This is a genomic window from Mediterraneibacter sp. 210702-DFI.3.120 (assembly GCF_020561005.1).
Taxonomy (GTDB): domain Bacteria; phylum Bacillota; class Clostridia; order Lachnospirales; family Lachnospiraceae; genus Mediterraneibacter; species Mediterraneibacter faecis.
In genome coordinates this window covers 57,672-115,342 of the sequence record NZ_JAJCNG010000004.1, presented here as the reverse complement: position 1 = coordinate 115,342, position 57,671 = coordinate 57,672, and the positions used below count along the sequence as shown (strand labels likewise).

The following is a 57,671-nucleotide window of genomic DNA, read 5'->3' as shown; positions in this document are numbered from 1 at the left end:
ACTTTGAAGATAATTGTCATTGTTACAACTGTCCAAGCAAGAACTGTTACTACACCAAGAAGCTGTGTTCCGAGAAGTCCGAATCCACCGCCGTAGAACAGACCTTTCAGTGTGCTTTCCGGCGCATTTGTTGTTGCAAAAAGACCAACTGCGATTGTTCCCCAGATACCATTTAAGCAATGAACTGCTACGGCACCAACCGGGTCATCTACATGCACTACATTATCACAGAACCAAACGCCAAATACTACGAGAACTCCTGCAACTGCTCCAATGATCAGTGCTCCTAATCCATCTGTCACATCACAAGGTGCTGTGATTGCTACCAGACCTGCGAGGGATGCATTCAGACACATAGACACATCTGGTTTTCCATAACGAAGCCATGTGAAGATCATACATACAACGGTTGCTGTTGCCGGTGCGATTGTTGTTGTCATAAAAATAGATGCAAGCTGTGGGCCTGTTGTTGCTGCCGCACCGTTGAATCCATACCATCCAAACCAGAGGATGAAACATCCAAGAGCACCTATTACGAGGTTATGTCCTGGAAATGCGTGGACTTTTGTTACTTTTCCATTCTTATCTCTTGAGAATTTACCAATTCTGGCTCCTTCCATTGCAGCTCCGATAAATGCTGTTACTCCACCTACCATGTGGATTGCACAAGATCCTGCAAAATCATGGAAGCCAAGCTGTGAAAGCCATCCGCCTCCCCAGATCCAGTGTGCTTCGATCGGATACACAACTGCGGAGATCATTGCGGAATAAATACAATAGGAAAGAAACTTTGTTCTTTCTGCCATAGCTCCTGATACGATTGTTGCTGCTGTCGCACAGAAAACCAGGTTGAATACAAAATTAGACCAGTCAAAGTTTGCATAATCTGTAAAGATTCCAAGTGTTGGAACTCCTACCAGTCCGCCAAGTGCATCTTCCCCGAGTAACAATCCAAATCCAAGGAAAATAAACACGATTGTTCCAATACAAAAATCCATCAGATTCTTCATGATAATGTTACCGGCATTCTTTGCTCTGGTGAATCCTGTCTCTACCATAGCGAATCCCGCCTGCATAAAGAATACAAATGCAGCTCCGATCAGGAACCAGATGCCGAACACTTCTGTTCCGACTGTGTCTGTAATCTGAGTAATAATTTCTTGTGTCATACTACTTCCTCCTCATACCTAGAAACTAAAAAGACGTATCTTACAGTTTCGTTGAACCATCCCCCTGAATCGGTTCTTTCTGTAAGACACGCCTTTGTGTCATTGAGACTTGCTGCTGTTCGCGGCAAATCTTATAGGTACCATATTTTATTAAAAGAAAAAGGCACTCTGAGATCTGTTTCTCAAAGCGCCTTTGCTTTTATGTCACGTAGTTTACTCCTCGAGCCAAATATTGTCAACCTATATTTTTACTTTTCGTAAATTTTCTGATTTTTTATACTTTTCATGCATTTTTTTCATATATTTTCACAAAACAGAGTGCACTCTTGCAATATAAACCACCATCTGCTAAAATTTATCTTATGAATCAAGAGCAATCCGCTCTTTTCAATAATTGTAACTATTTCAAGCATATTAAATTATAAGGAGGACTCTAAAATGAGCAAAATTGATGAAATCAGAAGCGCTATGGTCGCTGCAATGAAGGCAGGAGACAAAGAACGAAAAGCCGCACTTTCCTTTCTGCTCTCCTCTCTGAAGAATAAAGCTATCGACAAACGTGCCGACCTGACAGAAGAGGAAGAAGGACAGGTAATCTTAAAAGAAATCAAACAGTTAAAAGAAACAATTGATATGACACCTGAAGATCGTACAGATCTGATTGAAGAGGCTCAGAAGCGTCTTGCTGTTCTTGAAGAATATGCACCAAAGATGATGAGCGAAGATGAGATCAAAGCAGTGATCACATCCGTTCTTGCAGATCTTGGTATCGATGCTCCTACAGCAAAGGATAAAGGTAAGATCATGAAAGAACTCATGCCGAAGGTAAAAGGCAAAGCTGATGGTAAAGAAGTCAATCAGATTCTTGCCGGCATGATGAAATAAATACAGATTCCAGAATAAAGACGTAGCAAAGAGGGTGTCGCACTAAACGACACCCTCTTAATTTTTGTTAATTATTTCATTTTTTCTGCTTATTTTGTTATCTGTTTTCCCACTTATGATAAATCGCCTCAAGTGCATCTACCGCACCATCGATTCCAAGAAGACTTGAATTCAGCAGAATTGCATTCGCTTCAATACTGCCCCACTTACGGTCTGTTCTACCTTCATAATACAGGCGTCTCTCTCTGTCAATCTTCTTAATCTTATCTACAGCCTCTTTCTCGGAAAGCTTATAGATATCCATGATTCGATTGATTCTATCATCCTTATAAGCATAGATAAATGTATTCACAACATTTGAATAATCCCCAAGAACATAATCTGCGCAGCGTCCCACGAAGATTCCCGGTCCGCGTTCCGCCAGCTTGCGGATGATTGCTGACTGTGCGTCAAAAAGTTGATCACTTAATGGTTTCTCCACTTCCGGACTGAGCATAAATGTAGTATAATCACCCATTCCAATATAATAGCTTGATAACACATTTCCAAGTCTCGTCTCATCTACTCTTCCAGCATCTTCGTTCGAAATTCCAAGATCTCTTGCTGCCATTCGAATCAGATTGTGATCGTAAAGAGGAATGTTCAGTCTCTCTGCCAGTCTGTTTCCTACTTCATGACCGCCACTTCCGAACTGTCTTCCAATTGTAATAATTGTGTGATCCATCATAAGCAAGTCCTCCTTTTTCTGATAATTCTATTCTATCACTCTTTGAATTAAGAAAAAAGACTTTCTTCCTGTTTTCCGCTAACAATTTTGTAATACTGTTTCGAAGTCACCATGTAGACAATGATATAGAATAATGCAAATACTAAATAGGAGCACACTGTCACCAGAATCAGGAATTTTCTGTCAGAAAAAGCAAGCAGATGCACCATTTTTTCTATCATTGGAAATGCAAATGCCGTATGAATTCCGGCAGCCACAAGAGGCAGGAAGAATACTGTCATTACCTGAGAATTGATCGTCTGACGCACTTCTTTCTGTGTCATCCCCACTTTCATCAGAATCTGGAATCTGTCCTGATCCTCATAGCCTTCTGTAATCTGTTTATAATAAATGATCAGCACCATTCCAAGAATGAATACGACTCCAAGAAGGATTCCAAGGAAGAACAGACCGCCGTACAAAGCCTGGTAATCAGCTCTTGATGCGGCTCTGCTGTCTGTAGAAGCTCCAAAAAATAGGGTATCTGATTCCTCTGATTCCTGTTCAGCCAATGCATTGATTTTCTTGTCAATCTCGTTTTGAATCTGGATCTGCTCTTCATCTCCACAGGACAGATCAAAATTGTAGTACCATTTCTCATAAGAACCATTGACACCGTAAACGGAAACATTTCCTTCTTCCAAAGCTTTTATATCTTCCAGTCCGGAAACCACCAGATAGAAGCTGCTGTTCATATTTGCCATATTATTTCCATTTGAAATCATTTTATCCAAATGTCCTTTAATCCTCCATGTCCCGGAATTCTCCACCGTGATCTGATCATAGGGGAAATCGGAATCTTTCGCATACAGATACGCTTCCCCGGAAGCAAGCTCCAGATTCGTCCCCATGATCCGATTATACGCTTCCAACGGCAGAGCATAGAACATTTTTAAATGATCAAATGTATTCACTTCATTGACTCCCGGAGCATTCTCCGGATTAAAATAGATTTCATTTTTTGAAACAATTCCACTGACTGTAAGCATCCGGTAATTCTCCGGATTCTCCGCGGTCTGGTTATGTTCTTTCAAAACCTTCTGTACAAGCTCTATAATCTGTCCATTCTGATTCTCTTTCATTTCTTCCGTCTGCTCCGGTTTCGTGTACATCTCAATCTGGACAGATTTCGGATATCGAAGATTCAAGCCATGTTCCATACTCAGATACAGGCTGGTTGTAGAAGATACCATAACCAGAACCATTGTGGACAGAATACAAATAGACGCTAATCCTGCCCCATTTCGTTTCATACGGTAAATCATGGATGAAAGTGAAATAAAATGATTTGTTTTATAATAATATCCTTTCTTTTTCTGCATTATTTTACAAAATGTGACCGAGCCGGCAATAAATAACAGATACGTTGCAAGGATTACCAGCACGACGGCAACCACAAACCAGATCATCGCTACAAGCGGATCTTTGATTGTCAGGGATAAATAATAAGCCACACCAAGCAGAAGCAACCCGAGTACTGCAAAGATCCAGTTTGCCTTCGGAGGTTTCTCTCCTGTCTTTTCACTTTTTAAAAGTTCTACAGGTTTTAACCGATAGACGGACACGATCATCCGAAGCATGATTAATGCAAAAATGACCAGGAATAACAGTGCCGTAGCCACAAGTGCCGGAACACTGATTTTCATAGAAAGTCCGGCATTACTTCCAAGTATCTTCGCTGCCAGAAGTTCCCCTAATTTAGAGAACAGGATTCCTCCCACGATTCCTCCTGCAATCGTCAGAACACTGATGATCAGATTCTCAAGAACCATGATTTTTACAAGGTCAATTTTTCCCATTCCAAGGATGTGATACAACCCAAACTCTCTCTGTCGTCTGCGGATCAGAAATGAATTCGTGTAATACAGAAGGATCAGCGAAAAGATTGCGATCACACCGGAACCAAATCCAAGGATCATCTGCATAGTATCCCCACCTTTGATCTGGGCAAACTGCGGACTCACTGCAAGATAATCGATCAGATAGAACATCATAACCATACAGATACATGTGATCAAATACGGAAGATACAGCTTCTTATTTTTCTTAATTCCATTAACGGAAAGTTTCAGATAAAGTCCACTTTTCATCGTCTCTCACCACCTGTCGCAAGCATTGTAAGTGTCGCTGAGATATTCTGATAGAACTGTTCATCTGTCTGTTCGCCTTTATATACCTGGTGGAAAACTTCTCCGTCTTTAATAAATAACACTCTCCCGGCCTTGCTCGCTGCTTTGACAGAATGTGTTACCATAAGGATCGTCTGTCCCGATTGATTGATCCGCTCAAATACCCCGAGCAATTCATCCGTTGATTTCGAATCGAGTGCCCCGGTCGGCTCATCCGCCAGGATCAGTCTCGGATCTGTGATCAGCGCTCTCGCCACTGCTGCACGCTGCTTCTGTCCTCCTGATACTTCATACGGATACTTCTCCAGAAGTCCTGCAATTCCAAGTTCTTTCACGATTGGCATCATCCTGACATTCATTTTCCTGTAATCAACTCCCTGCAGTACCAATGGCAGTAAGATATTGTCCTTTAGATTAAATGTATCCAAAAGATTGAAATCCTGAAATACAAACCCAAGATGATCTCTCCTGAACTTGGACAGATCCTTCTCACGGATTGCTGATAACGGTTTTCCATCCAGATAAACTTCCCCTTCAGTTGGTTTATCCAATGCTGCCAGCATGTTCAGTAATGTCGTCTTCCCCGAGCCACTCTCTCCCATGATTGCTACATATTCGCCCTCTTCTACTGAGAATGTCACCTTAGAGAGTGCCTGTACCTGATTACCGCCAAAACGGGGACGGTATATTTTTTTCAAATTTTCTACTTCCAAAACTGTCATTTCTTACGACCTCCTCTTCTTTCTTTCAACATCCTCAGTATAGCAATACAGCCAGAATGCCAACATTGATTTCTGTGACATTCCAGCTGTCTGATGTGACAATTTTGTCACTTGCTTCTCTCTGTGTGATTTAGTGATTTACTCTGCTCTCAACGGATACTCTGCCAGATCTATTGTAAAACTGCTGCCTTCCCCCAACTTTGACTCAACTGTAATCTGATGCCCCAGTTTCTTTGCCGCCATCTGACTCAGATACAGACCGATTCCCGTTGATTTCCGTTCCATTCTTCCATTATATCCCGTATATCCTTTTTCAAAGATTCTCGGCAGATCTTCCGGTGCAATTCCCATTCCGGTATCTGTAACCGTCAGTTTCTTTTCTTCACTGACAGTGATCGTCACTGTTCCTTTCAGCGTATACTTCACTGCATTGGATAACAACTGTTCAATAATAAACGAAAGCCATTTCTCATCCGTCAGCACAATCTGGTCTGTCCCTTCATAGATCAGACGGATTCTCCTTCGAATAAACTGTCCTGCATATTTACGGATCGATTTTCTTACAATTTCATCCAAAGGATACCGTGCGATCACTAGATCCTTCGTGCCACTGTCAAGACGCACATACCCAAGTGCCATCTCCACATACTGCTCCACCCGGAACAGTTCAGCTTTCAAATTCTGATTCGTCTCGGTATCTTCCTGCTGGAGTAATACATTCATCACAGCAATCGGTGCCTTGATCTGATGCACCCAGGTTGCATAATAGTCCTCCATGTCCTGACCGGACTTCTCCCATCTGGCATGTTCTTTTCTTTGCTGTTGTTCTTCTTTCCTGATCAGTTCCTGATATCCTGACTCAATCCCATCTTGTGCCACCGGAAGCGAATCCTCATAAGGTCCTTCTCCTTGCAGCAAATGCTCCAGCTTCTGCCTGGTTTTCTTATACCGCAAATATCCACAAAGTAAAAAAAGTAATCCAAACGCCAGACACAACACTGTCGGATAAACCGCTGCCTTCAGATTAATCTCTTCCAACACAAAAATCAGGAAAAAGATTCCCGCACACAGCAAACTCCACAGAAGCACAAATCGGATTCTTTTCAAATATTGTAAAAACATTTTTACTCCTTCTCGATGATATATCCACCGCCGACTTTCGTCTTGATAAAGCCTTCCAGTCCCGCTTTTTCCAGCTTTTTCCGAAGTCTTCCGACATTGACTGTCAATGTATTCTCTTCGATATAATTGTCTGTCTCCCACAGCTTTGTCATCAGCGTGTCTCTGCTGACCACGCGTCCTTTATTCTCCATCAATGTCTGTAAGATGCGAAATTCATTCTTTGTCAACTCAATCTTTTCTCCATTATAAGTCATTGTTGTATCATAAAGGTTCAGGATTGCTCCTCTATGTTCCAGCATCGGCACTTTTCCTGACAAATCATACGTTCTTCTCAGCAGAGCCTGAATCTTCGCTGTCAGTACACTTAAGTCAAATGGTTTTGCCACAAAGTCATCTCCGCCCATATTCATCGCCATGATAATATTCATATTATCCGCTGCTGAAGAGATAAAGATCACCGGAACGCTCGATATCTTACGGATCTCGCTGCACCAGTGGTATCCATTATAAAAAGGAAGCGTGATATCCAAAAGCACCAGATGTGGACCGTACTCTGCAAATATCTCAAGAACCTTTGCAAAATCTTCCACATAACGTGCTTCATTTCCCCACGCTTCCATCTCTTTTTTAATTGCCCCTGCCATCACAAGGTCATCTTCTATGATTAGAATCTTATACATTCTGCGGATTCTCCTTTCGCTCTTATCCACTACTATATATCATAGTATACAGTATTTCAAGAGCACACGGTCATACCGTATCTGGCGAGATAACCCGCTGGATATGGATTGCAAGAAATCCGATCTCTTCTTTTGCGACCGGCTGTTTCAGCTGTCTGGACATATAGTCACACACTTTCTTCGCCGCCTCTCCGGTCCTTGGGTAATTCTGAAAAATAAAATCATTAAAGTCTGCATTCGTCCCTTCGCCTTTACGGGTTCTCAGAATCATATAATACATATGGCTCATCAGACGTGTACACCCAAGTGAGCCGCTCTCCAGCTTCTGATCGAATTCCTGTTCAATCATGGCAATCCCTTCATTTACAATTCTGGTCGCATCCAGAGTCTGGGATACTGCCTCATCTGAAAGACCTGCATGGATATGTAGCGTAATGAATCCGACTTCATCCTCTGAGATTTCATATCCTGTCAGCTGCTGTATAATTTCCCGCCCTTTCAGGGCCACTTGATACTCCTCTCCAAACAACACACGGATATCCGGTGTAAATGGATTCGGAAGCTGGCGGTTCTCCTTCGCTCTCTTCGCTGCAAGCGCAATATGATCTGCCAACGGAAGCAGGATCTCATGATTGATCTTCTGAAACACGTTCTCTGCTTCTTCAATGATCTTTCCTGTTGCCTCAATAAACTCCGGGCGGATTCCATTGACTGTTTTCAGAACAGACTCCTGCTTTCTTCTTGTGACAAGGGAATATACTTTGGCTCCGGGAAGTTTCTCGATCTGTTCTGTAGGTTTCTTTCCAAATCCCACACCGTTTCCGAGAAGGATCATCTCCTTCCCTGTCTCAACATGATATACAAGAATCCCATTATTATTCAGAACTTTAATGACTCGATACATCCCCCCGGAGCCTCTCTTTCTCTTAATTCAAGCTTACGATTTCTGCTGTCTTCTCAAGCTTCTCTACTTTTCCGCTCTTAGACATTCTGATCTCTTCACCTTCCTGAAGACTTGTAAATACAACCATACATTCATCGGATTTTGCATGCTCTTGGATATATTTTATATCAAAACCTATCAGTTTGTCACCCTTTTTTACTCGGTCTCCGTCATTTACAAAAGTTTCGAATCCTTTTCCATCCAGATTTACAGTATCCACGCCAATGTGAAGCAGATATTCGGTTCCGTCATCACTAGTCAGACCAACTGCATGTTTTGATGGGAAGATAAAAGATACAGTTGCATCTTCAGGCGCATAAGCCATTCCCTCTTCCGGGCGAACCAGATAACCGTCTCCCATCATTTTCCCTGCAAATGCTTCGTCACACGCTTCTTCGATCGGTGCTGCCACTCCTGTGAATGGAGAGCAAAGCTCTTTCTTTACAGTTCCGGCTGCAACAGTTTTGTTCTCATCTTTCTTCGCTTCATCTTTTGTTTCTGCACATTTATTCGTTTCTTCTGCGCTGTTTTCGTTTTCTCCCGGAAGATATTCCACATCCGGAGCTTTCTCCAGATAATCTTCCAGATTGGATTTAATAACAGAAACAGCCGGTCCGTAGATTACCTGGATTCCCTGTCCTTTTCTTACGATTCCGGATGGGGATGTCATTCTTAAGACATCTTCATTTACCAGTTCCGGCTTTACTACCGTACAACGAAGTCTTGTCGCACAGCAGTCTACATCAGAAATGTTTTTCTTTCCACCAAGTCCTCTTGTGATCAGTGCGCTCTTCTGATCTTCCGGTGTCATTTCATTTTCAGAATCTGCATCATTTCCATCTACTTTTGCTTTATAATCAGATTTTGTATACAGCTTCGTTTCCGCATCATCATCTTCTCTTCCCGGTGTCTTCAGATTCAGCTTCAGAATCAAAGTACGGAAGATGATATAATATAAGAAGAAATAAATAATTCCAACCGGGATGATTCTGATCCAGCTTGTCTTAGCATTTCCCTGAAGGATACCGAAAAGGAACAGATCAATAAATCCACCGGAAAATGTAAGTCCTACTGCAATATTTAACATATGCGCGATCATATAAGCAGATCCGGCAAGGATCACCTGTACCGCAAAAAGGATCGGTGCTACAAACAGGAATGAGAACTCCAGTGGCTCTGTGATTCCGGTCATCATACATGCAAGTGCTGCAGAAAGCAGAAGTCCGCCTGCTTGTTTCTTCTTCTCCGGTTTTGCACACTGATACATTGCAAGTGCCGCACCCGGAAGACCAAAGATCATGAAAATAAATTCCCCGGAAAAATATCTTGTCGCATCCGCACTGAAATGTACTGTGGATGGATCTGCAAGCTGCGCAAAGAAGATGTTCTGACCGCCCTGTACCAGCTGTCCCGCAACTTCCATTGTTCCTCCAACCGCTGTCTGCCAGAATGGAAGATAGAATACATGGTGAAGTCCAAATGGAATCAACGCTCTCTTAATAATACCAAAGATCAATGTTCCAATATAACCTGTTCCTGTTACAAGTCCGCCGAGTGCATAGATTCCATTCTGAACGGTTGGCCATACAAAATAGAGTACGATTCCGACAGCCACATAAGTCAATGTTGAAATAATCGGAACAAATCTTGATCCACTGAAGAATGACAGTGCATTCGGAAGCTGGATTTTGTAAAACTTATTATGAAGTGCTGCTACTCCAAGTCCAACGATAATACCGCCAAATACACCCATCTGTAATGTCTGGATTCCGCAGACACTTGTCACAGTTCCTTCCAGAACTCCGGCTCCAAGTGTTCCGTCTGCAAGAAGATCTCCACGGATCAGAAGCATGGCATTCATTGTTGCATTCATTACAAAGAAAGAGATCATTGCCGCAAGTGCTGCAACTTCCTTCTCTTTCTTCGCCATACCGATTGCTACACCGACAGCAAAAATGATCGGCAGGTTATCAAAAATAATACTTCCCGCTTTGCTCATAATTGTGAGCAGGGAATTCAGAATTGTCCCCTCGCCTAAAATTGCCTGAAGATGATATGTCTCAATCATCGTTGCATTTGTAAATGAACTTCCTACTCCAAGCAGAAGTCCTGCTACCGGAAGAATTGCGATTGGAAGCATAAAACTTCTTCCGATTCTCTGCAATACTCCAAAAATCTTGTCTTTCATCTGTAATCCTCCTCGTATCATTTCTCACAGAGTTGACGCATCCCATAGTTTCTTGTGCTGGCACAGTTCTGCAACTTACTTATCCTATACTATAATGCGCAAAAAAGGCATAAACTAATCCTCAATAACCAAGTCCACCTTATCTGGTGAACTTATTAAGGATAGTTTATGCCTGCTTTACCAGTAACACTCTATCGTGCGCTTTTCTCTTTTAACCACGTATAGTATAACCATACTCACTTCCAACAGTCAATCTGTAATATTCAACAATATTTATCCTGTTTTTTTGTTGAATATGTTACTTAGTGATTATTTTAGTAAATTAAAGTTTTTCTTTTGATTTAAATTAACTTCTCTTCATTTTACGCTTCTGGCTTCTGCTGATTTGCTTTTGTAATATCCAGACGTACATTCACACCAAATGGATTGATTGCAACTCCCTTTGCATCCGGAATCAGTATCTCCGGAATCTTATCCGCCGGGATTGCTGCTGTCTTCATCTTCTTACCCTGTGCAAATCTGGTAAATTCTATCATATCTGTAAAGATCGGCTGATACAGACTTCCGTCCGGCTGTCTCAGAAGTGGAACCTGATTATCTTCCTGAACTCCTACGATAAAGGTTCCTTTCTTATAATGCGCCATCATCTCTTCCTGAAGTTCCTTCACATTCTCCGGCATCTCCGGTCCGATATTGCGGTGCATCTCCTGCATCAGGTACATCGCTGTCAGATGAAGCTCCGGATTCTCGATCAGTTTCTTTCCATCAGGCAGTTCTTCCTTATTCTTACGAACTACAAGCTGTTCCAGCTGAACCCTGATCTCCTCCTCTGTACCAACATTCACTGCCAGTGCATTCACGCCCATTGTATACAGGTTTGTAAAAAATCCAAGTCTGGCATTCTTTTCAATCTTGGCAATTCCTACATGATAACGATCTTCTGCAAGCGTCTTTGCCTTTTCCTTTGCAGACTCTTCCTGATAATAAACCAGAACCTCGTCATCAAATGTCTCTTCATCACAGAGGACAAACGGCATCTTCGTCACACCTGACATGATCACATAAATCTCTTCGAGATTTCGCAGATTCACCAATGCCTGCTTCATCTCTGTACTGACAATTACTTTATTCTCATCCATCTCTTTGTTTTCCTTTCTGGTTGCTTTTCTTTATATTAATGTGAGTGTCAAAAGTAAATTTTGCCACTCACTGATGTAACCGGATTGCTCCATTGCTATGCAATTCCCGCAATCCTCGAACACCTCAAACTCCCATAAAATGAGGTATAAATATGATACACCCTATGATCACAGCCATGATTGCCGTAAAAAGCACTGCACCAGCTGCCGTATCCTTCGCGATCTTAGCAAGTGGCTTTCTCTCTTCTGTCACAAGATCGACAACAGCTTCCACTGCCGTATTCACAAGTTCCAGTGAGATCACCATTCCAAAAAGGAGAAGACAGATACACCATTCCATCGGTGTTAATCCTACAAAGGTTCCAACTGCTGTTACAAGAATCACTGCAAGGCAATGAATCTTCATATTCCTCTCTTTTGAAATCCCTGTCCAGATTCCTTCAAAGGCATAACCAAAGCTTTTGAATAAAGGCTGTTTTCGATTCTTCATTCGTAGTCTCCTTTCGGATTCGTATCATAGATCAAGCAACAAATCTAATATCTATGATACCACATCTGGCTCCTTATCAAAAGAGGTATTTTCCTATTATTATCAAAAGAAGACTCTGATTTCGAATCCCAGATCCTTTTCACTTATTTACAAGCTTCAACCATACTCTTTACATATTCTGCAACATACGGCACACAGTCTTTTCCGTATTTCTCACACAACTTAACGATTGCACTTCCAACGATCGCACCGTCTGCGCTCTGACACATCTTCGCCGCCTGCTCCGGAGTGGAGATTCCGAATCCGACTGCACATGGAATATCATTTTCCTCTTTTACGAGCTTCACCATTGCTCCGATATCCGTCGTGATCGCGGATCTTGTTCCTGTTACACCTAGTGAGGAAACACAATATACGAATCCCGATGCTTCTTTTGCAATCATCCTGATTCGGTCATGAGAAGTCGGTGCAATCAATGAGATCAGATCGATTCCGTACTTTTTGCACACGATGTCAAATTCTTCTTTCTCTTCAAATGGAACATCCGGAAGAATCAGACCATCCATTCCGACATTTTTCGCTTTCTCAAGAAATCTTTCTGTTCCGTAAGAGAACACAACATTTGCATATGTCATAAAAACAAGTGGAATCTGTGTATTCTGACGGATTTCTTTTACCATATCGAAGATCTTATCTGTAGTCACGCCTCCTGTCAGCGCACGCAGATTTGCTCCCTGTATAACCGGTCCTTCTGCTGTCGGATCGGAAAATGGGATTCCAAGCTCGATCAACGCCGCCCCTGCTTTCTCCATCTCATAGACGATCTGTTTCGTCGTCTCAAGATCCGGGTCACCACATGTGACAAATGGTATAAATGCTTTCTTCCCTTTTAATGCTTCCTGTATTCTACTCATGAAGATCCTCCCCTCTGTAACGTGCGATTGCTGCACAGTCCTTATCGCCGCGTCCTGAAATATTAATTACGATAATCTGGTCTTTTCCCATCGTCGGCGCAAGCTTTCTTGCATATGCAACTGCATGTGCACTCTCGATCGCCGGAATGATTCCTTCTAATTTAGAAAGGTACTCAAATGCATCGACTGCCTCATCATCTGTGACCGCTACATATTCTGCTCTTCCCTTATCATAAAGGTCTGCATGCTCCGGTCCGATTCCCGGATAATCCAGTCCGGCTGAGATTGAGTAAACCGGTGCGATCTGTCCGTACTCATCCTGACAGAAATAAGATTTCATTCCGTGGAAGGTTCCAAGCTTACCGGTCGCGATCGTTGCAGCTGTCTCTGCTGTATTCACGCCGCGTCCTGCCGCCTCGCATCCGATCAGACGCACGCCTTCATCTTCAATGAAATTATAAAATGCACCGATTGCATTGGATCCTCCGCCGACACAGGCAAGCACTGCATCCGGGAGTTTTCCTTCTTTTTCAAGGATCTGCTCCTTGATTTCTTTAGATATAACTGCCTGAAAATCACGCACGATCTGCGGAAATGGATGCGGTCCCATACAGGATCCGAGTACATAATGTGTGTCATCAATTCTTCTTGTCCACTCACGCATTGTCTCCGAAACAGCATCTTTTAAAGTACCGGTTCCACTTGTAACCGCGTGTACCTGTGCTCCGAGAAGACGCATTCTGTATACATTCAGTGCCTGACGCTCTGTATCTTCTTTTCCCATGAAGACTTCACATTCCATTCCCATCAGAGCCGCTGCTGTCGCTGTTGCAACTCCATGCTGTCCTGCACCGGTCTCAGCGATCACTCTTGTCTTTCCCATCTTCTTCGCAAGAAGAACCTGACCTAACACATTGTTGATCTTATGGGCACCTGTGTGATTGAGGTCTTCTCGTTTCAGATAAATTTTCGCCCCGCCAAGATCTTCTGTCATACGTGCTGCATAGTATAAAAGAGACGGTCTGCCTGCATATTCATTTAATAATGTATTCAGTTCGTCATTAAATTCTTTGTCATTTTTATAGTAGTTGTACGCCTTTTCCAATTCGATCACTGCATTCATCAGTGTCTCCGGAATGTACTGTCCACCATGGATTCCGTATCTTCCTTTTGTCATGGTTGTCTCTCCTTCTTTCTTGTTTCTATTGTTTTAGTAAATTTATTCATTTATTTGTATACTTTTTTGTTTTCCAAAAAATGTTTACTGCTTTCAAAATTTCTCACAGTTTTCACAGCTTGAAGAATTTTCCCACGATCTTTCTTTCCATCTGTCTCCACTGCACTGCTCAGGTCAATTCCCCAAGGGTGTATTCGCTGTATTGCCTCCGGTATGTTCTCCGGATTCAGTCCTCCTGCGAGGAAATACGGCCGCTTTCTCCATCCTTCCAAAAGACTCCAATCAAATGTCTCGCCGGTTCCGCCTTTTCCGTGATCGAGAAGAATCAGATCTGCACTGCTCGCTGCCGCCGCATCAAGATCTTTTTTCTCCTGAATCGAAAATGCTTTCATCACCGGATGGTCTGTCAGACTTTTCAACTTCTTTATATATGCCTCATCTTCCTGCCCGTGAAGCTGAGCAATCTGAATGGTTCCTTCATTTAATAATTGTGCGACCTCGCCGCAGTCTTTATTGACAAATACTCCGACCGGGCAAATCTGCGATTCAAGATTTTGAACCAGTTCACGAACTTTCGAAATGGATACATTTCTCCGGCTCTTTGGCACATCGATGATAAATCCGCAATAATCCGGTTTTGCCTCATTTATATAGGTAATATCTTCCGGGCGGCTCAAACCGCAGATCTTAATCTTGGGCATGTTCATTTTTTCTTGTCTCATACTATATCTTCCGCTAATTCATATCTAGCTGCCTTCCTGTCTGCTGCTTCAACTCCATCAGTGCTGCTTTCCGATCAGATTTTCTCATCAGAAGTTCTCCGATCAGTACCGCATCGGTTCCATTTTCATAAAGTGCTTTCATATCTTCCACTCCGCGGATACCGCTCTCAGATACGAAAACTGTTTCCGAACTGACCATTTCTCTTAGCCGAATGCTATTCTTGATATCCACTGTGAAATCTTTCAGATTCCGGTTATTTACACCGATAATCTTTGCACCGATCTTCTGTGCTCTTAAGATTTCTTCTTCGTTATGTGTTTCTACCAAAGCAGATAATCCGAGTTCGTCTGCCAGCTGATGATACGCTTTTAACCTGCCATCTTCTAATACCGAACAGATCAGAAGTACTGCCGAGGCTCCCATTGCTTTTGCCTGATAGATCATATATTCATCACAGGTGAAATCTTTTCTGAGTACCGGAATGGATAGATTTTGCACGATTTCTTTCAGATACTCATCACTGCCCCGGAACCAAAACGGTTCTGTCAGACAGGAGATTGCTGCCGCGCCGCCTGCTTCATAGTCTCTGGCGATCTCAACATATGGAAAATCCGGTACGATTAATCCTTTGGAAGGAGAAGCTTTCTTTGCCTCGCAGATAAAGGATAATCCGTCTGCCCGAAGTGCCTGTTCGAATGCAGGGATTTGATCTTTAATTCCTTTTTCTTCCGCCTGTCTTCGAACCTCTTCTAATGGAACTATTTTCTTTTCTTCTTCGATCCGCTCTTTCGTGCGCTCGGTAATTTTCTCGAGTATATTCATACTATTTGTTCCTCTTTTTCTTTCAAGTTGCTTCTTCCATTCTCCCCTGCATAGCCGGGGATCAGACTTTTTATTTATTACTTTCTTCTTTAAACTGCTCCAGCTTCTTCAGTGCAAGTCCTTCGTCAATGATCTGTTCTGCTTTTCTTACACCTGCTTCGATTGAATCTGCTTTTCCTGCAAGATAGATTGCTGCTCCTGCATTCAGGCAAACAGCATTTCTCTTTGCTCCCAGCTCTTTTCCAGAAATGATATCCAATGTGATCTGTGCGTTTTCCTGAGGTGTTCCTCCTGTCAGTACACCTTTTTCGCATCTCTCATAACCAAACTGCTCCGGTGTGATCTCATAGCTTGTAAATGTTCCATCTTTAATCTCACAGACTGTAGTCGGTGCACACATGGAAATCTCATCTAACTTATCCTGTCCGTAAACGACCATTCCGCGGACAACTCCGAGATTCGCCATGACTCTTGCAAGTGGCTCTACAAGGCTTTCATCATAAACTCCCATCAGTTCCATGTTCGCTCCTGCCGGATTAGACAGTGGCCCAAGAATATTGAATACGGTACGGATACCAAGTTCTTTACGGATCGGTCCGACATATTTCATCGCAATATGATAATTCTGTGCAAATAAGAAACAGATCTGAATGTCTTTGAGAAGCTGTGTGCTGCGCTCCGGTGCAACGTCAATTTTCACGCCAAGTGCTTCAAGCACATCTGCTGCACCGGACTTGGAGGATGCTGCACGGTTGCCATGCTTTGCGACCGGAATTCCTGCTGCCGCAATCACAAGGGAGGATGTTGTTGAAATGTTAAATGAATTTGCTCCGTCTCCCCCTGTTCCTACGATTTCCAACACATCCATGTCATGCAAAAGCTTGATGCAGTGTGCACGCATTCCCGCTGCTGATGCTGTGATTTCATCGATTGTCTCACCTTTCATGGAAAGTGCTGTCAGATATGCTGACTTCTGAACATCAGATGCCTTTCCTTCCATAATCTCATTCATTACTTCTTCTGCTTCTGTATAGGTAAGATTTTGTTTCTTTGATAATTTAATAATTGCTTCTTTGATCATTTCTTAATTCTCCTTCAATACTTTTGCATAGTTAATAAAGTTCTCTATCATCTGAAGTCCCTGCGGTGTCATCACCGATTCCGGATGAAACTGTAACCCAAAGATCGGATATTCTCTGTGTTCCATCGCCATAATCTCGTTATCTTCGCTTCGCGCTGTCACAATCAGTTCTTCCGGTAGTGTCTCTTCCTTAACTGCGAGTGAATGATATCTTGCCACCTGGATTGGAAGTGTCAGATTCTGAAAGAGGACACTGTCTGTCTTTACGTCTTTCAGCTGTGATGTCTTCCCATGCATCAGCTGTCCGGCGTGACTTACCGTTGCTCCGAACGCTTCTGCCATCGTCTGATGTCCGAGACATACCCCGAGCATTGGAATCTTTCCTTTCAGCTTCTGAATTGCTTCGATACAGATTCCGGCATCAGAAGGTTTTCCCGGCCCCGGTGAGATTACCAGCGCCTCGGGCGCAAGTTCCAGAATCTCTTCCGGTGTGATTTGATCATTTCGAACGACCTTTACTTTTGAATCAATCTGATCTTTTTGTATGCCGCTTATTTCTGATTCTACTCTTGCGATAAACTGATATAAGTTATAGGTAAAGCTGTCATAATTGTCGAGTAATAGTATCATTCCAATCCTCCTTTCGCAGTTTCCACTGCCTGAAGTACTGCCCCTGCCTTATTTAAACACTCCTGGAATTCATTTTCCGGGATACTGTCTGCTACGATTCCGGCTCCTGACTGTACACGAATGTATCCATTTTTCTTATAAGCAAGACGGATGGAAATGCATGTATCTACATTTCCTGCAAAATCGAGATAGCCGACTGCCCCTCCGTAGATGCCTCTTTTCTCCTGTTCAAGCTCTGCAATAATCTCACATGCGCGGATCTTCGGTGCTCCGGAAAGCGTTCCTGCCGGGAGAATCGCATCGACTACGTCTAGCGCATCTTTGTCTTCCCGAATTTTCCCTGTCACGGTGGAACCAATATGCATTACATGGGAATATCTCTGGATTTCCATATATTTATCAACTTTAACTGTTCCCGGCTGGCTGATCTTGCCGACATCATTTCGCCCAAGATCTACAAGCATGTTGTGCTCTGCAAGCTCTTTCTCGTCTGCAAGTAGCTCTTTCTCCAATTCCTGATCTTCCTCTTCGGTCACTCCTCGCTTCCTTGTACCGGCAAGAGGAAAAGTGCACACCTGTCCGTTTTCAAACTTCGCCAGCGTCTCCGGTGAAGCCCCTGCCACTTCAATATCATCACTTGAAAAGTAGAACATATACGGAGATGGATTCGAGGTTCGAAGCACCCGGTAGGTATCAAAAAGACTTCCTTTTGCCTTCGCTGTCAGCGGATTGGATAAAACGACCTGGAAAATATCACCTTCATAAATGTATTCCTTAGCTTTCTCAACCATCTTGCAATAATCTTCTTTATCCACTCCCGGATGGAACTCTTCTTCTAAAACAAGTGGTCGGAAATCTGCCTGCGCCCCGCTTCGGATCAATCGTTCCATCTCTTCTAATTCCTGCTTCGCGTTCGTATAATTTTCTTCCAGATCACCTTCCAGCTTCACGCCTGTAATCAGGATCAGCTTCTGTCTGTAATTGTCAAATACGATGACACGGTCAAATAACATCAAGTCCGCATCCCGGAAATCTCTTACTGCCGTTTTTGCTGCTGTCTTTCCTGTAGTCTCATTCTTCTCTTCCAGGACTGGCTTTAATGTCGGTTCTGCATATTTGATGTAGTCATAAGAAAAATATCCGACAAGCCCTCCGGTAAATGGAGGAAGTCCCGGAACAACCGGACTTTTATATGCTTCGAGAATTTCTCTTAGAACCTTTCCCGGATGGTCGGTTAAAACTTCCCGTCTGGTCTTATCCTCATCTTCATGCCCTTCGCTGATGATCACACGCCCATCGGTACAAGTGATCTCCATCGTTGGTGCATATCCAAGGAAGGAATATCTTCCCCACTGCTGTCTGTCCTCCGCACTTTCCAGCAGATAGCAATGCTTGCTTGCCGCCCGCAGCGTCCGCATCACACTAATCGGCGTAAATGCATCTGCATACAGCTCTTTGCTGATTGGAACTCGCTTGTATCTGCCTTGTTCAGCGTAGGATCTGATTTGTTCTAATGTCTTGTCCATGTGTATTCCTCCTTGAAGTTATGCTGCAAAATGAATTTCTCTTTTATCCCGATAGGAAATATATGTTTATGGTAGAAAAAAAGTCCCTGACAGAATATTCCTATTCTGTCAAGGACGGTAAATCTAAATCTTTTCCGCGGTGCCACCTTGATTCACGGGTACACTCCCATGCGCTCTGTAAGATACTAACATATCTCCGGCAACTGACGTATGCCTCACGTCACAGAGTACTCGGATTCTCAAATCCTTTGACTGTGCCCTCAGCGGTCCATTTGGCAACCTGCATCTCGATCCGGCTCTCAGCTTCCCGGACTCTCTGTGCGCGCATAATTACTTTGATCTCCGCTTCATCGGTTTAAAGCGTTATTCCATTTGCTAGGAGTTTATCACTTTAAAGCAATAGTGTCAATGCACTATTTTAATCTTTTTCGCGAAATTGTTGAAAATTTTCTCAATTTTCTTGTCTTTATTTTCTTTTTCTCTTCCATGCAAATCCGCCAACTCCTGCTCCGAGTGAGGAGAATGCAAGTCCTAATAAGCCAAGAACATTTGCCGGATCACCTGTCTTTGCGGCTTTTGATCCACTTGTTCCTTTGGAAGCTGATCCATCCGTAGTTGTTCCTGCCTTCTTTGTAACAGTCGGAGTTGCACTTCCATTCTGACTTCCCGCCTGGTTTCCATTCTTTACAAGTGCTTTGATTGCTGCATTTAACGCATCTGTTGCTTTATCAACTTTTTCCTGGCTTTCTTTTGCATTTAATGCGCTCTTAGCGTCTGTCAGTGCACTCTGCAATGCCTTCCAGCTGTCAACTGTGTAATCAGCTTCTTTCAGAGCTGCCGCATCACTGATTACTTTCTCAAGGGAAGAAGTATCAACTGCTGCCGGCTCTTCTATCTTAACAAGTGCTTCAACAGCTGCGTTGAGGTGGCTTACTGCCTCGTCTACAGTTGCCTGAGTTTTTGGATTTTTCAATTCATCTTTTGCTTCCTGAAGTTCCATCTGCATAGATGCCCAGCTTTCCGCTGTGTATTCAGCTTCTTTCAGGGCTTCTGCTTTTGCAATAGCTGCCTCAAGCTCTGTTGTTGTGATTGTTTTATCCTCAGATGCTTTTACAATGTTCTCCTCTGTCGCCTGGAATTTGTATGTCACGTCATTATATCCAAGTGCTGTCAGTGTAATGGTCCAATATCCTGTTCCATCCGTTCCTTCTGGAAGTGTACAACGAAGAGAATTTGTCAGTCCAAGCTGGATTCCCATTGCTTTGTGCATCCAGTTATCTGCTGCAAATTTTGTTCCATAAGTAGCTTTTGCATTTGTATATGTACTGTCATCTCCATAGTAAGTCCATGTAACAGTCTGGAGATTTGATCCAAGATCACCATAATTTCCTGTCAGATCAACTCTTAAGAATTCTCCATAAGATCCGCTTGCTTCTTTTACTGTCAGCCCTGCTTCCTCTGCTGTTGGTGCTGTCTTGAGTGCCTGATCTTTGATTCCAGACTCTGATCCATGATTCACTCTTGCAGAGAAACTGAAAGATCCATCCTCATTCTTTGTTGCTGTTTTCAGACCGTTTGTATTCTCTGTTACATTGGCAACCAGTCCTGTATAGCTTACCAGATTCTTTTCTGAATATCCTCCTGCAAGTTCACTTCCGTTTTCGATCACACGATAGCTTGCTTTCAGTGCATCCAGATCAGATGTTTTTACTTTCACCGGCACATATTTCAGTCCGAGTACATCATACTCTGTCATCTTTGTTGTTGCACTAGATTCTTCTGTGATCTCTCCTCTGTTAAATGTAATCTTGCTTCCGTCTGTCAGAACTGCAGTAGTTCCATCTGTCCAATACTCTACTGCATACTCTTTTCCATTTTCCGCCTTGATTACTGCGTTGCACTGGAAAGAACCTCTGTGAAGTCCATGATTTACTGTAGCTCTTGTTACAGTATCGAATGCACCCTTGTCATACTCTCCTTTTGAATCCTTTGCATCTGAAGAAGATGTATTTCCTGCTGCCTGCACATTTTCAGCAGCCCAGTACTCTGCCCAGCTAAGTCCTACATATGCGTAAGTATACTCACTCTCCTGTGATAAAGTATAAGTGAATTCACAATCCTTTGCATAGCCTGTTGCTTTCACTGTAATCTTAAATTCCTGTCCATTTTCTGCATTCTTAAACGGAGCTGCAGTTGTATCAATTGTTCCATCTTCTTTGATGATCTTCACTGCACGTTTTCCTGTTGCCGCATACTCTGTTCCGTCAACTGTTACGGATTCGATATTCTTTACATAAGAAGTTACATCCTCTGCTGCATATCCTTCTGCCGCTACAAGTGCTGCACTTTCACTGTTAAATACAACCGGTACAGCTTCTGTTGTCAATTCAAAATCTGTCGTAAGATCTGCATATTTTCCGGATTTATCAGATACTTTCAGAGTATATTTGCCTATCTCAGCGCCTTTTGTCTTATAGGTAAGTACTCCGTCTTTTACCTGAACATCCTCAAGACCTTCAACTGTATATTCTGCCTGATAATCGTCAGGAAGGCCTTCTACAGTTACATTTACTTTTCCACTTTCAACATCTGCATTCTCTGCTGCGATAGTTCCATTGAATTTAACCGGCACATACTGATCTGCATCAATCTCATAGATTCCATTATCTGTGTAATATGTGATTTTATTGATTGTCTGACCCATCATCTTTTCATAATTTTTTGAGTCCAGTGTGTTTCCATGAGATGTTGTCACAAATCCTGTACTCCATGCCAGTTCTTTCTTTTTCCAGATATTTTCAAGATGACGAAGTCCGTAGTTGTCTCCTTCTTTTGTGCTGATCACAACTCCATATACTGTATTAACTGTTTCTGGGAGTCCATTTACATCTAATTCATAATCTCCATACTTTGTATCTGTTGTGAAATCAATTGATGCATCACTCAACTTCTGTGCAGTTGCACCTTTCACTTCACTAAAGCTGAGGGAACCATCTGCATTTACTGTTGCTTCCTTATAATAGGAAGGAGTCTCACTTAAAATATAGTAAGAATAGCTTGCGCTCTCGAATAACGCATCTTTTCCATTATATTCTGTTGTTGTCTCTTTTCCTTTCATATTCACTGTAATAGAAAGCTTGCTGTCATCTGTGATCTGTGTATAGTTTTTCAATACAGATGCATCACTAATCTTAACCGGATATGTAATACCTGTAATATCTGTTCCATCACTGTTTACATGATAAGATCCAGCTACAAGTGTTGATCTTGTTTTCGCTTTTGTAGCGGAGGATACACTGTCTGCTCCTGCTACCTGATCAGCTGCATAAAATTCAGAATATGGAATATTCATCAACACATACATTTCTTTCGCAACTTCTGCCTTTTTCAATGCCTTCACTGCTGCATTCAACTCATCTGCCGCTGTGTCCACTGCACTCTGGGATTCCTTTGCTTTCAGAGCTGCCTTCGCTACAGTTAATTTTGTCTGCATTGCACTCCAGCTGTCTGCTGTATAATCAGATTCTGTCAGTTTCTCAGCCGCTGCGATTGCTGACTCCAGCTTTGCTGTGTCAATGGTAACTGTCTCCCCTGCTACCGGAGCTGACTGGATTGCTTCAAGTGCAGCTTTTTTAATTGCATCAGAAGTACGTGTTGCACCGGAAACTGTATCCCAGCTGTTAATTGTATCTTCTGTAGCGGCCTGGCCTTCAAGCTTTGTTTTAAATCCTTTTGTTTTGGAATATGCTTTATTAAAGTAGGATGCATTTCCTTCGTCATATCCTTCTTTCGGTGTAACTGTGATCTCAGAGAATTTTCCATCCTCTACTTTCAAGCTTACTTCTACATCATATTCTTCCCACTCATCGTCACTGTCATCTTCTGTTCTGGTTACATGAGCCGTCTTTGTATAAGTTCCATCCTTTGCAGTCTGACTTCCTGTTGCCGCAAAGATCGTTGACGGGCAAAGTCCTACTACCATAGACATTGCCACTGCCATGGACATTGCCTTTACTTTCATTTCTTTGTTTTTCATAGAAACCTCCTTTTTAACTAAAATAGTTACATACAGATCCTGCCTGTCGCAGTTCTGCTTTCCTGCTTCCGCATGGAATATATTATCAAGTTAGTTTTTGCTAACCCGTAATCAAAAAGTATTATTATCTATACTGTCCTTACAGCTTCTTTCTTCACAACCGGTAAAATCTTTCCTGCGACAATTCCAATCACGAACCCTGTCACTGTTCCTGCCACAAGAAGAACTGGCAGATAATAAATCAGTTTCAGATTCTCCACCACTGCCATCGCAACAAGAATCTGTCCTATGTTATGAAAGACGCCGCCAGTGATACTGACTCCTACAATGGAAATTCCATCCATCTTCTTTACAAGTACCATGGCAAGAAGGCTGACAACCGCCCCTGCCAGACTGTAAATGATCGACATTCCATTTCCAAAAAGAAATCCTGTCAGAAGTACACGCAGTACCGATACCGCCAGTACCTCCGGAATTTCCAGAAAATAAAGACCTGTAACAGTGACCAGATTAGCCACTCCAAGCTTCATCCCCGGCACTCCAAAATTAATTGGGATCAGGCTTTCCACATAACTAAAAATCATTGCCAGCGCAACAAGCATTGCCATATTCGCAAGTTTTTTATTTCTATTCATACATTCTCCTTTACAGTCGAACAATTGATTTATTTAGAAATTGTATCCGGTAAATGTTCCTTTTCATTTTGAGAATCATCAGAATTCTCAACTTCTTCTATTTCTACAACCAGCTTATGAGGCAGGCAGACAATGGTCTGTGTCCGGTTATTGATCTTCCCCTGCTCTTCGCAATATCCATCCGGACAGTCAGCCTCTTCCATGTAAGCTTTTCCATCCTCAATCCGGATACGGTTGTAAAAATCTCCTTCCTGCACTTCGATCACCTGGTCTTCATCCAAAGCATATCTTCCGTAAACTTCTCCGTCCACCTTGATCACAACCTGTTTTTCCTGATTTTCTTTTTGTCCGTTTTCCTTTGCCTGTACATACTGCATCAGATTCATCACAAGAAACAGTACACATGCCGCAAAGAGGATTCCGCCTCCTAAAAACAGATCTTTTTTCTTCATCTATTACACTCCTGCCCAGATCATAATTACAAGTAACAGAATTGCCCGAAGAATCGTAAACCAGAATTCATTTCCCTTCAGACCTTTGATTCCTGTATGGATATGCTTCTTTGGACAGGTATCAATACATTTCTGGCATTGGAAACAATCTCCCTCGACTTTGAGTGATCCGTCTTCCGGGAGTCCGATCCCGGATGGACATTTCTTCGTGCATCCGCTGCAGCCTTTGATGCAATTTTCTCTGTCGCGGTGCAATGCAAAGAACGGAAGCACCGGAAGCAATGAGAATACTGCTCCCATCGGACACAGATTCCGACAGAAAAATCTTTCTTCCAGACACATCCCCACAATAATAAGAAGTAGTAATATCACTCCCGGCAAATATCCCTGCAAATGGAAATTTCCTGCATGCAGCATAGAAAAAACATCCCACGGGCTTGTCCCTTTTGCCTTTCCATATATTCCTGCAAAACAAAGTACTGCGATTACGGTCAACACCAGATATTTCAAATAGCTTAACTTCTCTGTGATCTTTTCTGAAAGCAGCACCGGCTTTTTCTTTTTCTTCTTAAAACACCAGATATAAAATGCATGAATTCCATCTCCAAGACTTCCGAATGCACATGCGAATCCACAGAAGAATCTTCCGAAAAGAATCGTATACGCGCAGAGAACTATAAGCACCGTTACAAAAGAGGTCAGCCCGATTACCTCGCCTGCTCCTATCTGTGTAAAAATGTATTTCACGCCGGCAAATGCCGCTGTATACACAGATGGCAGAAACAGAAAATAAAGGATCTGAATCAAGGCACGAAGCCAAGTATGCAATTTTTTAATTTCTTTTGCTTTCAAATTATGTATATTCAACTTCTTCAAACTACTTTACCGCCTGTTCTAATGCCTGTTCTGCTGCATTTTTAATTCCTGTCGAACTGAACGTTGCGCCGCTGATCGTATCAACTTCTGCACTCTGCGCCTCTATGATCTTTGGAATGATATCTTCCGCCATTGCAAGATATGCACTGTCTTCCTTCTCGGCGGAAGTCACTTCTACCGCTTCGATCTTTCCATCTTTTACAGTAACTTCTACCGCAACCGTTCCGCCAAATCCATCCGCTTCTCCGGTATAGGTTCCATCCTTGTATCCTGCTCCATCTCCTGAATCACTCCCTGACTCAGAATCACTGCTGGCACCAGATGACTGTACCTCCAACTGTGCATTCAGTTTTGCGATTTCCTCATCCTTTGCACGGACATCCAACACTTCGTTATATCCGAAAAGGACACCGACGATTGCCAGCAGACTAAACAGTCTTACGATAAACTCTTTCATCCTACTGCGCCTCCGTCTCTTCTGGTCTTAAAGCCATTTCCAGTGCCTTTTTGCATCCGTCAATAATCGCATTCGAAGAACAGGTTGCTCTGGATACCGTATCAATTTCTTCCGGCATTCCTTTGGTAATAATCTGGGAAACGACACCTTTTTTGCTTGAAGTTCCATTTGCCGCCTTCTTGATATAGCTGTCATTTGCTGCATCCCCATCTCCTGACACGTCAGTAATGGATACAATTTTGTCATTTCGTATTGTCACCTTCATAGAAAGCTGATACTCTGTAAAATCTTCATCCTCATCCGGTTTACACGGTATACTCACCTCATAAGTTCCATCGATGTATTTTGTCTTCACTTCTTCCTCTTGATCTGACTTCTTTTTCTCAAGCTGTGCAACTGCAAGGTTCAGATTCTCCACCGCTTTGTCAACAGCCTGCTGTTCCACTGTTTCATTCGCAGCTGTTTCCAACAGCTCTTTTGCATCATTCAGTCGGAGACTCAGAACCGCCCAGCTACTCTGCGTATACTCCTCCATCACAAGTGCTTCTGCTGACTTGACTGCATTTTCCAGTTCCGTTGTATCTGCTTTCTCTTCAATGGATTCTCCATTCGTTACTTTCTCCGCCTGTTTCAAAGCATTCTTGATTGCTCCGATAAGTCCCTTAGAACTGTAAGTTGCACCAGATACAGTATCTACATCTGTATTCTGATTTTTAAGCACATTTTTCACTACATCCATTGCGCGGTTGAAAAATGCTTCATCATCTGATGTCTCTGTGACTAAAATCGCTTTGATCGTATGCTCCTGGATCACCACAGCTACCGATACATCTCCACTGTATCCTTCCGCTGTTCCATAATAGATTCCTTCTTTGTATGGAACTGTTCCGGTTGTGGATGTACTCTGATCCTGACTGTAAGAACTGTTCGAGCCATTCGTCTCTGAAGAATCCGAAGCTGCTCCATTTCCACTCACTGCCGCCTGACTTAATGCATCTCTTACTGCCTGGATGATTCCAACCGAACTGTACGTTGCTCCAGACACGGTATCTACATTGGTGCTCTGACTACTGATGATCGCATTGATCAGTGCAGAGGCTTTGGAAATGTATTCGCTTCCATCTTGATTCTCCATAATCTGGATGTCTATGATCTTTCCGCCACTGATCTCAACCTTTACTTTCAGTGTTCCGCCAAATCCAGTCCCTGTTCCGTAATAAGTTCCGTCCTTATATGCTGCCGGGTCTTCCACTGTTGCGACAGAAGTAGAACTTCCTGCTGCCGCTCCGCCACCAGACTGTGACTGTCCTGTTGTTCCGCTGTCTTTTTCTCCTGTCAGTGCATTCTTCACCGCACTGATGATTCCCCGGGAACTATAGGTTGCCCCTGAAACAGTATCAACTTCCAATGTCTGTCCTTCGATGATCTTATCGATCACCGCCTGTGCGCGTTTAAAAAATGCCGCATCATCCGAAGAACTCAGAATATCGATTGCAACGATCTGTTTGTCTTTGATTTGAACCGCAACCGTGATCTCTCCTACATAACCTGTTCCAGTTCCCTTATAAACACCATCCGTCAGATCAAAAGAACCTTTTACCGCCTGCTCCTGCTCTTCTGACTTTGTAGTCTCTTCTTTTACAGAATTCGTTTGCTCCTGCGCTGCATAAACCGGTGGCTGATATCCACTCAGAGTGCCTGCTACACAGGATGCCACAACTGCTACCGAAAGTACCGGTGCAAATGGTTTCAGCTTCTTTCCTGTTTCTTTTAAATCCATTTTTCCTCCAAAATCTACTCTGTCTTACACTTTTCTATCGAATGATCTCAACTGTTCTCTCCGTTGAAAAATCATTTTCCAGCCCTTCTGTTACATATAGCGTCCCATCATCACTCATAAGGATTGCATCAAAATCATCCTTATGTTCTCTCCAGAAATCTGCCGCTTTCTCTTTTCCCATAATAAAAAGTGAAGTAGACAGTCCATCTGCCAGTGTTCCATCCTCACTTACAATTGTTACAGAGACAAGTCCACTTTCTGCCGGGTATCCGGTCTTTGGGTCAATGATGTGATGATACGTCACACCATCCTGTTCAAAATACCGTTCGTATCCCCCTGAAGTGATAACAGCCTTATCCTGAACACTCAGAATTCCCAGATAATCTTCTGTGTCATCGGGACTCTGCACTGCAATCTTCCATTTCGTTCCATCCGTCTTTGTTCCGAGTGCCTGCACATTTCCGCCAAGATTCACTAATCCACTTGTGATTCCATTGTCTTTGTAAATGTCCATAATTCTGGATGAGGTATATCCTTTTGCAATTCCTCCGAGATCGATTTTCATTCCTTCTACACCGAAAGATATCTTTTTCGTTTCTTTGTCATAAGAAATATTTCCCGCATCAGTGAGTGGAAGAAGCTGATCCAATGTGTTCTGTGACGGAACCTGAAAGTTCTGTGTTGGGAATCCCCATGCTTCCATCACCGGATAAATCGCAATATCAAACGCCCCATCTGTCTTCTGATAAAGTTCCAATGCGCGTTCCGTCAGATAACCTGCATCTTCGGAAAGCTCTGCACTTCCATCTGCGTTCAGTTTTGCGATCTCGCTGTCTGCATCTCCTGTCGATAAAAGTGCGTCCAGACGCTCAATCTCTGCCTGTGCCGCATCAACAGCTACCTCTGCATTTTCTCCATACGCAGTCACTGTCATATAGGTATCCATTGCAAAAACATCTCTGGATGCTTCTTGAATATCCTTCGACTGATTCTGTGCACTTTCTGACGATGTTTCGGATTTATCTGCTGTCTTCTGTCCGCATCCGACCAACAGGGCCGATGCACAAAGACAGACTGCAAGTAAACATTTTATATTTTTTAATTTCATGTAATCGCTCCTGGTTATACTTTTCTAACTCATGTTAGTCTAACTAACTCCGTAAGTATACAGGATGTCTATTATACAGTCAATTGGATTTTTATTATTTGAGAACTTTTCTCATTTATCTGTTTTAAACTTATATATTTTTCTCATGAACAAAGAATGTGCCTCGGCACATTCTTGCGCCTGCGGCGTTGCTAAGCGCCAGTGGCGCTTGTTTAGCAAGGACCGAAGTGGAAACGTAGACCGCTTGCGACACCTACCTTGTACGCCGCAGTGCGCATCCTGAGCGGAGCGTTTTTTATATATTAGGAAAGGACTTTCCTAATATATAAAAAAGAGAGACGAAAATTTCATCTCTCTTTTCCTTTGCTTTCTATTCTTTTTTTACTTCCTCGAGAAAATATGTTTCACAAATACATAGATCATAATCACCACTGCCATCAGATATCCGAACGCACCAAGTGCCGGGATTCCCATAAACTTCGGTGTCATATCCGTTGTACAGATAATACTTGAACTGATCAGAAGTGCCATGACCCACAGACCCATAACAATATTCCTTACAAGTCGTCTTAAAAGAAATGCCAGATCCTTTGACACACGCAGATCCAGGTTTACTTTTGACTGACCTTTCATGAATTCATCCATTAAGTCCGTTGTCATGGATGGAAGGTCAATCATCTTCCGCACAGATTTCAAAAGGCTTCTTCCTGTGTTCTTCAATTCCTTCTTAAAGTTAAAATTGTGAAGAAAATCCGCAGCAAGTCTTGCTCTGGCAATCTCCACCATATTGATATCCGGTGCGATATTGGAAAGTACACCTTCCATATGCGTAAGTCCTCTGGCAAGCATCGTCAGTCCATGTGGCATCATGATCTTATTTTCTTTCATGACTTCCATCAGATCCGTCATGACCTCTGCCACATTAATCTTGCCCATATCGGTACTTCCGTATTTCAAAAGCAATCCTTCAATGTCTTCATAAAGTTTTCTCTGCTCCGGTCGTTCTTTGAATTCACCCAGTCCAAGAACCGCCTTTAGGATCAGACCAACATCATTCAGTGCAACGCCTTCGATCGCAAGCGTGATCATCTCACGGTCATGCTCTGTCAGTCGTCCCATCATACCCATATCAATCCAGACAATCTTTCCATCACGGATCTTAACATTTCCGGAATGCGGATCAGCGTGGAAGAACCCATCATCCATTACTTGCTTAATATAGTTATCTACAAGTTTGCTTCCAATTTCTTTCAGGTCATAGCCATCTTCGAGCAGCTTATCCTTCTCATCAATACCGCAACCATCAATATATTCCATCACCAGCACATGAACGGTCGTATACTGCTGATACAGAACCGGTGTCTGAACAAAATTGACATCTTTATTTCTTCTGGCAAATTCTTCGATATTCGATGCTTCGGTCAGGAAATTCATCTCATCTCTTGTCACTGACCAGAGTTCGTCAAGCACAAGATCAAAATCAGCCATTCCTTTCAGACTGATCGGCGGCATCAGCTTGATTGCTTTACGGATAAACTCAATGTCCCGCGCCATCATCTCATAAATGCCTTTTCTCTGAATCTTAACGACAACCTCTTCTCCTGACTTTAAGACTGCTCTATGTACCTGCGCAATTGATGCAGAACCGATTGGCGTCTCTTCGATTGATGAAAAAACTTTCTTCCAGGAGCGTCCGTAAGACTCGTCGATTACAGACACTGCCTCCTCGAAGAGCATCGGTCTTGCATCCGTACATAATTCCATCAATTCATCACAATAGGCCTTTGGAAGAATGTCAGAATGGAGTGCCATGATCTGTCCGATCTTCACAAAAGTCGGACCAAGATCCTCCATGATCAAACGAAGTTTCTTCGGACTAAGTCCACGTGTAATATTATGTTTTCGAAGTACAGAAATAATCTCTCTAAATCTTGAATTATTTGTTCCCTTTTCTTTCTCACTCATATCTGTATTCTCCTGCTGTCTCGGTGACGAGTTCCTCTTTTCTTCAGTATCCCTTGCTGATAGTTCAAAAGTAATAGTCACTTTTTTCTTTCTTGAGAAAGCAGAGAAGCCGCTTTTCGGCAGCTTCTCTAATATTTTTACTCTTCTTTTGTCTCTTCCTCAACAACTTCTGCATCATCTACATTTTCAACATCTTCCGCTGTATCTTCTGCATCTACCTCTTCTGCTTCCGAATCTACGGTTGACTCTTTCGCCTTGATCTGAGCCTTCAGTGCTTCTAACTGCTCCGGTGTCATCTTGTCGAGAAGTTCGCTCAACTCTTCCGGTGTAGTGACTTTGACTTTCACATTCACATTGTTCTTTACTGTCTGCTTCAGATTATGCTTGAGTTCCTCATTCAGAACCTTGCCCTGCTCCACTGTAAGCTCGCCTTTTTTTACCATATCATCAAGAACGTCCTTTGACTTCTCTGCAGTTGTAGCAACCGCTCCGATTCCAGCCAGTATTACCTTCTTTAAGTTGTCTGTTAATTTTTCCATAATGCCTGTCTCCTTCCGTAAATGATCTGTTTCCAGATTCAAAACTATAATTAGATTTTACAACTTTCTCTTCATCTCGTCTAGTATTCGATTTTATTTTCTGTGCTTGTTTCACAATAATTTAATAAACCCTTTATAATTTTCAAAACTTTTCCACAAAAAAAAGCTTAAAATGTTACATTTTCAACCTTTTGTAACTTTTCTTTTTTATTTACGCTTGTTAAAATAAAGACATAGTACATCGGGAATATCTCTAAAGCTTCCCGAAAATCTGTTTTTAAAAAAGGAGATCGAAAATCATGGCAAACAGAATTATGTTAAATGAAACATCTTATCATGGAGCAGGCGCAATCAAAGAGATCGCTACAGAAGCAAAAGCAAGAGCATTTAAGAAAGCTTTTGTATGTTCTGACCCTGATCTGATCAAATTCGGAGTTACAAAGAAAGTAACAGATATTCTTGATGAAAATGGACTTGCTTACGAAATTTATTCTGATATCAAAGCAAACCCAACAATCGAAAATGTACAGCACGGAGTAGAAGCATTCAAGAAAGCTGATGCAGATTACATCGTTGCAATCGGTGGTGGTTCTTCTATGGATACTTCCAAAGCAATCGGTATCATCATCGCAAACCCGGAATTTGAAGATGTAAGAAGCCTTGAAGGTGTTGCACCGACAACAAAACCTTGTGTTCCGATCATCGCAGTTCCAACAACAGCCGGAACAGCTGCTGAGGTTACAATCAACTACGTTATCACAGATGTTGAAAGAAAGAGAAAATTCGTTTGTGTTGACCCACATGACATGCCGGTTATCGCAGTTGTTGACCCGGATATGATGTCCTCTATGCCAAAGGGACTTACAGCTTCCACAGGTATGGATGCCCTGACACATGCAATTGAAGGATATACAACAAAAGCTGCTTGGGAAATGACAGATATGTTCCATATCAAAGCAATTGAGATCATTGGAAAATCTTTAAGAAGCGCTGTTGCAAATGAAAAAGAAGGCCGTGAAGGAATGGCTCTTGGACAGTATATCGCAGGAATGGGATTCTCTAATGTAGGTCTTGGAATCGCTCATTCTATGGCTCATACACTTGGTGCTGTATACGATACTCCACACGGTGTTGCATGTGCTATGATGCTTCCAATCGTTATGGAATACAATGCAGATTGTACAGGTGAGAAATACCGTGAAATCGCAAGAGCACTGGGCGTTAAAGGTGTTGACGACATGTCTGTTGAAGAATACAGAAAAGCTGCTGTTGATGCTGTTCAGAAACTTTCTGTTGACGTTGGAATCCCGACAAAACTGGAAGCTCTGAAAGAAGAAGACCTGCAGTTCCTCGCTGAGTCTGCTCACGCTGATGCTTGTGCACCGGGTAATCCGAAAGATGCAAGTGTAGAGGATCTGAAAGAGCTCTTTAGAAAGCTTATGTAAATTGATTTCTGATACACGGACGAAAATTCTGAAATGTGATAAGCTGTGATTCCTTCAAAGGATGACGCATCGAATCTGGCTCAGGGTTACGTGTACTGATAATTCTAGGAAAAACTTAAGATTACTAAATACAAAGAAAGGTTTGGAAAACTCACTGCCGCTCAGACAGTTTCCAAACCTTTCTTTAACGTAACCTTAAGTTTTTCAAGTATTATCAAGCACACTCCACATTCACCATCTTCGATGCGTCATCCTTCTTCGGAGATTCACTTTATCCCACATTTCCGAATTTTCTGTGTATAGAAATAGATTTACGGAATATACGAAGGGGTGAAATGATTCGCACATTTTTTTGTGTGTAGAAATAAATCTATCTACAACAATCCACGTTCTTTAAAGACGTCTCTTAGTTCTGCGGGCATGGATTCGGAGAGGAATCTAGCCAGGGTTTCGGGGGTGGCTTTGTGATTGCCGAGAACCCATTGGACCGTCATGTAAATGGAGCCTTGGCAGTACATTTCTAACTGAAAGCGAATCTTGTCGGACATCTTTTTCCCGGTGTTTCCTTCGATACGATCGGTATAAAATTGTGTGATCAGTTCAAAGTCGTGATCACGCAAACAGTTCTGGTCGTCATTTTTAAATGCCGCACGAAAGAAAAGTGTTTCTTTCTGAATGTATTGAAATTTATTTACAAGACTTTCATAGACTGTTTGTCCCTCTCCCATATGTTCAAAGGATTCAATCAGTATCTTGTCAAAATACCAGTTGATCAAATCGTATTTATCCTGAAAATTCCGGTAAAAGGTCTGACGTGTCACTCCGCATTCTTCTGTGATCTCTTTCACAGTGATCTTTTCGACCGGAGCTTTTTTCATGCATTCTTTCATTGCCTCTGCCAACCGGTATTTTACTTTTTCTCCTGACTTGTATGTTTCTGCCATAACTTTTTCCTTTCCACTCCAAGCAGTTCAAGCAGTTCTTCATGCGGGTATTCTTCGTCTTCCTGGTAAATATCCACGTAATTCATTGCAGCGCCTCCATCTACGAATGCAGGAAACAGGAAACCGCATTCCGGTTCGCCCGGTTCATATTCTCCGCTTAATGGACAGATCACGCATAAAATGTATTCATACATTCGTTCTGATTCTCCCTGACGTATATGATCCAGCCCCTTCGCCGGAATGTCATATCTGTCATGAAAAACATAGATTGCATAATCTTCATCTGCCTGGTAATGTTCCCCGATAATCTCATAAAATGTCTCCATCAGAGCATCATTTTTCAAGCCACAGGCACGCATCCCCATCAGAAGCTTCCACATACTGTCCGGATTTCTTTGATCATCAGAAAACTTATATTCCTTCAGATTTTTATTTGTTTTTGCAAACGGCACTTTCTTCGCAAGTGCCAGATTCTTCTCCTGTTCTGCCGGGCTTAATTTCAGGAAACTGGTGTTAAATGTTCCGTCAATAAATCCGTCTATATCCATATATCCCCCGGCGATCCGGGTGATCGATGTCCGTTTTACTGTCATTCGTCTGGTCAGCGCCAACATATCTTCTCGATTGATCATAATCTTTTCCCTCCGGCTCTCTGTTTATCCCTGCAAATCTCTGCATGTCTCGACAGCTTTCTGTTCGTCTCAAACATCTTCCGCCTGTCTACATCAGAGATTCTTCTGTCTTATCCGCTCTGTCAATCCTCGAAGCATTAACGGTTCCACGCCGCTACTTTTTTCTTCCTCTTTTTCCTCCGCCTGCATGATCACATCACGCACCTTCTGCATTCTCTCATCAAGAGCTGAGCTGATCTGTGCACAGTCCATCATCTCTTCTGCCAGATACTTACTCTGATCTTCCGGAATACTCTTTTTATAGCGAAGCTTATGCTCCAGGCTCGCCCAGAAATCCATCGCGATCGTACGAAGCTGCACTTCAACTGTGATCATCTTTTTTCCTTCTTTTAAGAAAATCGGAGTCTTCACGATCAGATGAAGACTTCTGTAACCACTTTGCTTTGGATTTGCAATGTAGTCTTTTTTTTGAATTAAAATTACATCGTCCTGATCAAGGAAGCATTTCGCAAGTTTATAAATGTCATCCTGAAAAGCGCAGATCACACGCACACCGGCAATATCCTGAATATTTTCTTCGATTGCATCAATCGTCAATGGAATATTTTTACGACGAATCTTCTTCAGCAGACTTTCCATAGATTTTACACGCGTCTTAATACTCTCAATCGGGTTGCGGTCATACTCCAGCGAATACTGTTCGCTCAGCACCTTAAATTTCGTCTCAACTTCCATGATCGCACACTGATAATAAGCCATCATCGTATTGACCGGCTTTAAATTCTCCTGTACAAAGTCAATAAATTCATCTGAAAGAAGACTGTTTCTTACAAAGTCCTCTCTTCTTTTCTCGATTCGTTCTTCTAATTCTCGTCTACCCATTTGTTTCTTTCATCTCTCTTTTCTTGCTTTTTATAAGATTGACCTGATCAGATACTTCCATTCTGCCAGATATTCTCTAAGCATATTGTTTGGCAGATACAATGGATTCGAGCCCGCAGCAATTGCTTTCGCTGACTTTAATCCCTCACCTTTTGTAATCTGCATTGCCCGAAACATATGGAAATCATTTGTGATAATTCCCACACTTGCTCCGTCTTTCATATATTTTTTACTATATTTTATATTCTGCTCTGTTGTTTTCGATTCGTCTTCCAGAATCAAACGGTCTTTCTCAATTCCGACCGCTTCCATATAATCAGCCATCGCCTGCGCTTCCGTACATGGCTCGTTATACCCCTGTCCGCCTGACACAATACAGATTGTCTCCGGATTCTTCTCCAGATAATCGATCGCTGTGTTCAGTCGATGCTTCAGCACCTTACTCGGTCCATCTGCTCTCACCTGTGCACCAAGCACTATGATGTAGTCCAGATTTTCATCTGCCTTCGCATGCATCTGACTGATAATGCATCCTTCGATAATCACAAAGGAAACTACAAATACAAGCAGTATTCCCCTTAATATCCACAACATCCACATCGGAAGTCTTGCCCATCCATCCAGAAATGTAATCGCTGCGCATCCTCCAAGCAATGCAGCCAATACAAACCAGATCAGGAAGAATCCCGTCCCAGATCCATTTTCGCTCATCCAGAATCCATAACAGGCAAATAACACTGTAAATAAAATACATATTATAACTGCTGTCATTTTTCGCTTTGTTCTCACTTTCCACTTTCTCCAAGAATCAGTCGAAGCAGTGTCTTATCAAGCATGATTGTCCGATCCCAGGGATTCAGAATGATACCTTCAATCTCATTCTCCTGTACAGCAGACTGGAATAATGGTTCGATTGCTGTCAAAAATGTAGACATCACACTATTAGAACCTTTTAATTCTTCCTCAAAACTTGTAAATGCACTCCACCACTTCTTTCCATCAGCTGTCTTCACTGCCTGTATCTTCAGTTGTTCTGCAACAGAAGGCTCTACCGCAAGAATCAATTGTCCTTCTTCTTTCATTCGTCTACGGATCATTGTCAACGCATGTGCTAAAAGTTCCTGAGATGGTTCCTGCTGGAGTGCAAAAATTGCTTCCTCAATCTTCTCGTTTCCTTTCAGTCCTTCATCTTTTGTATTGTTATTCTGCATCTTCATCCTTGCTACTCCTTGTAAGTTACTTCTATTTTCAGGGAAATTATATATGTCTTTTTGACTATCTTTTTATATCTTCTTAAATGTCCGCAAAGCCTTATTTTATCGGCTCTACGGGCATTTTTCTTTTGTGGTAAACCTCACATATCTAGGTCTATCTTCTTATATTTTCGCTATCAAGCGTGGTTAAAATCGTGGTAAATACTTCTTATGCGATTAGACGCTGAACCTCTGATTTTGCGGTATCTATGGACGCATGAGCATACCAGTTCATTGTGATACTGATATTTGAATGTCCCATGATATACTGTAAATCTTTTGGGTTCATGTTCTTACTTGCCAGTCTTGTGCAGAATGTATGGCGTAGCGTATGTGGATGTGTCAAGTATAGGACAAAAAAAATTTTATTTTTTTCTGCAGAAGACTATCTGACGCTTCCATCAGGTAGTCCCAGCACCTTTATTATCTTCTGATAAGTCATTTTTGTCCTGCTCAAGTTATCTCTGTTCTGAAAAAATATCGTCAAAATTCCATTCGATTTCGATTTCATCCTGACTATGAACACGGATCACCTTGATAATCTCACGCAACTTCTCTGTATCGAACTTCTGAATTCCCAAGAAATCTTTTAGTTTTATTTTATCAGAAAGTTCATTTTGTTCAAGAAACTTTTTGCTATTCTCCGCATCTTCTATTTTTCGTTTAATTTCATCCAGCTGTCCACTTATCTTTTCCGCTCTCTGCTTATACAAATCACGATCCATACGACCATCTTTGTAATCATCATAGAGTTTCATCTTTTCCGAGGTCAACTGTCGGCTCTGCTTTTGCAATTCTGCGGTATTGATCTCTTTGTAGTCGCATTGCCTGTTGTAAGATACTTTCTTTTCTTTTTCCAACATTGACGCTGCATACTGATGAACAAGCCCAAGGATATTCTCCTCCAGCGGTTCCCGTCGGATCACCAGACTTCGACACACAGGATCTCCATTGGTTCGAGCATCTGAGCATTTTAGCAGATGCTCCGTTTCTTTTAGTAAAGAATGCCCACAGTTGGCACATAGCAGCAATGCCGGCTGTTTTTTACGTCTTTCCAGAGTAAAATTGGTGCGTGATTCCGCAACACTTCTCTTCTTTTTCGGATGCATTTCATTTGCTTTTTCAAACAATTGCCTGTCTATAATTGCCGTATGATGATTTTCCAGGCGAACCCATTCTGTTTCATCATTCAGAACAGCTTTATGGCCAGTATGCATACTACAACGCGTTTTGCCCCAGATTCTGGTTCCAATATAAATCTCATCCCGGACAATTGCCGCTACTGTCGTAGGGCTCCAGTGTTTCTTTTTGATCGTCTCAAACCTCTGGAACTGTACCTGGTCCCCTCTTGATAATTTCTGCTCATCACAAGTGACAATCTCCTGTCTGTTCAATTCCCTTGTAATATCTGCAAAACTTGTTCCTTCCGCTGCCATCCGAAAAATCATTTTTACGACTTTTGCAGCCTCTGGATCAACTTCCAGCCTTCCATCTTTTCCTTTTTTATAGCCATATCTGGCATTTACCGGAAGGCGTGTACCATTTCTCGTTCTTGTCTGCAATGCTGATGAAATTTTCTTGGACAAATCCAGGCTATACATATTGTATACCAGATTCTGCAATGCCACATTCATTCCACCAGTCATTCCGCTGCTTGCAGCACTGTCATAGCTGTCATTAATCGAAATAAATCGAATCTGTAGAAGTGGGAAAATATATTCAATATAAAATCCAACTTCCAGATAGTCTCTTCCAAATCTGGAGAAGTCTTTTACAACTACACAGCCGATTTCTCCGCTTTTCATGTCATCCTGCAGCTGTTGAAATCCCTGCCGTTTAAAATGAGTACCGCTGACACCGTCATCCACATATTCCAGGATATCTGACTCAGCTACACCCAGCTGATCAATCACAAATGATTTTAACAGAATTCTCTGAGAAGTTACACTGTCGCTCTCTTTTTTGGCTCTGCCATCTACATTGTCATCTTCTGCGGATAAACGGATGTAAACAGCTGTTTTTCTATGATCTGTCATCTTGTCTGCGCCTCCTTCTCTTTCTTTAATTTCTGTAAATCTGCAAACTGATCGTCATATACCAGCTTGATCTCATAATCATACTTACCATGGATAATAATTGAATCCACAAAGGCATCTGCCATTTCTTTTGTCAGCTTACGCTTTGACATATAAGTATGTATCACATTTCCCCAGCCTTCTTCAATGTGGTAATCCTGGGAATACCGAACCTGTGCCGCCAATACTGTGTCCAGACGGCTCTTGATATTCTCAATTTCATTGGAATAGATCCGAGAAAACTGTATGTACTCTTCTTCTGTAATCAAACGTTCCGAGTAATCTTCATATAAATCCGATTTACGCTTACTGATACGGCTCAGTTCCCGTCGAAGTTTCCCCACTTCTTTATCCAAAAGCAGGTACTGTGTCTGATTTTTGGAAGCTGTATTCATTTCCTGAATCATTTTTTCCGTATCCAATACGGTTTTCATATGCGTTTGGATCAGGCGAAGAACATCGTCATCCACATATTCTTTTCTGACTCTGTGCCCTTTGCATTGCTTTCCTCCGGATTTATGGTTAGTATTGGCTCCGCAGATATAAAAGAATGTGCCATTTCTTTCTCTGGACAACGTCATGCGGTTGCCACAGCCTCCGCACCATATTTTTCCTGTATAGAAATTATGGTTTCTAATAGCCCCATTGTTCTGCTGATGTTTCTTCTTATAAGCTTCCGTATATTCCTGGATTTTAGATTGTACCTGTTGAAACAACTCTCTATCTATAATCCCTTCATGCGTGTTCTCCACATGCACCCATTCACTCTCTGGTCGATTTCTCTGTTTATTTCCCTGGAAAACACTTTGCTGATATTTTCCAAATACAGAATCACCTGTGCAATGAACATCCTGAAGAACTCGTTTCACTTCATAATTGTTCCAGGGTTTTGACTCCGGAAGCGGCTTCTCACCGGTTTTATAGAATTTTCTCTGTAAAGTCGGCGATAAAACTCCATCTTTATTGAGCTGTCTTGCAATATCACTATAGTTCCTGCCATCCATATACATAGAAAATATACTTTTCAAATGTTCTGCAGCTTCTTCATCAACGATCAGCTGATGATGGTCTTCTTCTGACTTTCTGTAACCATACGGTTCCCAGGCACTTGTAAATTTTCCTTTTTTCCAAAGAGCTTTTTTTGCGCTGCTGCTCTTTTTGGCAAGGTCTTTCGAATAGAACTCATTGATAATATTCTTCAGTGGAACTGTAAGATCCACACCTTCTCTGAAGGAATCGAAATCATCTGTCACAGCCAGGAATCTTACATGAAAAAACGGAAATACTCGTTCAATATAGTTGCTGGTTTCGACATAATTTCTTCCAAGTCTGGACAAATCTTTTACAATAACACAATTGATTTTTCCATGCTTGATATCTTCCATCATCTGTACGAATCCAGGACGGTCAAAATTTGTACCTGAATAGTCTGAGTCCTTATAAACTTCCGCAACCGAAATATCTTCCGTATCTGCTACAAAGTTTTTCATCAATTCCACCTGGGTTTCTATCGTCCCTCTTTCTAATGTTTCTTCTGTTTCCATTGAAATTCTGGCATACAATCCTGCCCGGAATGGTCTTCTCACCTCTGTCTGGACGGTTGCACTGCCGACTACTGTCGGAATGTTTTTCCTACTCTTTCGTGCCATTTTATACAACCTCCTTTACCTTGACCTGCAGATTATTATCATCATCTACTACCGTATCAACTCCCATAGCCGGTAATTGATTCAGCAATGTCTGATAACAATCATCAAAATCAAAAGTGATCTCTATATTCTTTTTATCATATACTCTGATTTTCCTGATCAGTTCTACCACCACTGTGCGGGACAGTTCTTCAATATCCTGATATTTCACAAAATAATCCAGCCAGGTATTGGCATTGTCTGCTTTTTCCAGCTCACTATCCATTTCTTTCTGGATTGCACGGATACTCTCTTCCGCATTTCTAAGCCTCTTTCCATAGGCTGCATGAAGCTCTACATAGTCTTCTTTTGATACAATGCCCTCTTTCATATCCGAATAGAGCATCATCCGTAACTCCTTACAACGTTCTGTCTCCTGTTTTTTCTTCTCCAGCCTGTCCTGCAGCTTCTTCATATTGATCTCCTGAAATGGCACAGTACCAACAAATTCCAGGACTCTTTTCAGGTGCAGGATATTCTGGATATGCTGTTTCAGCATCACCAGTACGGCATCTTCCAGATCCTTTTCCGGTATTCTATGACTAGAACAGCGTTTTGTTTCTTTATTTGCGGAACATAGATAATAAGCATATTTTTTCCCTGCCACAGTAGAAACCTTTCTTGTCATAGGTGCACCACAATCCGCACATACAGCAATTCCGGACAACAGATATACCTGCTTTTGGTAAGGTGAAGTACGTGTATCCATGCCCAGAAGCCTCTGCACAATTTCAAAATCACGGTCACTCACCAGTGGCTCATGATTTTTCTCAATCCGGATCCAGTCATCTTCCGGTTTCACATAAGTCTGCTTCACTTTATGGTTCGGTGTTGTCCTTTTTCCCTGCACAAGATTTCCGATATAAACCTCGTTTTCCAGTATCCTACGGACTGTAACGGAACTCCAAAGTGCCTGTTCTTTCTGCCGGAAGCCAGTTTCATAATGACTGCCGCTGCTGATTTTATATTCAAATGGGGAAAGAATACCCAGTTCATTTAAACGATTAGCGATCGCATCCTGACTCATTCCCCGCAGCTTCATCTTAAAAATATCCTGTACTACACTGCCTGCAGATGGGTCAATCTCTAATTTATGCTTATCTGTCTTTGTCTTCCTGTATCCAAATGCTACAAACGGAGTCACGCACTCACCTTTTTTCCTCTTAATCTCAAGATTACTCCTGATCTTAATAGAAATATCACGACAATAAGCATCGTTGATTAAATTTTTAAATGGGATAATGATTTCGTCTGCCTGATTCTTTCCCTTAAGACTGTCATAATTATCATTGATAGCAATAAAACGCACACCAAGAGCCGGGAATAATCTCTCGATATACTTCCCGGAATCAATATATTCCCTTCCAAATCGTGATAAATCTTTTACCACTACGCAGTCTACAATCCCACGCCGGATATCTTCCAGCATTGCCTGGAATGCAGGGCGCTCAAAATTAGAGCCTGAGTAGCCATCATCAACTCGGACTGAAACAACTTCTATATCTTTTTTGTCTTTCAGGAAATCCAGAATCAAAGCTTTCTGGTTAGAAATGCTGTTACTTTCCAGTTTTGCTGAACTGGAAATATCGCCATCTTCTTTAGATAATCTGACATAGATGGCGGCATGATAGATTTTATTGATATTCTGATACATATCTTACCTCCTTTTATTACGTCAGAAAATCCATGTAATAAAAGGGGGCTGCATAATTTGTCCTTACTGACATTCTAACACAGTCCCCTCAATCTTGCCAGTACTTTTTCAGACACTCAGAAGCATATTCTCAAATGCCTGCTCCATAGATATACCGTTATTGGCAAATCTGACTTTTACTTTCATATTGCCGATCCGGACCAAATATGGATTTCCTACTTTATTCAGAAAAATATCTCTCCGTTCCTGAAGCGATTTATTTCTGTCTGCTTTTATCATCCGTAGATCAGTCATTTCATTGATATCTACATCACTGAAATCCTGCTCCAGATAGTTTCTATATTCCTCTGCCGTCATGCCCTTCTCCTTCCATTCCCATCTGAATCTGTACTGCTTTCAGTACCCGATCCAGGCTCCACTTATTTACTCTTCCGCATTTCTCAATAATACATTTCGTAGAAATGCTCATAACCTGTTCAGCCAGTGCCAGGCTTCCTTTTCGGATTCCCGTCATATCATATTTGCTGATAAATACATGTGTTGGCAAATACCGTTTCTTATAAATTCTTGATGTCAGCGGAACTACCGTTATGACTGAACTGTATGTATTGGCTTTATTATTACTCACTACGATCACCGGTCTTACTCCACCCTGAACAGATGTTGTAGGAAACATACCGAGATCTGCCCATAAAATATCTCCTCTGCGGATTGTCATTTGTCCTCTCTCCAATCTATTATTTTTATTTGTAAAGCATCCATAGCGCTATATTGGCTCCACAGGAATACGGCAGAGTTTCTTTCCCATAGGGAAAGCTCTGCCGCATAACCTCTATAGCCAATTTGATTATTAAACAGTGCTCGCTCGATTCTATTTATCCTCGATACCCCGAATCGTTACTCCCGCATATGCAGGAAGGGAATAATAACCTGCCCAGATGCATACTCCGGACCACAACCCGGAAACTCTCGTTTCCAGGCTCCAGCAGTTCATAGGTTTACCAGTTACAGACTTCTCAGGATCTGCAAGTGTATCGCATCTCATACATATCATCGCATCACCAGCCTGCCAGCTGGCTTCGGTCAGTGCTTTTTCGCAGCATTACAGACTGAACTAAAAATCTTTGTTTTGTCTTATAATCCTATAGCGGCATCTTCCTCGTGCTCTTTGCATGAAATGTCACGTCAGTTATTATTGGATATTCAGTTATCATGGTTCATTTTAGGAAGTCCTTTAACTTCCTCTAATTACTAAAGTCAAATGACTTTGGCAAATGCAAAAGATTTTGAAAAATTTTTTAAAAAAATTTATTCATATACATTTCACGCATCTTATTAAGAGTGGATTTCAGCTTGTATGACAGCATCTGTCTGGAAATCCCCATAATCTCCGCCATCTGTGTCTGTGTCTTGTTTTCAAAGAAAATGCCATAAATAATCATGCGTTCCTCTGAGTTCAGTTGATTGATCACTGTGTGAATATCCTGCTGTTCCATTTTTGTCAGTACACAGTGCTCCACATCACAGTTCAGATCTGGAAAATCCTCAATCATGAAGCCTTCTCCATCAATGGACTGACCGCTGTAAGGTACTTCTCTCAGCATCTTATCCACAACCTCACCCAGTTCATTCTTAATCTCAACTTTTTTTGCCTTGCTGCTTCTGTAAAAATTATTCATCGCATACGCAACTTCTTTTGTAATCTCGATCATTTCTCCATCAATATTTGCGTAATACTTTCCTTCGTAAAAATATGGGTGTTCAATATACATATCCGTTCCTCCTGAATTTGAAATCTTGTTGCTCGTTTCAAATCCAGAAGGCGGACCTCTGTTTAGGATCATGCCTGCTCCGCCTTTATCCTGCCGGGATACGCCCGCAGTTATTGGCTGAGAAATTCAGGCACGAAAAAAAGCCCCAGTAGTTTTTTCTTAACTACTGAGGCTTTCGTCTCTTTCTTGTATTCAGTTATCTATGCCTTCTTTCATCAGCATAATCATTGTATCAGGATAAAGTTCACAAAGTATCCGCAATATATTCCCATAAGTTCATATCATTATTGGAATCGTACATATTTCAGTATAAAAAGTTCATCGTGTTATTCTTCTACTTCTTTTCCATCTATATATAGTTGAAATTTATCAGGATGATTGACTACATCATAGTCCTTTCCGTATTCTACAGGTCTATATTCGGCTGTCATTACCGATTCCCCATCTTCAATATCCTCTTTCCATAAATAGATGTTCATATCAAGGCTCGTCGCATATCCCCTGTCTGTGGAGAATTTTGTCGAATAAAATGAATCATCCTTGTACATCTGCAAAAGTTCTCTTGCAAAAGCTTCTTTATCCCCGATATGTCCCCGGTTAGCAACCACTGTAATATTTTCATCTCGATTTACGGAAAATGTTCCAACTACATCCGGTTCGCCTTCCTTATGACCAGATTCAGATTTCCCATAAATACTTCCTGCAGCAATTATCAAGATCACTGCTCCTGAAATCAATGCAATTATCTTTTTCTTCATATTTTTATTTTCCTTTTAGTTTTTTTACTGCGTAATTGATTACTTCTTCCGGTGTAGGTCTTTCTCCTTTAAGTGTCATTTTCTTCCATTCTTCCTGCACAGCCGGATTAGGATTATCAAATCCTGCATCTATGGCTATCTGCATTTCTCTGCGTACTTCTTCTGGTGTTGTGTTGTACTTTTCTGCAATTTTCTCATAAATAGTTTTTTCTCTCATTTACCCGCCCTCCGGTTTCAAAGAATTATTTATAGTTCTTTAGAACTACTATATCATGATTCTCACTATGAAAAAAGATACTTTCGCAAATGAAGCCATAAAAAAGAACAAAAAAAGAAGAGCTTAATGCCCTTCGATTTCAATGCCTATTTCATTAGTCTACCAAAGCTCTGACAGCATTTAAAATTCTTTTCTGCTCGTCCTTTGGCAATTTCCCTATCATATCAGATAATTCATTAGTAACACCTGTGACAGAATGTGTCACAACATCTATCAGTAGCGCATCAGCCGATACATCAAGTGCATTGGCAATTGCTACAAAGGTATCCAACTTTGTTACTTTCAGTCCTCTTTCTATCACACTGACATGTGTTGTACTTAAATTTACCAGCGCCGCCAGTTCTTCCTGTGTAAGATTTTTTGCTTCTCTTGCTGCTTTGATTCGCTGACCAACCGCTTTTAAATCCATCATAGCACCTCCTTCAGAACGATAATTCGGTCTAAAATTAGTATACTGATGGATAATTGAAAGATACAGAATCCGCAAATCAAGTTATAGTTCTATAGAACTAGATTTCACTTTTTTATACATGCAACACACAAAAAAGCCACCAGAAGAATTAGTATCCCCTGGTAGCTCCATTAAAATTTATCATTTGTTAATGTGCAACACTCATGCTCTCGTCAATCCATTTCTGTACCATTTGAGCACTTACATTAAGATAGTGGGCTATTTTATCAACTTTCATTCCATCCGCAGCCATGGATAATGCTGAGGCTTTTGCTTTTTTCAGCTCACCACTTTCAATACCTTCACTATAAATCTGTTCCATCTCACGGCACATGAATTCCACCCCTTTCTGTGTTTCCTTCAATTCGTATACTCTGTCAGCAAGTATCTTACTGTGCATATCTTCTGCATTCTTACAGTGAAGATCATGCATCAGTCTGCCTAATTCTGTATCCTCTTGTTTCTTAGAATTTACATAAATAATATGAGCTTCATCTTTAAAATTCTCACTGACTTCTTCGATTTTTCTGTCTACATGATAAATCGGAAGTCCATAGCCAAGTGCATCATCTCTGGTAATAAAAATCACGTAGCTTTCCGGAAGGTCATCAAAATCCTGTCCCGGATTTAATGTGTTCATATCCATTAAACCACTATGATATCTTGCTCGTTTTGGAGATGCCCCTTCATTATCCTGTTGGATTTCTACATCCATCTGCTTGCCTTCAGAGTCTCTGGCAACACAGTCCAGAATAGCTGAACGTCCCTGTAAATTCTTATAGTCCTTTTGAAGAACCTGATCAATCACTTTCAGATCCTTTTTATCCATAATTACCTGCAGAACATATTCTGTGCATTCACGTTTCTTAAATACATTCCGCATAAACACATCGCTCATGATGGTAAGGTCTTTTAAGATACCCTTGTATCTTTCGTAACGTGTTTCCAATTCTTCTGTTTTCACGGTTTCTGCTTTCGTCACGTCCATTCTCGCCTCCATTCTTTGCTGTGTCAGAACAGGTTCCTAAATGTCTCCTATCCCAATTTCATCTTAACATCAAAACCAGCTTTTCACAAGCCACTATTTTATCCTACACCACTTGAAAACAATAATTTCCAATCAGCTTCGTCCAACTATTATATTTATTCTTTTCACACACCTTTTGGCATATTTCATTTTCCATCAATACACAGAACATCTTATCATAATCAAATGCCCAAACAGCACCATTCACATGGTTTTCCACTGCTTTCTGATCTATGCTCTTTAAGCGTGTGACCATTTTTTCAATTTCTCCATTTCCCAAGTTACCGATATTTTTACAGATAAACCGAAAGAAATTCAACGTTGCATATTCGTCATGCCAATGGAACTCTTCTGGATTGTTTTTAATTTTACTGACTCGCTGCTGTTCTTTGATTATCTGAGCAGCTACACCTTTCATCGAATCTTCGTATCTCATATTATTCACCTACTCTTCCTCAACGCCCAGTGACGGTTTAAATCTTTTATCCTTTGCCTGCGGTACCACGATCTCATAAAAATAAAATCCTAAATACCCAAGTGCCTGCTTCTTCATTTTATAAAAAGAAGTCCTGCCTATTCCCAACTCCTGTTGTACTTCCACATCTGTCTTATTATAATGACTGCAAAAACAGGAATGAAGGATTTCACTGAGCATCACACCATTCGGTGCATAGAACTTCACCAAAGTCATTCCCCGATAGATCATGTCCGACAATCCATAAATAATCATCAGATTATTCATCTCCCGGTGCATCTTTGGCACATTCAGCTGGTTGTTATAAATGCTCAGATAACTCAATACATATGCCATATCTTCATTGATTTTCTCCTGGCATTCCATATCCAGTTCTTCTAACACAATCTGATTTTCCAAAATCAATTTCTGATAGCTTGTCATCAATTCTTTAATATCAGTATAATGTCTTTCGATTGTAACTTCCAGATAATCCTGTGCATGACTTGCCATCTGGAAGGTAATTTCTTTCATTGATTTAATTGCATAATCTCTGTCTGTCATCAGTTTCAAAATCTCCTTATCATCATCACACTAACTGGCGGTCTTTCAGACCAGTTCGCTTTCCCCATGATTTTGATGGGAAGCAATTACTTACTACAACTTGCAGAAGCGGATATCCAAAAGGCATTGTGGGAGCTGTCTTTGCTGACCGGAATCCATCTTCTTATGTAAAACCTACAGGAATATAAAGGGAAAGTGACTATCCCTGCCGGTTAATAATCCAAATAATATCGTCTATACCAATCTCTCCTTATGCTGTTTTTCTCTCCATAAACCATTTATCCACTTCGTAAAACAAGTGGCTTTCCTGCCCCTGTATCATACAGGTGTACATCATTCCTACACCGCCTGCCTTTCTGCTGGCGCATCGCTCGATTTTCAAAATTCTGTCAATACTATATTTTCTTCCATCCTCCCATGTAAAAAATATGGGAACCAGCTGCCCGTCTTTCCGAAACTCTGCCACTACATCTACATATACTTTGTTCATACCGACACCTCACTATAAAATCTCGATTGCTCTTGGCGATGCCGGGATTCTGCGGATATATCCATTTTGCTCCAACTGCTTGATTCTGGAAAAAGCAGATGATGTTGATTTCACCCCGATCAACTCTCCAAATTCCCGGACTGTCGGCGGGTATCCATGCTCCTTCATATAATTCAAAATACATTGATAACTTTCTTTCTGTTTTCTGGTTAATGCTTTTTTCAAATCTATCCCTCCAATTACCCATGAAAATAACTGTGTGGATGGATCGTGTGCGTACCAGCGTCTAAGTGGGATAAGACTTTATCTTGATACATTGCCGCTCGCTGTATACTGAAATAACCAAACCGTCGTCTGATCTCATCTACAGTACGATCCAGCTTCTCTAACTTTTCCTTTTTCTCCTGATTTCCAAATAAATCCAACTGCACGGGAATATCATCTAACACAAGATCCGCAGCTCGGATTCCCAGGCTTCTAATGGGATGTTCCCATTTATAATTATCTTTAAATAGCTGAAATGCTGCAGTTACAATCTCGTTTGTAATATTCGTTGGCTGTCGTAAATGTATCTGTCTGGAAAAACTATACAATCCATTATCTCGAACTGTAATTTCTACTGTTTTGCATTTAAATCCATGTTTCCGCAATCGTGCAGCTACACTTTCTGCCAATGCTATTTGAATGATCCAGACATCCAGATCATTTTCCAGATCTCTCGGTGTTGTGGTGCCATTACCTATCGACTTTACTGGTGCTTCATACCCTTCCTTGCAAACCGGATCTTCATCCCAGCCATTTGCGAAAGTCCATAATACATTTCCTATTTTTCCAAAATGGCTCTCTAACAACTTTTCGTCTGATTCCGCAAGTTGCCCGATTGTCCGGATTCCAAGTTTTTGCAATTTCTTATTTGTCTGCCTTCCGACATAAAGCAAATCTGATGCTGGAAGCTGCCATATCCTGTCTTTATAATTTTCTCGATTAAACTCTGTGATTGCATCCGGCTTTTTGTAATCTGAACCAAGTTTCGCATAAATCTTATTCCAGGAAATTCCGATACTTACCGTTACACCCAGTTCGTATTTAATCCGATGGCTGATTTCTCTTGCAATCGTCATTCCGCTTCCTTTCAGATTTCTGCTGTCCGATACATCCAGCCAGGCTTCATCAATCCCATATGGCTCGATCTTGTCCGTATACTCCGAATAGATTTCTCTTGCCATCTGTGAAAATCTCAAATACAAGTCCATTCGTGGTGGCACAAAAATGATTTCCGGACAAATCTGTTTTGCCTGCCATAATGCCATTCCGGTCTTTACACCTTTTCGCTTTGCAATATAATTTGCTGTTAGCACTATTCCATGCCGAGCTTCCGGATCACCGCCAACTGCAAGAGGCATTCCGGCAAATTCCGGATGATGCAGCATTTCTACACTGGCATAAAAACAGTTCATATCACTATGCAGGATCACACGCTCACTCAAACTTTTCACCTCCCAGCTGCTTCTTTCAACATGATGTTTTATCAATTTCTGTATGTTTAGTATATATCGACATTTTGGAGATAGTCAAGTAACATCTTGGTTGTATTTTCTCCATTTCGGAGATTATTGTTGATTTTATTTCTAACATACGGTATAATGCATATAGAAAATTCAAATAGAAATGAGGCGAACAAATGCACGATTTCGGGGAAATATTAGCAGAAAATAGAAAAAAGAAAGGATACTCTCAATCAGATCTGGTAGACCTGCTTTCTCAGGAAGGTATTCAGGTCACTACAAAAGCAATCTCCAAATGGGAGACCAATGCACGAGAACCAGCTTTACATGTTTTCCTGACACTTTGCCAGTTACTTGATATCGAAGATATATATGAATCCTTCTTTGGAGAAAACCCCTATAACATTATGAGTGGATTGAATGAAGAAGGCAGAAATAAATTGATTGAATTTGCTGATATTTTAAAAGCTTCTAAAAAGTTTTCTCCACTATCTGCAAAGATTATCCCATTCCATCATCCTGTAGAAATTACCTGGGAACCAGTTTCTGCTGGTACTGGAAATTACCTGGAAGATTCTGTAAAAGAAACCTATGACGTAGGACATCTTGCTCCTGAGCAGACTGACTTTGGTGTACGGATCTCCGGTGATAGTATGGAGCCACTTTATCATACAGATGATGTTGCATGGATTCAGAAAAAAGATTCTCTTGCTAATGGTGAAATTGGAATCTTCTATCTCAACGGCAATACTTACATCAAGGAATTACACGATGAGCCAGATGGTGTTTATCTGATCTCTTTAAATCAAAAATATCGTCCTATCCAGGTTTTGGAATCTGACTCTTTTAAAATTTTTGGAAAAGTAATCGGGAAATGCAAAGGTGCAGAAATTCCGGGATTTCATTAGATTTCAACAGCAGGTTCATGATCCTGCTGATAACAATAAGCAAAGGAAGTGATTGAATGGCAATCAATAATACATTAAAAGATATTCGTGAAGAACGGAATCTCATTCAAGCAGATTTGGCTGAAGCCATAGGTTCCTGCAGCCAGACTATAGGCCGCATCGAACGTGGAGAACGTAATCCCTCTCTTGAGATTGCAATCCGGCTGGCCCATTACCTGAAAGTGCCTGTAGAAGATATTTTTCAAGTTGAAGACTGAAGCATAACAGCCGAAAAACCGAGGAGTAAAATCCCCGGTTTCCCTTTTGCTCAAAAATCACTGTAAACCACTTACATTTTCTTCTTTTCTGCCTGCTCCATCAATCAGGTCATAACTCATATCCAAAAAGTCCAGTATCTTTGCTTCACTGAACGAACCATCCAGTAAAATCGTAATCCAGTGCCGCTTGTTCATATGGTATCCAGGTAAAAATCCATAAGTCTGAATAATCATGCTGGTCATTTCTGGATCGCACTTTACATCCATGATGTCAACCAGATCATTTCCCTCTAATCCCAGTTTCGATTTTTCAACCGTCATGATCACTGCATACCATTTCCCATTCTTATGTCGAAGTACTGCACTGTCCGGTAGTTTACTCCATAAATATTCCGGAATCGTGCCATACTGTTTCTGCACATATTCAAAAATTTCTTCTTTCTTCACAATCTATTCAACTCCTGATTCTTCTGATATCCTGCCCCTAATCATACCACATTTTTGTATGCCATACTACCTGCCAAATTCTTTTGCATTTCTCTTATTCTTCTGACTTTAGCTAATAGAGGGGTAAAACAGCAAGGACAGGAAGTGAGGATACACTTCCGGGAAATCCCAATTTAGGGAACCCTACCCTAAATTGAAAAAACGCTGAAAGCAACGATACTACTGTCCTCTCAGAAAGGAGAACCCGCCAATGGCTGAAAGAAAGAGAAACAAAGAAATCCATTTCTATGTCACCGAAGAAGAACGAAAGTTAATCCGCAGGAAGATGATAGAATCAAAGACAAAAAACATGGGAGCTTATCTGCGCAAAATGGCAATCGACGGTTACATCGTCAACACAGATACCACTCCACTTAAGAAACAGTATGAGGAAATGCACAAGATTGGTGTAAATATCAACCAGATTGCAAAAAAGGTAAATACCACCGGAGATCTATATCCGGAAGAAATGCAAGAATTGAAAGAGATGGTAAAAGAAATATGGCATATCTTAAAATCTTCCCCATTAAAGTAACAGACAAGAAAGCTCTAGACTATATTACAAATCCAGATAAGACAGATGAAAAACTGTTAGTTTCCAGTTTTGGCTGTTCCCCGGAAACTGCAGATCTTGAATTTTCTATGACAAGAGAAATGGCAAAAAAGAATGGAATGGACAAGGGCGATAACCTGGCATTTCATCTGATCCAGTCATTTAAGCCTGGAGAAGTTGATGCCGAAAATGCCCATCGCTTAGGGCAGCAATTTGCTGACGAAGTACTGAAAGGAAAATATGAATATGTGATCAGTACCCATGTTGACAAAAATCATATCCATAACCACATCATCTTCAACGCTGCAAGCTTTGTTGATCATCACAAGTATGTTTCCAATAAGCGGAGCTACCATAAAATCTGCCGGATCAGTAATCGCATTTGCCATGAAAACGGACTTGCCACCAGTATGCCAACCGGAGAAAAAGGTAAAAGCTATAAAGAGAATATGGAATATCATCGTGGCACCAGTTGGAAAGCCAAGCTACGTGTTGCAGTTGATAAGGCAATCTGGACTTCCATCAACTATGAGGAATTTCTACAAAAAATGCAGTTAGCCGGATATGAAATCCGGCAGGGAAAGCACCTGTCATTCCGTGCACCAGAACAGCAGAACTTCACTTATATGAAATCTCTCGGAAGCTATTATTCCGAAGAAAATGTTCGCATCCGTCTGGCTAAAAATCGTAGCAAAGTAAAAACTCCAAGACATCTGTCCAGAGAAGCTCGCTTGTATATCAATATCTCCACTTATGTCACAACTGGAAATCAAGAGGGATTTGAACGATGGGCAAAGCTCAATAATCTAAAAGAGGCAGCCCGCACCTTCAACTATCTTTCCGAAAATAACTTGCTGAATTATGACGATTTCAGGCAGCATGTATCTGACATTGAAGCTTCTGTGAAAGTTGCCGACCAAAGAATAGCACAAATCAACAGTGAGCTGAGCACGCAGAAAGTCATTCAGAAACACTGCGATTCTTACCGGCTTTGTCGTAAAGTAATTGAAGATTGTAAATCTGCTAAAAATCCAAAAGCATACCGCACCAAACATCAGGCAGAATACCAGCTCCACGATTCACTAAAAAAAGAGCTTCAGGATCTCGGTGTTACCAAAATCCCAAGCTCTAATAAAGTCCAAAAGCTGATTGAAAATCTTGAATCTGAACAGGCTACTACTGTCCGGGAAAAGCAAGAATTACAGAAAAAACAAAAGACACTGGATATCATTCAGCAGAATTTCACTGCACTGCTCGATGCTCCTGAGATCAGTTCAGACTTACTTCCGGCCAAAAAGGAACCTGTTTCTGTCACAAGAGAAAAATAAGATTGCACTGGCAACTCACTCATTTTCTTCCCAATCTTCCCAAGGTTTCAAATCCTTTTCCTCCCAGGTGACACCATACGGTGCACCTCCGGAGGTATAACCAGCAATACAGAAAAATCGGTCATCTTGCAAGATCTCTTCTTTGGTCAGATTATCTCTTGCTTCTTTTTTCCGTTTTGCTCGCCTCTGTTTCCTCTTTTGTTTGTTCTTGTCTTCCCTCCTTCCGCCAGCCTGAACATAAAAAAAACACCAAAAAACAATTCTTTGCTTTTTGATGTCATTTCTGTCTTTTCAGGCTAACGCCTGAACCAATATTACAGAAGCCCGAACAGACTTCTTCGGTGCGTTTCGCACAATCTGCTTTCAAATCCCGGACCATTTCGAGATGAAATTTCTTATTCAGGATATTCCCCGAATGAAACTGTTTACGCATTTATCATGGCACTAGATTTTGTTTTCGTCAACATTTTCAAGTACAATATATTGATATTTTTGCACTAAACGGTATTCATAGTACTACAAAAGATATAGCAGCAATAGCTTAATATCCAGCATTGCTAACGGTTCCGGGGTGCATTCATATTTTTGAACAATTATCTGAATTTTTGAAAGCTCTCTTCAGATAAATCATGTTCCATCTTACAAACCTCCTTTTGCGCCAGTTTATCATCAATTCCGGCTGAAACCAATAACTCATAAGAGAAGCAATGTTTTTCATAAATTTCTTTCGCACATTCACTTCCTTTTTGAGTCAGACTAAAAATACCCTTGTCATCTTTTTGAACCATTTTCTCATCAATCAAAATTTTTACCATATTCGTAATACTTGGTTTACTGTATCCGAGAAAATCTGCAAGATTGATTGAACGTACCTCTGATAACTTTTTTGTAATAGATATAAAGCTTCTAAGTAATCTTCTGCTGATTCATGTAATGCCATTAAGCACCTCCTATCTTTTGCCTGACTAATTTTTTTTGATAAATTTCCTTTGAAAAACTATCTTACTGCGCCGGAACACAATATCTCTTATTTTGTTGCAACAGCAAAATGCAGTGAAAAACTATTATTATCCCTTATTTTTTTGTATGCAATTAATACATTAATTCATTTAAGTGTCTTTAATGTATTCTTTTATCACTTCAAATATCTCTTTGTTTATTACTATATCCTTTTCGTTTTCAATCCTTGTAGGATAATGACCTCTATTCTTTTCCAACAAAAATTCAGCCTGGTTATTGATAACATCTTTCCGTAAACTATATAACGAATTATTTACTTCGACTTGATCATCTTTAGCCCCCTGTATAATTAACACAGGTTTTTGATATTTATTAACGCCATCTTTTCCACTAAGTAATGCATACTTACCAAATTGAATCTTTTCAAATACAGCTATCCAAAACTGTAATAAATATGCAAAACATTTCATTTTTTTTTGCATACACATTCTCACAAATTTATTTGGAACATCAAAGGCCGATATTATAATTGCCTTATTCAAATTTTCTTTCTGTATATTCAACAATGCCGCCACAGCATATGCACCTGTACTATGCCCAAATGCGATAATTTTATCTAGTCCTTGTTTTTTTAAATATAGTACAGCATTTTGGGCATCTATAATAAACTGTGCAAATCCCTTTATATTTTCTCCTTCACTTTCACCACATCCTGTCATATCATAAGAAAATACAAGGTATCCACAGTTTATCAGTTCACATATTTCTGGCATATAAGCATTATACGTAACTCCATACCCATTCACAACCAAAACAACCTTATTATTAACTTTATTTTGATTAATTCCATAGAAATATCCTGTTAATTTATTTTTTCCCGAATAAAATTCTATTTTTTTTCTTCTGGGAATATCTGATTTTTTATCCGCTTCACAAATATCTATTCTCTTTCCAAACTGCATACGATACATTATGAACGTAAGCAAAAAACTCAAAGCAAGAATAATAAATGCCAACAAGATAATAATAATTATTATTTTCATGATAACCTCTTACTAATATTTAGGTATGCCGTTTCATTAGGAAAGCAAATTTTTCATTATTATAATTATAATTTTTTGCTTTCCTAAAATACCAACGACATATTAAATTAATCCAAACTTAACACCGCACTCTGCAAGCAGTCATAATCCATAAACAAACAATGTGCAGAATACTCCTTGCATCTCAAGAACACAAATTGCACAACAATGTTTATAAATGACTTTTTTAATCTCAATACATTATGCCAGAGAACACACAAAACCTCAAATCACTCCTATCAAATATTAACCAATGGTATTTTCTGAATATTGCGTTTTCCTGCAACTTCTTTTCGTAATCTACTGAATTCTCCAACCTTCAGCCTGCTCACGAATACTAATAAAATCTCGATAGGTTCCTTTTTGTTTCAGTAATTCTTTATGAGTTCCTTTCTGCACTACCGTTCCTCCATCAATAACGAGAATCTGATCCGCATTTTCAATCGTCGCCAGTCTATGGGCAATCGTTATGATTGTTTTACCATGTGTCAGTGCGGAAATAGCCTCTTGAATCAAATGCTCATTCTCTGGGTCAATGCTGGCCGTGGCCTCATCCAAAATAACAATCGGCGCATCTTTCAGCATGGCTCTGGCAATCGAAATCCGCTGCTTTTCACCGCCGGAAAGAGAAGAACCGCCCTCACCAATGACGGTATCATATCCATCTGGCAAGGCCATAATAAAGTCATGGCAGCGCGCTTTTTTTGCAGCGGCAATCATCTGTTCCTCTGAAGCGTTCGGGCTGCCGAATTTGATATTGTTACGGATCGTATCCCGGAACAGATATACATTCTGGAACACCATACTGATATTTTTTAGTAAGCTGTCACAGGTAAATTCTCGAATATCTGTTTCTCCTAAAGTGATTTTTCCGGCGTCAACATCATAAAAGCGTGCAATCAGGCTGCACAGGGTAGACTTGCCGCTCCCGGAGGGACCTACAATCGCTGTTGTGGTATTCTGCGGAATCGTGAAATTCACATCATGCAATACAGTCCGTTTATCGTAACCAAAGGATACATCCTGAAAAGTAATGTCATACGAGGTCGGTGTAATATCTTTTCCGTCCTGGTCGATATATTCTGCATTTTCCAGAGCTTCCAGCTTATTCATAGCGGAATCTATAAGACCCAGCATGTGAGCCGCGTCGTTAATGTTTTCCACACTTCCAAAGATTACGAAAGAAAACAGAACAAACATCAGGAAATAAGCAAGACTCATTTGCCCGTTAAGTGTCTGCCATGCACAGATAAACACAATCCCCATAGATGCCAGTTTTAAGGAGAACAGATGCAAGCAGTTAAATGGCGTATAGCCTTTTTCTACTTTGATATGAATATTTTTCAAATCCGTATTTGCCTTGCGGAAACTTTCGATAGAAGCCCCTTCCTGTCCGAACGATTTAACGATGGACAGCCCGCGGATATATTCAATCGCAGAGCCAGACATATCCTCCATGGCCTGGTGCGTGATAGCAGCGGTCTTTTCACTATGCCTGCTGATACCATGTAAGGCCAATGAGGAAAAGGCAACGCCGACAACAGAAATCACTGCTGCGGCTGGACTCAGGAAAAGGAAACACAGGAGAATTGCAATAAACTTTGCATATCCGTTGATGATGATGTCAACCATCTTCATTCCCTGCAATTCAAGTGTGGATAGCTCCGTGGTAACACCTGTCAGAATATCGCCCACGCTGTTTTTGGAAAAATATCCCAGAGGAACCCTTTTCAGCACATCGCCTAAATGGATTCGCTGCCCTGCGGCTACTTCATAACCAATGCTTTCCTGCAACACCGCCCGCAAATAAGAGAGTAGAAAGTTAAGCGCAATCGAGCCAACAGTAATCCAAAGCATCTGCCAGATCAGGGAGGATTCTATTGTGTTGCCTGCCCAATAAGCTGCGATTGCTTTATCAAGGGCATAAGCGGCAGCCATTGTAGGGATCGCCGTAGACAGGCTGCTGAAAAAGGAAAAAACAGAGCCAAGATAGAGGCGTCCCTTATATTTCCCCGCCCATTTAATGATCCGTTTCATAGACTTAAACATGAGCGACCACCTCCTTCTTTTCACTCACAGACCAATTCTTCGCCCCGATGTGGGCTTTCCACATATCCGCATACAGCGGACACCGCTTCAACAATTCTCCCTGCTTTCCGCAATCCACAATCCGGCCTTTTTTCAACACGACAATCTGATCTGCGTTCTGAATGGTGGAAAGGCGGTGGGCGATCACAAGAAGAGTTTTACCCTTTGATAACGCCATGATAGATTTCTGAATTTTATCTTCGTTCTGCGGGTCAGTAAATGCTGTCGCTTCATCCAAAATAACAATCGGGGCATTTTTGAGGATCGCCCTCGCAATCGCAATTCGCTGTTTTTCGCCGCCGGACAGCCTCTTTCCGGCATCACCGGCAGGGGTATCATATCCTTTGTCCAAACGCACAATAAATTCATCACAGCAGGCCTCTTTCGCCGCCGCATATACTTCTTCATCTGTGGCGTTTGGATTTCCAAGACGGATGTTTTCTTTCAGAGAGCAATTAAACAGGAAGTTATCCTGCGTCACAAAACTGACCAGTTCGGAAAGCTGGCGTATAGACAACTCTTTGATATTCTTCCCCCCAATGGTAATGTTGCCACCTGTCACGTCCCAAAACCTTGCAATCAGACGGGCAATCGTTGATTTACCGCCGCCAGACGGTCCTACAAGTGCCGTAAAACTTCCCTCTGGCAATTCCAAGTTCACATCATGCAGTACTTCATTTTGCTCGGAGCCGTCATAGGAAAAGGTTACATGCTCCAACACAATATCATTGCGGGGTATGGATACGATTTTCCCTGAATCCGGCAGCATAGGCAGGTTCAAAAGTTCATTTGCCGCCTCTACTGCATATTCCATAGACTTTGCTTCGTTAATGAAAGTGGTTGCTTTCATCAACGGCCCAACAATGCTGAGAGAAAGAATAATCCCCATTGCAAGCTCTGCGGGGGAAATACTTCCATTCTGTACCAGCAGAAGGCCGACAGGAAGAACCCCCAGTAACGTTGTTGGCATAATCGCCATCATCAGGTTCATCGTTTTCCATGTGCTCTTAAACCATGCCAGGGTAAACTCTTTGAACGACTGGACAGCATTAACAAATTTTTCATAGGAGCTTGTGCTTTGATTAAAAGCCTTTACAACCTCGATGCCTTCCACATACTCAATAATAATACTGTTGACATGGTTATTTGCCTCCATATAAGCGGCGTACTGACTGTTATAATTC

Annotated in this window: 58 protein-coding genes and 1 pseudogene (2 of these 59 cut by a window edge); 6 read left to right on the top strand and 53 right to left on the bottom strand. The window is 41.4% G+C overall.

Annotation, left to right across the window (positions count from 1 at the left end):
- On the bottom strand, nt 1-1,169 hold the 5' portion of the coding sequence (locus tag LI162_RS03965) for an ammonium transporter (RefSeq protein ID WP_020435838.1). The gene continues 586 nt to the left of window position 1, outside the view; the window shows 1,169 of its 1,755 coding nt (coding positions 1-1,169); it begins with the start codon at nt 1,167-1,169; its stop codon lies beyond the left edge, outside the window.
- Nucleotides 1,170-1,607: 438 nt separating this feature from the next.
- On the opposite strand from LI162_RS03965, the gene LI162_RS03960 reads away from it, so the two are divergent.
- Complete coding sequence (locus LI162_RS03960; RefSeq protein WP_015528103.1) at nt 1,608-2,054, top strand: GatB/YqeY domain-containing protein; 447 nt, start codon at nt 1,608-1,610, stop codon at nt 2,052-2,054.
- Between the two features lie 97 nt (nt 2,055-2,151).
- Here LI162_RS03960 and LI162_RS03955 read toward each other — a convergent pair whose 3' ends face one another.
- The 25 genes from LI162_RS03955 to LI162_RS03835 all read right to left on the bottom strand — a co-directional run bounded on the left by LI162_RS03955 (nt 2,152) and on the right by LI162_RS03835 (nt 30,954).
- Nucleotides 2,152-2,781: a cytidylate kinase-like family protein gene (locus LI162_RS03955; RefSeq protein ID WP_015528104.1), complete on the bottom strand. Its 630-nt coding sequence runs from the start codon at nt 2,779-2,781 to the stop codon at nt 2,152-2,154.
- Between the two features lie 47 nt (nt 2,782-2,828).
- Entirely contained in the window at nt 2,829-4,910 is a 2,082-nt protein-coding gene (locus tag LI162_RS03950) for an ABC transporter permease (RefSeq protein ID WP_020435837.1), read from the bottom strand.
- Entirely contained in the window at nt 4,907-5,671 is a 765-nt protein-coding gene (locus tag LI162_RS03945; RefSeq protein WP_020435836.1) for an ABC transporter ATP-binding protein, read from the bottom strand. Before LI162_RS03945 ends, LI162_RS03950 begins: the two co-directional genes overlap by 4 nt.
- 138 nt (nt 5,672-5,809) lie before the next feature.
- On the bottom strand, nt 5,810-6,793 hold the full coding sequence (locus LI162_RS03940) for a sensor histidine kinase (protein WP_020435835.1): 984 nt from the start codon (nt 6,791-6,793) through the stop codon (nt 5,810-5,812).
- Between the two features lie 2 nt (nt 6,794-6,795).
- The gene (locus tag LI162_RS03935; protein WP_020435834.1) at nt 6,796-7,473 is read right to left on the bottom strand and encodes a response regulator transcription factor; all 678 of its coding nucleotides are present in this window, start codon (nt 7,471-7,473) and stop codon (nt 6,796-6,798) included.
- Between the two features lie 70 nt (nt 7,474-7,543).
- On the bottom strand, nt 7,544-8,377 hold the full coding sequence (locus LI162_RS03930; RefSeq protein WP_227155791.1) for a PRD domain-containing protein: 834 nt from the start codon (nt 8,375-8,377) through the stop codon (nt 7,544-7,546).
- Nucleotides 8,378-8,399: 22 nt separating this feature from the next.
- Nucleotides 8,400-10,604: a PTS transporter subunit IIABC gene (locus tag LI162_RS03925; RefSeq protein ID WP_227155789.1), complete on the bottom strand. Its 2,205-nt coding sequence runs from the start codon at nt 10,602-10,604 to the stop codon at nt 8,400-8,402.
- 362 nt (nt 10,605-10,966) lie between these two features.
- On the bottom strand, nt 10,967-11,743 hold the full coding sequence (locus LI162_RS03920; protein ID WP_227155787.1) for an SseB family protein: 777 nt from the start codon (nt 11,741-11,743) through the stop codon (nt 10,967-10,969).
- A gap of 124 nt (nt 11,744-11,867) precedes the next feature.
- A complete protein-coding gene (locus tag LI162_RS03915) occupies nt 11,868-12,233 on the bottom strand; it encodes a diacylglycerol kinase family protein (protein WP_118107095.1) in 366 nt (121 codons plus the stop codon).
- A gap of 143 nt (nt 12,234-12,376) precedes the next feature.
- Nucleotides 12,377-13,147 (bottom strand): tryptophan synthase subunit alpha, encoded by a 771-nt coding sequence (trpA, locus tag LI162_RS03910; RefSeq protein ID WP_227155785.1) that lies wholly within the window; start codon nt 13,145-13,147, stop codon nt 12,377-12,379.
- Entirely contained in the window at nt 13,140-14,324 is a 1,185-nt protein-coding gene (trpB, locus tag LI162_RS03905; protein ID WP_227155782.1) for a tryptophan synthase subunit beta, read from the bottom strand. Before trpB ends, trpA begins: the two co-directional genes overlap by 8 nt.
- A gap of 50 nt (nt 14,325-14,374) precedes the next feature.
- The gene (locus tag LI162_RS03900; protein ID WP_207642174.1) at nt 14,375-15,046 is read right to left on the bottom strand and encodes a phosphoribosylanthranilate isomerase; all 672 of its coding nucleotides are present in this window, start codon (nt 15,044-15,046) and stop codon (nt 14,375-14,377) included.
- 13 nt (nt 15,047-15,059) lie between these two features.
- On the bottom strand, nt 15,060-15,869 hold the full coding sequence (trpC, locus tag LI162_RS03895) for an indole-3-glycerol phosphate synthase TrpC (protein WP_227155780.1): 810 nt from the start codon (nt 15,867-15,869) through the stop codon (nt 15,060-15,062).
- 70 nt (nt 15,870-15,939) lie between these two features.
- Nucleotides 15,940-16,950, bottom strand: coding sequence for an anthranilate phosphoribosyltransferase (gene trpD, locus LI162_RS03890; protein ID WP_020435826.1), 1,011 nt, complete (start codon nt 16,948-16,950; stop codon nt 15,940-15,942).
- A 3-nt stretch (nt 16,951-16,953) separates the two neighbouring features.
- Complete coding sequence (locus tag LI162_RS03885; protein WP_020435825.1) at nt 16,954-17,580, bottom strand: anthranilate synthase component II; 627 nt, start codon at nt 17,578-17,580, stop codon at nt 16,954-16,956.
- Nucleotides 17,577-19,106, bottom strand: coding sequence for an anthranilate synthase component I (gene trpE / locus LI162_RS03880; RefSeq protein WP_055158546.1), 1,530 nt, complete (start codon nt 19,104-19,106; stop codon nt 17,577-17,579). Before trpE ends, LI162_RS03885 begins: the two co-directional genes overlap by 4 nt.
- A gap of 466 nt (nt 19,107-19,572) precedes the next feature.
- Complete coding sequence (locus LI162_RS03875; protein WP_020435824.1) at nt 19,573-23,142, bottom strand: penicillin-binding Tp47 domain C-containing protein; 3,570 nt, start codon at nt 23,140-23,142, stop codon at nt 19,573-19,575.
- Nucleotides 23,143-23,270: 128 nt separating this feature from the next.
- On the bottom strand, nt 23,271-23,777 hold the full coding sequence (locus LI162_RS03870; protein ID WP_015528122.1) for a Gx transporter family protein: 507 nt from the start codon (nt 23,775-23,777) through the stop codon (nt 23,271-23,273).
- A 29-nt stretch (nt 23,778-23,806) separates the two neighbouring features.
- Nucleotides 23,807-24,229: a NusG domain II-containing protein gene (locus tag LI162_RS03865; protein WP_020435823.1), complete on the bottom strand. Its 423-nt coding sequence runs from the start codon at nt 24,227-24,229 to the stop codon at nt 23,807-23,809.
- 3 nt (nt 24,230-24,232) lie between these two features.
- Entirely contained in the window at nt 24,233-25,105 is an 873-nt protein-coding gene (locus LI162_RS03860; RefSeq protein WP_226875895.1) for a 4Fe-4S binding protein, read from the bottom strand.
- Nucleotide 25,106: 1 nt separating this feature from the next.
- Complete coding sequence (locus LI162_RS03855) at nt 25,107-25,562, bottom strand: FMN-binding protein (protein WP_020435821.1); 456 nt, start codon at nt 25,560-25,562, stop codon at nt 25,107-25,109.
- A 1-nt stretch (nt 25,563) separates the two neighbouring features.
- Nucleotides 25,564-27,342, bottom strand: coding sequence for an FMN-binding protein (locus tag LI162_RS03850; RefSeq protein WP_020435820.1), 1,779 nt, complete (start codon nt 27,340-27,342; stop codon nt 25,564-25,566).
- 34 nt (nt 27,343-27,376) lie between these two features.
- A complete protein-coding gene (locus LI162_RS03845) occupies nt 27,377-28,450 on the bottom strand; it encodes an FAD:protein FMN transferase (protein WP_020435819.1) in 1,074 nt (357 codons plus the stop codon).
- 381 nt (nt 28,451-28,831) lie between these two features.
- Complete coding sequence (locus LI162_RS03840) at nt 28,832-30,415, bottom strand: ABC1 kinase family protein (protein ID WP_020436682.1); 1,584 nt, start codon at nt 30,413-30,415, stop codon at nt 28,832-28,834.
- Between the two features lie 137 nt (nt 30,416-30,552).
- Nucleotides 30,553-30,954, bottom strand: a complete 402-nt coding sequence (locus tag LI162_RS03835) for a hypothetical protein (RefSeq protein WP_020436683.1) — start codon at nt 30,952-30,954, stop codon at nt 30,553-30,555.
- A gap of 299 nt (nt 30,955-31,253) precedes the next feature.
- On the opposite strand from LI162_RS03835, the gene fucO reads away from it, so the two are divergent.
- On the top strand, nt 31,254-32,399 hold the full coding sequence (gene fucO, locus LI162_RS03830) for a lactaldehyde reductase (protein WP_020436684.1): 1,146 nt from the start codon (nt 31,254-31,256) through the stop codon (nt 32,397-32,399).
- A 374-nt stretch (nt 32,400-32,773) separates the two neighbouring features.
- On the opposite strand, the gene LI162_RS03825 is transcribed toward fucO, so the two are convergent.
- The 22 genes and pseudogenes from LI162_RS03825 to dinB form a co-directional block, all read right to left on the bottom strand.
- Nucleotides 32,774-33,343, bottom strand: a complete 570-nt coding sequence (locus LI162_RS03825; RefSeq protein WP_020436685.1) for a TetR/AcrR family transcriptional regulator C-terminal domain-containing protein — start codon at nt 33,341-33,343, stop codon at nt 32,774-32,776.
- Nucleotides 33,310-33,975: a DUF4317 family protein gene (locus LI162_RS03820; RefSeq protein ID WP_015528131.1), complete on the bottom strand. Its 666-nt coding sequence runs from the start codon at nt 33,973-33,975 to the stop codon at nt 33,310-33,312. The genes LI162_RS03825 and LI162_RS03820 overlap by 34 nt, the downstream gene beginning before the upstream one ends.
- Nucleotides 33,976-34,068: 93 nt before the next feature.
- Entirely contained in the window at nt 34,069-34,857 is a 789-nt protein-coding gene (locus LI162_RS03815) for a GTP pyrophosphokinase (protein WP_227155778.1), read from the bottom strand.
- A gap of 30 nt (nt 34,858-34,887) precedes the next feature.
- Entirely contained in the window at nt 34,888-35,646 is a 759-nt protein-coding gene (locus LI162_RS03810) for a YdcF family protein (protein WP_227155776.1), read from the bottom strand.
- The gene (locus LI162_RS03805) at nt 35,643-36,074 is read right to left on the bottom strand and encodes an SseB family protein (RefSeq protein WP_227155774.1); all 432 of its coding nucleotides are present in this window, start codon (nt 36,072-36,074) and stop codon (nt 35,643-35,645) included. Before LI162_RS03805 ends, LI162_RS03810 begins: the two co-directional genes overlap by 4 nt.
- 205 nt (nt 36,075-36,279) lie before the next feature.
- A pseudogene (locus LI162_RS03800) lies at nt 36,280-36,447 on the bottom strand (tyrosine-type recombinase/integrase); the annotation flags it as partial.
- 121 nt (nt 36,448-36,568) lie between these two features.
- Complete coding sequence (locus tag LI162_RS03795; protein ID WP_015568863.1) at nt 36,569-38,146, bottom strand: recombinase family protein; 1,578 nt, start codon at nt 38,144-38,146, stop codon at nt 36,569-36,571.
- Nucleotides 38,143-39,834 (bottom strand): recombinase family protein, encoded by a 1,692-nt coding sequence (locus tag LI162_RS03790; protein ID WP_015568864.1) that lies wholly within the window; start codon nt 39,832-39,834, stop codon nt 38,143-38,145. The genes LI162_RS03795 and LI162_RS03790 overlap by 4 nt, the downstream gene beginning before the upstream one ends.
- A 1-nt stretch (nt 39,835) precedes the next feature.
- A complete protein-coding gene (locus LI162_RS03785) occupies nt 39,836-41,527 on the bottom strand; it encodes a recombinase family protein (RefSeq protein WP_015568865.1) in 1,692 nt (563 codons plus the stop codon).
- Between the two features lie 108 nt (nt 41,528-41,635).
- A complete protein-coding gene (locus LI162_RS03780; protein WP_015568866.1) occupies nt 41,636-41,884 on the bottom strand; it encodes a DUF6870 family protein in 249 nt (82 codons plus the stop codon).
- The gene (locus LI162_RS03775) at nt 41,865-42,245 is read right to left on the bottom strand and encodes a type II toxin-antitoxin system PemK/MazF family toxin (protein WP_015568867.1); all 381 of its coding nucleotides are present in this window, start codon (nt 42,243-42,245) and stop codon (nt 41,865-41,867) included. Before LI162_RS03775 ends, LI162_RS03780 begins: the two co-directional genes overlap by 20 nt.
- Nucleotides 42,246-42,398: 153 nt before the next feature.
- Nucleotides 42,399-42,572, bottom strand: coding sequence for a hypothetical protein (locus tag LI162_RS03770; protein ID WP_227155772.1), 174 nt, complete (start codon nt 42,570-42,572; stop codon nt 42,399-42,401).
- 253 nt (nt 42,573-42,825) lie between these two features.
- Nucleotides 42,826-43,299, bottom strand: coding sequence for a sigma factor-like helix-turn-helix DNA-binding protein (locus tag LI162_RS03765; protein WP_172677211.1), 474 nt, complete (start codon nt 43,297-43,299; stop codon nt 42,826-42,828).
- Nucleotides 43,300-43,625: 326 nt separating this feature from the next.
- Nucleotides 43,626-44,057: a hypothetical protein gene (locus LI162_RS03760; RefSeq protein ID WP_015568869.1), complete on the bottom strand. Its 432-nt coding sequence runs from the start codon at nt 44,055-44,057 to the stop codon at nt 43,626-43,628.
- Between the two features lie 4 nt (nt 44,058-44,061).
- Complete coding sequence (locus LI162_RS03755; RefSeq protein WP_015568870.1) at nt 44,062-44,274, bottom strand: sporulation initiation factor Spo0A C-terminal domain-containing protein; 213 nt, start codon at nt 44,272-44,274, stop codon at nt 44,062-44,064.
- A 154-nt stretch (nt 44,275-44,428) separates the two neighbouring features.
- Nucleotides 44,429-44,746, bottom strand: coding sequence for a helix-turn-helix domain-containing protein (locus LI162_RS03750; protein WP_226862455.1), 318 nt, complete (start codon nt 44,744-44,746; stop codon nt 44,429-44,431).
- 187 nt (nt 44,747-44,933) lie between these two features.
- Nucleotides 44,934-45,773 carry a PD-(D/E)XK nuclease family transposase gene (locus tag LI162_RS03745; RefSeq protein ID WP_015568872.1) on the bottom strand — a complete coding sequence of 280 codons (840 nt, stop codon included), beginning with the start codon at nt 45,771-45,773 and terminating at the stop codon, nt 44,934-44,936.
- Nucleotides 45,774-45,876: 103 nt separating this feature from the next.
- On the bottom strand, nt 45,877-46,248 hold the full coding sequence (locus tag LI162_RS03740; RefSeq protein WP_015568873.1) for a hypothetical protein: 372 nt from the start codon (nt 46,246-46,248) through the stop codon (nt 45,877-45,879).
- Between the two features lie 9 nt (nt 46,249-46,257).
- A complete protein-coding gene (locus LI162_RS03735; protein WP_005344273.1) occupies nt 46,258-46,830 on the bottom strand; it encodes a hypothetical protein in 573 nt (190 codons plus the stop codon).
- Between the two features lie 250 nt (nt 46,831-47,080).
- Nucleotides 47,081-47,320, bottom strand: a complete 240-nt coding sequence (locus tag LI162_RS03730) for a hypothetical protein (protein WP_005344271.1) — start codon at nt 47,318-47,320, stop codon at nt 47,081-47,083.
- A 12-nt stretch (nt 47,321-47,332) separates the two neighbouring features.
- Nucleotides 47,333-47,545 carry a DNA-binding protein gene (locus LI162_RS03725; RefSeq protein WP_055156894.1) on the bottom strand — a complete coding sequence of 71 codons (213 nt, stop codon included), beginning with the start codon at nt 47,543-47,545 and terminating at the stop codon, nt 47,333-47,335.
- 14 nt (nt 47,546-47,559) lie between these two features.
- Nucleotides 47,560-48,807, bottom strand: a complete 1,248-nt coding sequence (gene dinB, locus LI162_RS03720) for a DNA polymerase IV (RefSeq protein ID WP_118198971.1) — start codon at nt 48,805-48,807, stop codon at nt 47,560-47,562.
- Between the two features lie 194 nt (nt 48,808-49,001).
- Here dinB and LI162_RS03715 point away from each other — a divergent pair, with 194 nt between their 5' ends.
- Both LI162_RS03715 and LI162_RS03710 read left to right on the top strand, forming a co-directional pair.
- Nucleotides 49,002-49,733 (top strand): XRE family transcriptional regulator, encoded by a 732-nt coding sequence (locus tag LI162_RS03715; RefSeq protein WP_118198972.1) that lies wholly within the window; start codon nt 49,002-49,004, stop codon nt 49,731-49,733.
- 56 nt (nt 49,734-49,789) lie between these two features.
- A complete protein-coding gene (locus tag LI162_RS03710; protein ID WP_005344265.1) occupies nt 49,790-49,990 on the top strand; it encodes a helix-turn-helix transcriptional regulator in 201 nt (66 codons plus the stop codon).
- A 57-nt stretch (nt 49,991-50,047) separates the two neighbouring features.
- On the opposite strand, the gene LI162_RS03705 is transcribed toward LI162_RS03710, so the two are convergent.
- A complete protein-coding gene (locus tag LI162_RS03705; RefSeq protein WP_118198973.1) occupies nt 50,048-50,437 on the bottom strand; it encodes an MmcQ/YjbR family DNA-binding protein in 390 nt (129 codons plus the stop codon).
- A 250-nt stretch (nt 50,438-50,687) separates the two neighbouring features.
- Between LI162_RS03705 and LI162_RS03700 the strand changes: the two genes are divergently transcribed.
- The gene (locus LI162_RS03700; protein WP_117761217.1) at nt 50,688-51,011 is read left to right on the top strand and encodes a MobC family plasmid mobilization relaxosome protein; all 324 of its coding nucleotides are present in this window, start codon (nt 50,688-50,690) and stop codon (nt 51,009-51,011) included.
- The gene (locus LI162_RS03695) at nt 50,978-52,357 is read left to right on the top strand and encodes a relaxase/mobilization nuclease domain-containing protein (RefSeq protein ID WP_173738638.1); all 1,380 of its coding nucleotides are present in this window, start codon (nt 50,978-50,980) and stop codon (nt 52,355-52,357) included. Before LI162_RS03700 ends, LI162_RS03695 begins: the two co-directional genes overlap by 34 nt.
- A 593-nt stretch (nt 52,358-52,950) precedes the next feature.
- On the opposite strand, the gene LI162_RS03690 is transcribed toward LI162_RS03695, so the two are convergent.
- The 4 genes from LI162_RS03690 to LI162_RS03675 form a co-directional block, all read right to left on the bottom strand.
- The gene (locus LI162_RS03690; protein WP_207736639.1) at nt 52,951-53,172 is read right to left on the bottom strand and encodes a metal-dependent transcriptional regulator; all 222 of its coding nucleotides are present in this window, start codon (nt 53,170-53,172) and stop codon (nt 52,951-52,953) included.
- Nucleotides 53,173-53,466: 294 nt separating this feature from the next.
- The gene (locus LI162_RS03685) at nt 53,467-54,360 is read right to left on the bottom strand and encodes an alpha/beta hydrolase family protein (protein WP_173738636.1); all 894 of its coding nucleotides are present in this window, start codon (nt 54,358-54,360) and stop codon (nt 53,467-53,469) included.
- Between the two features lie 339 nt (nt 54,361-54,699).
- Nucleotides 54,700-56,448 (bottom strand): ABC transporter ATP-binding protein, encoded by a 1,749-nt coding sequence (locus LI162_RS03680; RefSeq protein WP_227155770.1) that lies wholly within the window; start codon nt 56,446-56,448, stop codon nt 54,700-54,702.
- Nucleotides 56,441-57,671 carry the 3' portion of an ABC transporter ATP-binding protein gene (locus LI162_RS03675; RefSeq protein WP_186856080.1) on the bottom strand. The gene runs 551 nt beyond the window's last position, so the window shows 1,231 of its 1,782 coding nt (coding positions 552-1,782); the start codon falls outside the window, past its right edge; its stop codon occupies nt 56,441-56,443. The genes LI162_RS03680 and LI162_RS03675 overlap by 8 nt, the downstream gene beginning before the upstream one ends.

Coding starts and splice junctions, on each gene's coding strand:
- LI162_RS03795 (WP_015568863.1), bottom strand. CDS start 38,146: ATGACAGATCATAGAAAAACAGCTGTTTACATCCGTTTATCCGCAGAA.
- LI162_RS03925 (WP_227155789.1), bottom strand. CDS start 10,604: ATGAAAGACAAGATTTTTGGAGTATTGCAGAGAATCGGAAGAAGTTTT.
- LI162_RS03730 (WP_005344271.1), bottom strand. CDS start 47,320: ATGAACAAAGTATATGTAGATGTAGTGGCAGAGTTTCGGAAAGACGGG.
- LI162_RS03865 (WP_020435823.1), bottom strand. CDS start 24,229: ATGAAGAAAAAAGATCTGTTTTTAGGAGGCGGAATCCTCTTTGCGGCA.
- LI162_RS03735 (WP_005344273.1), bottom strand. CDS start 46,830: ATGACAGACAGAGATTATGCAATTAAATCAATGAAAGAAATTACCTTC.
- LI162_RS03855 (WP_020435821.1), bottom strand. CDS start 25,562: ATGAAAGAGTTTATCGTAAGACTGTTTAGTCTGCTGGCAATCGTCGGT.
- LI162_RS03935 (WP_020435834.1), bottom strand. CDS start 7,473: ATGTATAAGATTCTAATCATAGAAGATGACCTTGTGATGGCAGGGGCA.
- LI162_RS03745 (WP_015568872.1), bottom strand. CDS start 45,773: ATGGACGTGACGAAAGCAGAAACCGTGAAAACAGAAGAATTGGAAACA.
- LI162_RS03945 (WP_020435836.1), bottom strand. CDS start 5,671: ATGACAGTTTTGGAAGTAGAAAATTTGAAAAAAATATACCGTCCCCGT.
- trpA (WP_227155785.1), bottom strand. CDS start 13,147: ATGAGTAGAATACAGGAAGCATTAAAAGGGAAGAAAGCATTTATACCA.
- LI162_RS03820 (WP_015528131.1), bottom strand. CDS start 33,975: ATGATCAATCGAGAAGATATGTTGGCGCTGACCAGACGAATGACAGTA.
- LI162_RS03690 (WP_207736639.1), bottom strand. CDS start 53,172: ATGGTAAAAATTTTGATTGATGAGAAAATGGTTCAAAAAGATGACAAG.
- LI162_RS03885 (WP_020435825.1), bottom strand. CDS start 17,580: ATGATACTATTACTCGACAATTATGACAGCTTTACCTATAACTTATAT.
- LI162_RS03805 (WP_227155774.1), bottom strand. CDS start 36,074: ATGAAGATGCAGAATAACAATACAAAAGATGAAGGACTGAAAGGAAAC.
- LI162_RS03940 (WP_020435835.1), bottom strand. CDS start 6,793: ATGTTTTTACAATATTTGAAAAGAATCCGATTTGTGCTTCTGTGGAGT.
- LI162_RS03760 (WP_015568869.1), bottom strand. CDS start 44,057: ATGAAGAAAAAGATAATTGCATTGATTTCAGGAGCAGTGATCTTGATA.
- trpC (WP_227155780.1), bottom strand. CDS start 15,869: ATGAATATACTCGAGAAAATTACCGAGCGCACGAAAGAGCGGATCGAA.
- LI162_RS03740 (WP_015568873.1), bottom strand. CDS start 46,248: ATGAGATACGAAGATTCGATGAAAGGTGTAGCTGCTCAGATAATCAAA.
- LI162_RS03835 (WP_020436683.1), bottom strand. CDS start 30,954: ATGGAAAAATTAACAGACAACTTAAAGAAGGTAATACTGGCTGGAATC.
- LI162_RS03870 (WP_015528122.1), bottom strand. CDS start 23,777: ATGAATAGAAATAAAAAACTTGCGAATATGGCAATGCTTGTTGCGCTG.
- LI162_RS03815 (WP_227155778.1), bottom strand. CDS start 34,857: ATGGGTAGACGAGAATTAGAAGAACGAATCGAGAAAAGAAGAGAGGAC.
- LI162_RS03915 (WP_118107095.1), bottom strand. CDS start 12,233: ATGAAGAATCGAAAACAGCCTTTATTCAAAAGCTTTGGTTATGCCTTT.
- LI162_RS03775 (WP_015568867.1), bottom strand. CDS start 42,245: ATGACAATCCGCAGAGGAGATATTTTATGGGCAGATCTCGGTATGTTT.
- trpB (WP_227155782.1), bottom strand. CDS start 14,324: ATGACAAAAGGAAGATACGGAATCCATGGTGGACAGTACATTCCGGAG.
- LI162_RS03930 (WP_227155791.1), bottom strand. CDS start 8,377: ATGTATCGAGTCATTAAAGTTCTGAATAATAATGGGATTCTTGTATAT.
- LI162_RS03715 (WP_118198972.1), top strand. CDS start 49,002: ATGCACGATTTCGGGGAAATATTAGCAGAAAATAGAAAAAAGAAAGGA.
- LI162_RS03955 (WP_015528104.1), bottom strand. CDS start 2,781: ATGATGGATCACACAATTATTACAATTGGAAGACAGTTCGGAAGTGGC.
- LI162_RS03840 (WP_020436682.1), bottom strand. CDS start 30,415: ATGAGTGAGAAAGAAAAGGGAACAAATAATTCAAGATTTAGAGAGATT.
- LI162_RS03790 (WP_015568864.1), bottom strand. CDS start 39,834: ATGGCACGAAAGAGTAGGAAAAACATTCCGACAGTAGTCGGCAGTGCA.
- LI162_RS03780 (WP_015568866.1), bottom strand. CDS start 41,884: ATGACGGCAGAGGAATATAGAAACTATCTGGAGCAGGATTTCAGTGAT.
- LI162_RS03960 (WP_015528103.1), top strand. CDS start 1,608: ATGAGCAAAATTGATGAAATCAGAAGCGCTATGGTCGCTGCAATGAAG.
- trpE (WP_055158546.1), bottom strand. CDS start 19,106: ATGGACAAGACATTAGAACAAATCAGATCCTACGCTGAACAAGGCAGA.
- fucO (WP_020436684.1), top strand. CDS start 31,254: ATGGCAAACAGAATTATGTTAAATGAAACATCTTATCATGGAGCAGGC.
- LI162_RS03845 (WP_020435819.1), bottom strand. CDS start 28,450: ATGAAATTAAAAAATATAAAATGTTTACTTGCAGTCTGTCTTTGTGCA.
- LI162_RS03680 (WP_227155770.1), bottom strand. CDS start 56,448: ATGTTTAAGTCTATGAAACGGATCATTAAATGGGCGGGGAAATATAAG.
- LI162_RS03685 (WP_173738636.1), bottom strand. CDS start 54,360: ATGAAAATAATAATTATTATTATCTTGTTGGCATTTATTATTCTTGCT.
- LI162_RS03755 (WP_015568870.1), bottom strand. CDS start 44,274: ATGAGAGAAAAAACTATTTATGAGAAAATTGCAGAAAAGTACAACACA.
- trpD (WP_020435826.1), bottom strand. CDS start 16,950: ATGATCAAAGAAGCAATTATTAAATTATCAAAGAAACAAAATCTTACC.
- LI162_RS03850 (WP_020435820.1), bottom strand. CDS start 27,342: ATGGATTTAAAAGAAACAGGAAAGAAGCTGAAACCATTTGCACCGGTA.
- LI162_RS03920 (WP_227155787.1), bottom strand. CDS start 11,743: ATGGATGAGAATAAAGTAATTGTCAGTACAGAGATGAAGCAGGCATTG.
- LI162_RS03825 (WP_020436685.1), bottom strand. CDS start 33,343: ATGGCAGAAACATACAAGTCAGGAGAAAAAGTAAAATACCGGTTGGCA.
- LI162_RS03750 (WP_226862455.1), bottom strand. CDS start 44,746: ATGATGGATTTAAAAGCGGTTGGTCAGCGAATCAAAGCAGCAAGAGAA.
- LI162_RS03770 (WP_227155772.1), bottom strand. CDS start 42,572: ATGAGATGCGATACACTTGCAGATCCTGAGAAGTCTGTAACTGGTAAA.
- LI162_RS03875 (WP_020435824.1), bottom strand. CDS start 23,142: ATGAAAAACAAAGAAATGAAAGTAAAGGCAATGTCCATGGCAGTGGCA.
- LI162_RS03765 (WP_172677211.1), bottom strand. CDS start 43,299: ATGTATATTGAACACCCATATTTTTACGAAGGAAAGTATTACGCAAAT.
- LI162_RS03695 (WP_173738638.1), top strand. CDS start 50,978: ATGGCATATCTTAAAATCTTCCCCATTAAAGTAACAGACAAGAAAGCT.
- LI162_RS03700 (WP_117761217.1), top strand. CDS start 50,688: ATGGCTGAAAGAAAGAGAAACAAAGAAATCCATTTCTATGTCACCGAA.
- LI162_RS03950 (WP_020435837.1), bottom strand. CDS start 4,910: ATGAAAAGTGGACTTTATCTGAAACTTTCCGTTAATGGAATTAAGAAA.
- LI162_RS03900 (WP_207642174.1), bottom strand. CDS start 15,046: ATGAGACAAGAAAAAATGAACATGCCCAAGATTAAGATCTGCGGTTTG.
- LI162_RS03785 (WP_015568865.1), bottom strand. CDS start 41,527: ATGTATCAGAATATCAATAAAATCTATCATGCCGCCATCTATGTCAGA.
- LI162_RS03710 (WP_005344265.1), top strand. CDS start 49,790: ATGGCAATCAATAATACATTAAAAGATATTCGTGAAGAACGGAATCTC.